Origin of the sequence: Burkholderia latens, from assembly GCF_902499045.1 — a bacterium.
Taxonomy (GTDB): domain Bacteria; phylum Pseudomonadota; class Gammaproteobacteria; order Burkholderiales; family Burkholderiaceae; genus Burkholderia; species Burkholderia latens.
Genome location: NZ_CABVPL010000018.1, coordinates 1 through 56,819, shown reverse-complemented (window position 1 = coordinate 56,819; position 56,819 = coordinate 1). Strand labels below are relative to the sequence as shown.

Annotated in this window: 51 protein-coding genes and 1 pseudogene (1 of these 52 running past the window's edge); 27 read left to right on the top strand and 25 right to left on the bottom strand. The window is 67.8% G+C overall.

The annotated features are described in order from the left end of the window. Window positions 1-74 carry the 3' end of a hypothetical protein gene (locus BSE24067_RS14815; protein WP_244130506.1) on the top strand. The gene continues 802 nt to the left of window position 1, outside the view, so only the last 74 of its 876 coding nucleotides appear in the window; its start codon lies beyond the left edge, outside the window; it ends in the stop codon at window positions 72-74. 264 nt (window positions 75-338) lie between these two features. Here BSE24067_RS14815 and BSE24067_RS14810 read toward each other — a convergent pair whose 3' ends face one another. The 8 genes from BSE24067_RS14810 to BSE24067_RS14775 all read right to left on the bottom strand — a co-directional run bounded on the left by BSE24067_RS14810 (window position 339) and on the right by BSE24067_RS14775 (window position 10,309). Further along, the gene (locus tag BSE24067_RS14810) at window positions 339-1,241 is read right to left on the bottom strand and encodes an SMP-30/gluconolactonase/LRE family protein (RefSeq protein WP_151063922.1); all 903 of its coding nucleotides are present in this window, start codon (window positions 1,239-1,241) and stop codon (window positions 339-341) included. Between the two features lie 51 nt (window positions 1,242-1,292). Then, window positions 1,293-2,318: an L-arabinose ABC transporter permease AraH gene (gene araH / locus BSE24067_RS14805; RefSeq protein WP_151063923.1), complete on the bottom strand. Its 1,026-nt coding sequence runs from the start codon at window positions 2,316-2,318 to the stop codon at window positions 1,293-1,295. 30 nt (window positions 2,319-2,348) lie between these two features. Further along, complete coding sequence (araG, locus tag BSE24067_RS14800; protein WP_151063924.1) at window positions 2,349-3,911, bottom strand: L-arabinose ABC transporter ATP-binding protein AraG; 1,563 nt, start codon at window positions 3,909-3,911, stop codon at window positions 2,349-2,351. A gap of 20 nt (window positions 3,912-3,931) precedes the next feature. After that, a complete protein-coding gene (locus BSE24067_RS14795; RefSeq protein WP_151063925.1) occupies window positions 3,932-4,945 on the bottom strand; it encodes an arabinose ABC transporter substrate-binding protein in 1,014 nt (337 codons plus the stop codon). 79 nt (window positions 4,946-5,024) lie between these two features. Further along, complete coding sequence (locus BSE24067_RS14790; protein WP_151063926.1) at window positions 5,025-5,954, bottom strand: Gfo/Idh/MocA family protein; 930 nt, start codon at window positions 5,952-5,954, stop codon at window positions 5,025-5,027. Between the two features lie 31 nt (window positions 5,955-5,985). Next, window positions 5,986-6,915, bottom strand: a complete 930-nt coding sequence (locus tag BSE24067_RS14785; RefSeq protein ID WP_151063927.1) for a dihydrodipicolinate synthase family protein — start codon at window positions 6,913-6,915, stop codon at window positions 5,986-5,988. A gap of 50 nt (window positions 6,916-6,965) precedes the next feature. Then, window positions 6,966-8,324, bottom strand: coding sequence for an MFS transporter (locus tag BSE24067_RS14780; RefSeq protein ID WP_151063928.1), 1,359 nt, complete (start codon window positions 8,322-8,324; stop codon window positions 6,966-6,968). A 233-nt stretch (window positions 8,325-8,557) separates the two neighbouring features. Further along, a complete protein-coding gene (locus tag BSE24067_RS14775) occupies window positions 8,558-10,309 on the bottom strand; it encodes an IlvD/Edd family dehydratase (RefSeq protein WP_151063929.1) in 1,752 nt (583 codons plus the stop codon). A gap of 114 nt (window positions 10,310-10,423) precedes the next feature. Here BSE24067_RS14775 and BSE24067_RS14770 point away from each other — a divergent pair, with 114 nt between their 5' ends. Beyond that, a complete protein-coding gene (locus BSE24067_RS14770) occupies window positions 10,424-11,374 on the top strand; it encodes a LysR family transcriptional regulator (protein WP_151063930.1) in 951 nt (316 codons plus the stop codon). A 102-nt stretch (window positions 11,375-11,476) separates the two neighbouring features. On the opposite strand, the gene BSE24067_RS14765 is transcribed toward BSE24067_RS14770, so the two are convergent. Then, on the bottom strand, window positions 11,477-11,953 hold the full coding sequence (locus BSE24067_RS14765) for an OsmC family protein (protein WP_151063931.1): 477 nt from the start codon (window positions 11,951-11,953) through the stop codon (window positions 11,477-11,479). Window positions 11,954-12,048: 95 nt separating this feature from the next. On the opposite strand from BSE24067_RS14765, the gene BSE24067_RS14760 reads away from it, so the two are divergent. Next, window positions 12,049-12,690, top strand: coding sequence for a GntR family transcriptional regulator (locus tag BSE24067_RS14760; protein WP_151063932.1), 642 nt, complete (start codon window positions 12,049-12,051; stop codon window positions 12,688-12,690). A 239-nt stretch (window positions 12,691-12,929) separates the two neighbouring features. Beyond that, window positions 12,930-15,035: a TonB-dependent siderophore receptor gene (locus BSE24067_RS14755; RefSeq protein ID WP_151063933.1), complete on the top strand. Its 2,106-nt coding sequence runs from the start codon at window positions 12,930-12,932 to the stop codon at window positions 15,033-15,035. A gap of 94 nt (window positions 15,036-15,129) precedes the next feature. On the opposite strand, the gene BSE24067_RS14750 is transcribed toward BSE24067_RS14755, so the two are convergent. Further along, complete coding sequence (locus tag BSE24067_RS14750) at window positions 15,130-16,164, bottom strand: LacI family DNA-binding transcriptional regulator (protein ID WP_151063934.1); 1,035 nt, start codon at window positions 16,162-16,164, stop codon at window positions 15,130-15,132. A gap of 188 nt (window positions 16,165-16,352) precedes the next feature. Between BSE24067_RS14750 and BSE24067_RS14745 the strand changes: the two genes are divergently transcribed. The 5 genes from BSE24067_RS14745 (at window position 16,353) to BSE24067_RS14725 (ending at window position 22,717) form a co-directional block, all read left to right on the top strand. Then, complete coding sequence (locus BSE24067_RS14745; RefSeq protein ID WP_151063935.1) at window positions 16,353-17,501, top strand: ABC transporter ATP-binding protein; 1,149 nt, start codon at window positions 16,353-16,355, stop codon at window positions 17,499-17,501. Between the two features lie 9 nt (window positions 17,502-17,510). Then, complete coding sequence (locus BSE24067_RS14740) at window positions 17,511-19,502, top strand: beta-galactosidase (protein ID WP_151063936.1); 1,992 nt, start codon at window positions 17,511-17,513, stop codon at window positions 19,500-19,502. A 62-nt stretch (window positions 19,503-19,564) separates the two neighbouring features. Further along, window positions 19,565-20,824: an ABC transporter substrate-binding protein gene (locus tag BSE24067_RS14735; protein WP_151063937.1), complete on the top strand. Its 1,260-nt coding sequence runs from the start codon at window positions 19,565-19,567 to the stop codon at window positions 20,822-20,824. Between the two features lie 54 nt (window positions 20,825-20,878). Next, the gene (locus BSE24067_RS14730; RefSeq protein WP_174904790.1) at window positions 20,879-21,844 is read left to right on the top strand and encodes an ABC transporter permease subunit; all 966 of its coding nucleotides are present in this window, start codon (window positions 20,879-20,881) and stop codon (window positions 21,842-21,844) included. A 21-nt stretch (window positions 21,845-21,865) separates the two neighbouring features. Further along, window positions 21,866-22,717, top strand: coding sequence for a carbohydrate ABC transporter permease (locus tag BSE24067_RS14725; protein ID WP_151067480.1), 852 nt, complete (start codon window positions 21,866-21,868; stop codon window positions 22,715-22,717). A gap of 169 nt (window positions 22,718-22,886) precedes the next feature. On the opposite strand, the gene BSE24067_RS14720 is transcribed toward BSE24067_RS14725, so the two are convergent. The 3 genes from BSE24067_RS14720 to BSE24067_RS14710 form a co-directional block, all read right to left on the bottom strand. Continuing rightward, on the bottom strand, window positions 22,887-23,075 hold the full coding sequence (locus BSE24067_RS14720; RefSeq protein WP_151067482.1) for a hypothetical protein: 189 nt from the start codon (window positions 23,073-23,075) through the stop codon (window positions 22,887-22,889). A 102-nt stretch (window positions 23,076-23,177) separates the two neighbouring features. After that, window positions 23,178-24,665 (bottom strand): DEAD/DEAH box helicase, encoded by a 1,488-nt coding sequence (locus BSE24067_RS14715; RefSeq protein WP_151067484.1) that lies wholly within the window; start codon window positions 24,663-24,665, stop codon window positions 23,178-23,180. Window positions 24,666-24,794: 129 nt separating this feature from the next. Beyond that, window positions 24,795-25,715, bottom strand: a complete 921-nt coding sequence (locus BSE24067_RS14710; protein ID WP_151067486.1) for a LysR family transcriptional regulator — start codon at window positions 25,713-25,715, stop codon at window positions 24,795-24,797. An 81-nt stretch (window positions 25,716-25,796) separates the two neighbouring features. Between BSE24067_RS14710 and BSE24067_RS14705 the strand changes: the two genes are divergently transcribed. The 8 genes and pseudogenes from BSE24067_RS14705 (at window position 25,797) to BSE24067_RS14675 (ending at window position 32,860) form a co-directional block, all read left to right on the top strand. Then, entirely contained in the window at window positions 25,797-26,747 is a 951-nt protein-coding gene (locus BSE24067_RS14705) for a ketopantoate reductase family protein (RefSeq protein ID WP_151067488.1), read from the top strand. After that, on the top strand, window positions 26,744-27,136 hold the full coding sequence (locus BSE24067_RS14700) for a VOC family protein (RefSeq protein ID WP_151067490.1): 393 nt from the start codon (window positions 26,744-26,746) through the stop codon (window positions 27,134-27,136). The genes BSE24067_RS14705 and BSE24067_RS14700 overlap by 4 nt, the downstream gene beginning before the upstream one ends. Window positions 27,137-27,138: 2 nt before the next feature. Then, complete coding sequence (locus tag BSE24067_RS14695) at window positions 27,139-27,597, top strand: MaoC family dehydratase (RefSeq protein WP_151067513.1); 459 nt, start codon at window positions 27,139-27,141, stop codon at window positions 27,595-27,597. Beyond that, the gene (locus BSE24067_RS14690) at window positions 27,597-28,820 is read left to right on the top strand and encodes a CaiB/BaiF CoA transferase family protein (RefSeq protein WP_151067492.1); all 1,224 of its coding nucleotides are present in this window, start codon (window positions 27,597-27,599) and stop codon (window positions 28,818-28,820) included. The genes BSE24067_RS14695 and BSE24067_RS14690 overlap by 1 nt, the downstream gene beginning before the upstream one ends. Continuing rightward, window positions 28,817-29,659 (top strand): shikimate dehydrogenase, encoded by an 843-nt coding sequence (gene aroE, locus BSE24067_RS14685; protein WP_151067494.1) that lies wholly within the window; start codon window positions 28,817-28,819, stop codon window positions 29,657-29,659. The genes BSE24067_RS14690 and aroE overlap by 4 nt, the downstream gene beginning before the upstream one ends. A gap of 180 nt (window positions 29,660-29,839) precedes the next feature. After that, window positions 29,840-30,223 (top strand): annotated as a pseudogene (locus BSE24067_RS32530) (heterodisulfide reductase-related iron-sulfur binding cluster); the annotation flags it as partial. Between the two features lie 15 nt (window positions 30,224-30,238). Beyond that, complete coding sequence (locus BSE24067_RS14680; RefSeq protein ID WP_151067496.1) at window positions 30,239-30,643, top strand: GlcG/HbpS family heme-binding protein; 405 nt, start codon at window positions 30,239-30,241, stop codon at window positions 30,641-30,643. Between the two features lie 42 nt (window positions 30,644-30,685). Continuing rightward, complete coding sequence (locus tag BSE24067_RS14675) at window positions 30,686-32,860, top strand: malate synthase G (protein ID WP_151067497.1); 2,175 nt, start codon at window positions 30,686-30,688, stop codon at window positions 32,858-32,860. Here the strand turns inward: BSE24067_RS14675 and BSE24067_RS14670 are convergent. Next, window positions 32,835-33,293, bottom strand: coding sequence for a hypothetical protein (locus tag BSE24067_RS14670; protein WP_151067499.1), 459 nt, complete (start codon window positions 33,291-33,293; stop codon window positions 32,835-32,837). The genes BSE24067_RS14675 and BSE24067_RS14670 overlap by 26 nt on opposite strands. A gap of 119 nt (window positions 33,294-33,412) precedes the next feature. Here BSE24067_RS14670 and BSE24067_RS14665 point away from each other — a divergent pair, with 119 nt between their 5' ends. The 3 genes from BSE24067_RS14665 to BSE24067_RS14655 all read left to right on the top strand — a co-directional run bounded on the left by BSE24067_RS14665 (window position 33,413) and on the right by BSE24067_RS14655 (window position 37,139). Then, a complete protein-coding gene (locus BSE24067_RS14665) occupies window positions 33,413-34,978 on the top strand; it encodes a sensor domain-containing diguanylate cyclase (RefSeq protein WP_151067501.1) in 1,566 nt (521 codons plus the stop codon). 100 nt (window positions 34,979-35,078) lie between these two features. Continuing rightward, window positions 35,079-36,464 carry a cache domain-containing protein gene (locus BSE24067_RS14660; protein WP_151067503.1) on the top strand — a complete coding sequence of 462 codons (1,386 nt, stop codon included), beginning with the start codon at window positions 35,079-35,081 and terminating at the stop codon, window positions 36,462-36,464. Between the two features lie 30 nt (window positions 36,465-36,494). After that, window positions 36,495-37,139 carry a response regulator gene (locus BSE24067_RS14655; protein WP_151067505.1) on the top strand — a complete coding sequence of 215 codons (645 nt, stop codon included), beginning with the start codon at window positions 36,495-36,497 and terminating at the stop codon, window positions 37,137-37,139. A gap of 1,089 nt (window positions 37,140-38,228) precedes the next feature. On the opposite strand, the gene BSE24067_RS14650 is transcribed toward BSE24067_RS14655, so the two are convergent. Then, window positions 38,229-38,825, bottom strand: a complete 597-nt coding sequence (locus tag BSE24067_RS14650; protein WP_151067507.1) for an MlaC/ttg2D family ABC transporter substrate-binding protein — start codon at window positions 38,823-38,825, stop codon at window positions 38,229-38,231. Window positions 38,826-39,162: 337 nt separating this feature from the next. On the opposite strand from BSE24067_RS14650, the gene hpnN reads away from it, so the two are divergent. Further along, a complete protein-coding gene (hpnN, locus tag BSE24067_RS14645; protein WP_151067509.1) occupies window positions 39,163-41,796 on the top strand; it encodes a hopanoid transporter HpnN in 2,634 nt (877 codons plus the stop codon). Next, window positions 41,789-42,796 (top strand): MlaA family lipoprotein, encoded by a 1,008-nt coding sequence (locus tag BSE24067_RS14640; protein WP_174904789.1) that lies wholly within the window; start codon window positions 41,789-41,791, stop codon window positions 42,794-42,796. The genes hpnN and BSE24067_RS14640 overlap by 8 nt, the downstream gene beginning before the upstream one ends. A gap of 118 nt (window positions 42,797-42,914) precedes the next feature. Here the strand turns inward: BSE24067_RS14640 and BSE24067_RS14635 are convergent, their stop codons facing one another. The 5 genes from BSE24067_RS14635 to BSE24067_RS14615 form a co-directional block, all read right to left on the bottom strand. Then, window positions 42,915-43,571 (bottom strand): phosphorylase, encoded by a 657-nt coding sequence (locus tag BSE24067_RS14635; RefSeq protein ID WP_420883496.1) that lies wholly within the window; start codon window positions 43,569-43,571, stop codon window positions 42,915-42,917. Between the two features lie 54 nt (window positions 43,572-43,625). After that, a complete protein-coding gene (gene shc, locus BSE24067_RS14630) occupies window positions 43,626-45,599 on the bottom strand; it encodes a squalene--hopene cyclase (protein ID WP_151066354.1) in 1,974 nt (657 codons plus the stop codon). Between the two features lie 15 nt (window positions 45,600-45,614). Continuing rightward, window positions 45,615-46,868 carry a hydroxysqualene dehydroxylase HpnE gene (gene hpnE, locus BSE24067_RS14625; protein WP_151066353.1) on the bottom strand — a complete coding sequence of 418 codons (1,254 nt, stop codon included), beginning with the start codon at window positions 46,866-46,868 and terminating at the stop codon, window positions 45,615-45,617. A gap of 4 nt (window positions 46,869-46,872) precedes the next feature. Beyond that, window positions 46,873-47,721 carry a presqualene diphosphate synthase HpnD gene (hpnD, locus tag BSE24067_RS14620; RefSeq protein WP_151066352.1) on the bottom strand — a complete coding sequence of 283 codons (849 nt, stop codon included), beginning with the start codon at window positions 47,719-47,721 and terminating at the stop codon, window positions 46,873-46,875. Window positions 47,722-47,978: 257 nt separating this feature from the next. Next, the gene (locus BSE24067_RS14615) at window positions 47,979-48,311 is read right to left on the bottom strand and encodes a hypothetical protein (protein WP_151066351.1); all 333 of its coding nucleotides are present in this window, start codon (window positions 48,309-48,311) and stop codon (window positions 47,979-47,981) included. A gap of 179 nt (window positions 48,312-48,490) precedes the next feature. On the opposite strand from BSE24067_RS14615, the gene BSE24067_RS14610 reads away from it, so the two are divergent. Then, on the top strand, window positions 48,491-49,375 hold the full coding sequence (locus BSE24067_RS14610; protein WP_151066350.1) for an alpha/beta fold hydrolase: 885 nt from the start codon (window positions 48,491-48,493) through the stop codon (window positions 49,373-49,375). A gap of 47 nt (window positions 49,376-49,422) precedes the next feature. On the opposite strand, the gene BSE24067_RS14605 is transcribed toward BSE24067_RS14610, so the two are convergent. From BSE24067_RS14605 to BSE24067_RS14595, 3 genes are read right to left on the bottom strand one after another with little or no spacing between them, the layout of a single operon-like run. Next, window positions 49,423-50,373, bottom strand: a complete 951-nt coding sequence (locus BSE24067_RS14605) for a GGDEF domain-containing protein (RefSeq protein ID WP_151066349.1) — start codon at window positions 50,371-50,373, stop codon at window positions 49,423-49,425. Further along, window positions 50,370-50,996, bottom strand: coding sequence for a chemotaxis protein CheC (locus BSE24067_RS14600; RefSeq protein ID WP_151066348.1), 627 nt, complete (start codon window positions 50,994-50,996; stop codon window positions 50,370-50,372). The genes BSE24067_RS14605 and BSE24067_RS14600 overlap by 4 nt, the downstream gene beginning before the upstream one ends. Further along, on the bottom strand, window positions 50,989-51,357 hold the full coding sequence (locus tag BSE24067_RS14595) for a response regulator (protein ID WP_040138947.1): 369 nt from the start codon (window positions 51,355-51,357) through the stop codon (window positions 50,989-50,991). Before BSE24067_RS14595 ends, BSE24067_RS14600 begins: the two co-directional genes overlap by 8 nt. Before the next feature lie 216 nt (window positions 51,358-51,573). Here BSE24067_RS14595 and BSE24067_RS14590 point away from each other — a divergent pair, with 216 nt between their 5' ends. Together BSE24067_RS14590 and BSE24067_RS14585 are read left to right on the top strand one after the other, a co-directional pair. Further along, the gene (locus BSE24067_RS14590; protein WP_151066347.1) at window positions 51,574-51,831 is read left to right on the top strand and encodes a hypothetical protein; all 258 of its coding nucleotides are present in this window, start codon (window positions 51,574-51,576) and stop codon (window positions 51,829-51,831) included. After that, the gene (locus BSE24067_RS14585) at window positions 51,828-54,068 is read left to right on the top strand and encodes a hybrid sensor histidine kinase/response regulator (protein WP_151066346.1); all 2,241 of its coding nucleotides are present in this window, start codon (window positions 51,828-51,830) and stop codon (window positions 54,066-54,068) included. Before BSE24067_RS14590 ends, BSE24067_RS14585 begins: the two co-directional genes overlap by 4 nt. Window positions 54,069-54,119: 51 nt before the next feature. On the opposite strand, the gene BSE24067_RS14580 is transcribed toward BSE24067_RS14585, so the two are convergent. Continuing rightward, window positions 54,120-54,674, bottom strand: coding sequence for an NADPH-dependent FMN reductase (locus tag BSE24067_RS14580; protein WP_151066345.1), 555 nt, complete (start codon window positions 54,672-54,674; stop codon window positions 54,120-54,122). A gap of 379 nt (window positions 54,675-55,053) precedes the next feature. Between BSE24067_RS14580 and BSE24067_RS14575 the strand changes: the two genes are divergently transcribed. Together BSE24067_RS14575 and BSE24067_RS14570 are read left to right on the top strand one after the other, a co-directional pair. Further along, entirely contained in the window at window positions 55,054-55,650 is a 597-nt protein-coding gene (locus BSE24067_RS14575) for an RNA polymerase factor sigma-70 (RefSeq protein ID WP_151066344.1), read from the top strand. Next, a complete protein-coding gene (locus BSE24067_RS14570; protein WP_151066343.1) occupies window positions 55,631-55,861 on the top strand; it encodes a zf-HC2 domain-containing protein in 231 nt (76 codons plus the stop codon). The genes BSE24067_RS14575 and BSE24067_RS14570 overlap by 20 nt, the downstream gene beginning before the upstream one ends. A 113-nt stretch (window positions 55,862-55,974) precedes the next feature. On the opposite strand, the gene arsC is transcribed toward BSE24067_RS14570, so the two are convergent. Beyond that, window positions 55,975-56,331 carry an arsenate reductase (glutaredoxin) gene (gene arsC / locus BSE24067_RS14565; RefSeq protein WP_151066358.1) on the bottom strand — a complete coding sequence of 119 codons (357 nt, stop codon included), beginning with the start codon at window positions 56,329-56,331 and terminating at the stop codon, window positions 55,975-55,977. Window positions 56,332-56,819: the final 488 nt, after the last annotated feature.

The window sequence follows — 56,819 nt, the reverse complement described above, 5'->3', positions numbered from 1 at the left end:
AACGAGAGCAATACACGAGCCTCTTTGAACCCGGCCGATGGATGTGGCTGGAGGAATATGGCAACCCGCGGTGAACACGGGAAGCATGACGTCGCGTCCGAGTTAGCCACGCCCGCAGCACGATCAGGTTTGCGCGCGGCTTCGCGCTGCGCACGCACTGCGCCCTAACGCCGTTCCCTGTGCGGCGTGGGTCGAGCGGCCGCGTGCGGGACACCGCGGAACCTGATCAAGCGTTATGCGGAGTACCGGAAGCTGGTCAGCCGTACTCAAGACATCGCTTCCGGATCGACCGTATCCTCTCCCGCCAGCCGAGAGGAGCCGACGTCGATACCGGATACTCACCTGGCGGGCATCCCGGCAAACCGCGCGGTCGCCAACCCCGCGTACCGCGTCTGCGCGACGAACACACCTCCCGCGTGCACGTCGCTCGCCAGCGCGTCATCGCTCAGGTCAACACGCGCACTCGTCACGTACAACCGGCCGGCACCGTCGATCGCGACACAGCTAGGCTGCGCCGTCGGCACTTCGACGCGGTCCGTCTCGACACCGTCCGGCCCATAACGCACCACTCGCCGCCCGCCCCACTGCGCGTTCCACAATCCGCCGTCGCGATCCACCGTCGACCCGTCTGGGTCGCCGTCCGCATCCGTCAGCCGCGCGAACGGCCGCACGTTGGCCACATCGCCGCCCGCACGGTAATCGCACACGAGAATCTCGCGCACCAGCGAATCGCAGAAATACATCTTCGCCCCATCCGGCGAGAACCCGATGCTGTTCGCGATCGCGGCTGCCGGTAACGCAAGCCGCTCGAGCGTCAGATCGGAATTGAGCCGATAGAACCCGCCAACCGCGCGCGGCGGCTCGCCGCCTTCGTCCTTCATCCCGAACACGAACGCGCCGAACGGATCGCAGCGGCCGTCGTTCAGCCGCGTCGGCAGATCAGGCTCGACGTCGACGATCCGCGTGAACGCGCCGCTGCACAGATCGAAAAACGCGAGATGGGTCGCGAGCCCGACGAGCAGCACGTCGGGATCCTGCGTGAGCGCGAAGCACGCGAGCCGCTCGGGCATCGGCCACTGCGTCAGCGCCGAGCCGTCCGCGCGACAGCGCGACAGCCGTGCGCCTTCGATGTCGGTCCAGTACAGCGCGTGCGTCGCGTCGCACCACGTCGCGCCTTCGCCGAGCGTGTTGCGGCTGTCGACCAGCAGCGCCGCCGCGGTGCCCGGATGAGTCTGTTGCATGCCGTCTCCCGATATTCGTCGTAAGTGCAGGCGGCCGCGCGTCGGTCGAAGTCAGATCTTCATCGCGCGCCGCTGGTTGCGACGATACTGGTCGAACAGCACCGCGAGCAACAGAATTCCGCCGCGTATCAGATATTGGTAAAAGGTCGGCACGTTCAGCAGGCTCATCGCGTCCTGCACGGAGCCCATGATCAGCACGCCGACCAGCACGCCGGAGATCGTCGCGACGCCGCCCGTCAGCGACACGCCGCCGAGCACGCACGCGGAGATCACGCCGAGTTCGAGGCCGACCGACGTTTTCGGATCGCCGAGGCTCATCCGCGACGCGAGCATCACGCCGGCGAAACCGGTCACGAGCCCCTGCAGCACGAACACCGTGATCTTGATGCGCATCACCGGCAGCCCCGCGAGCAGCGCGGCCTCGCCGTTACCGCCGACGGCCAGCACGTTCTTGCCGAACACCGTCTTGCGCAGCAGGAAGCCGAACACGACGAAGCCGATGATGTTGCTCCAGATCGGATACGAGATGCCGAGGAACGACCCGCCGCCGAGATCGAAGAAGCGCTCCTCGGAGATCATCACCGCGTCGCCGTTCGACGTGATGAACGCGAGCCCGCGCACGACTTCCATCATCGCGAGCGTGACGATCAGCGAGTTGATCCGCCAGCGCGCGATCAGCACGCCGTTCACGAGGCCGACCGCGCCGCCCGCGAGCACGCCGGCCGCGATACCGAGCACGACGCTGTGCGTCGCGGTGATCAGCGTCGATGCGACGACGCCCGAAAACGCGACGATCGACGCGACCGACAGGTCGACCTCGCCGAGCGCGAGCACGAACATCATCGTCACCGCGATCGAGCCGATCAGCGTGACCGACAGCAGGAGACCCTGGATGTTGCGCGGCGTGAGGAAGTCCGGCACCGTCAGCGACAGCACCGCGAACAGCACGAGAAACACCATCACGATGCCGGAGCGGTTGATCAGCTGCCACACGCCGCCGCGCGGGCGCGCGGGCGCGGCCGCGGCGGCGGCATCCGGGGATGGGGAGGTACGTTGGGGTTGCATTGCCTGGCTCATATCAGTTGCTTTCCGGTTGACTGCTCGCCGCTAGCGCGGCAGCGCGAGCTTGATCAGCGCGTCGGGCGTCGCCTGCGCCTTCGCCACTTCGCCCGCGATCCGTCCTTCCTTCATCACGATGATGCGGTCCGACACGCCGATCACTTCGGCCAGATCGCTCGACACGATGATGACGGTGCGGCCCGCTTCCGCGAGCTCGTAGAACAGGTTGTAGATTTCCGCGCGCGCGCCGACGTCGATGCCGCGCGTCGGCTCGTCCATCAGGAACACGTCGATGCGCTCGGCCAGCCAGCGCGCGAGCACGACCTTCTGCTGGTTGCCGCCCGACAGCGCGCCGATCGGCGTTTCGCCGTCGCGCGTCTTGATCGCGAGGCGCTCGATGTATTTCTGCGCGAGCTCGCGTTCGCGCCGCGCGTCGAGCAGCACGCGCGCCGGGCTGAAATGACGGCGCGCGCTGATGTTCAGGTTGTCGGCCACCGACGCGATCGCGACGATGCCTTCCTGCTTGCGGTCTTCCGGGCACAGCGCGATGCCGGCGCGCACCGCGTCGCGCGGGCTCGCGAACGCGACGCGCTTGCCGCCCAGCTCGACGTGGCCGCCGGTCGGACGCGCCGCGCCGTACAGCAGCTTCATCAGCTCCGAGCGGCCCGCGCCGACGAGCCCGAAGAAGCCGACGATCTCGCCGCGCCGCGCGGCGAACGACACCGGCTCGGACAATCCCGGCCCGGTCAGCCCCTTCGCCTCGATGAGCACGTCGCCGGCCGTGCGCGGCCGATAGCCGTACACGTCCTCGATCGAGCGGCCGACCATGCAGCCGATCAGACGGTCGCGATCGAGATCGGCGACCGATTCGAACGTCTCGATCCGCCGGCCGTCGCGGAATACGGTCACCCGGTCGCACAGCGCATCGACTTCCTCCATCCGGTGCGTGACGTAGATGATCGCGCGGCCTTCCGCACGCAACGAGCGGATGATGCGGAACAGCTGCGTCGTCTCGCGCGCGGACAGCGAACTCGTCGGTTCGTCGAACGCGATCACGCGCGCGTCGCGCATCAGCGCCTTGCCGATCTCGATCATCTGGCGCTGCCCGATCGACAGATACTTGACCGGGATGTCCGGATCGATGTGCTCGCCGAGCCGCTCCAGCGCATCGAGCGCCCGCGCCGCGAGCGCGCGTTCGTCGACCACGCCGAGCCGGCTCGGCAGCTGCCCGAGCATCAGGTTCTCCGCGACCGTCAGCTCCGGCACCAGATGAAGCTCCTGATAGATGATCGCGATGCCGGCCTCGAGCGCTGCGCGCGTCGACGCGAAACGCTGCACCGTGCCGTTCAGCGTCAGCGTGCCGGCCTGCGGCTGGTTCACGCCGGACAGCACCTTCAGCAGCGTCGACTTGCCCGCGCCGTTCTCGCCCATCAGCCCGTGCACTTCGCCCGCGCGCACCGACAGCGACACGCCGTCGAGCGCACGCACGCCCGGGAACGTCACCGTGATGCCATCGAGCGCGAGCAGCGCGCCGCCGGCCGGCGGCGCACCGGCGCCGAGCGTGGCCGCGGCGTCGTTGCCCGCTGCGGCCGTGATCGTCTGCGTCGTCATTGCGTCGTCGCCCCGCACGCTCAGATGCCGAGTTCGGCGCGCACGGCCTGCCAGTTCGCGCGCGTCATCAGCTTGCCGCTCGTTTGCGTGTCGGCCGGCGGCACTTTGCCGTTGCGGATCCAGTCGACGAGGTTCTGCGTGCTGTCCTTGCCGTGGTTCGTCGAGCTGACCGCGATCGTCCCGTAGAAGCCGGTCGGCTCCTTCTTCTGGAATTCGGCGAACGCCTCGCCCGCGCCGTTGATGCCGACGCCGATCACGTCGGCCGCCGGGATGTGCAGCTGTTCGGTCGCGCGCACCGCGCCGAGCACGGTTTCCTCGTTCAGCGCGTAGATCACCCACTTCTTCACGTTCGGATGGCGCGCGAGCACCGGCGCTGCCGCGCTGAAGCCGCCTTCGTCGTCGGTCGTCTTCTGCGGCGCGTCGAAGATGTTCTCCTTGCGGAAGCCGTTCGCGAGCAGCGCCTGCGTCGCGCCGTCGGTGCGCAGCTTCGCGGTCGGCAGCTCGTAGTTGGTGATGCGCAGCGCGCCGACTTCTTCCGGCTTCCAGCCGCGACGCTTCATCTCGTCGGAAATCGCCTGGCCGACCTGGTTGCCGATCTTGGTCGCCGACATCCCGAGGTGCGGCACGTTCGGCAGCGGCTTGCCGGTCGAATCGACGAGCTGGTCGTCGACCGTCACGAACTTCATGTTGTAGCGCTTCGCGCGCGACGCGATCGCCGGCCCGAGACGCACGTCGGGCGCGCAGATCACGAAGCCCTGCGCGCCTTGCGAGCCGAGGTTGTCGATTGCGGCCAGCACCTTTTCGCCGTCCGGCGTGCCGATCTTCACGACCGAGAAGTTCTCCTTCTGGCCGAGCGCGGCGGCGGCGTTCTGCTCGTTGATGAACCATGCCTGCTCGGGCATCTTCACGAGGAAGCCGATCTTCAGCGGCGCGTCGGCGTGCGCGGCGCCCTGCATCCCGAGCGGCGCGATGCAAAGCGCGGCGAGCAGCGCGCGCAGCGTGTGTCGGCGGATCGTTTGGTTCGTGCGGTTCATGCGTGTCTCCTTGTAATGGCTTGGGTCTTCAACATCCGTCGTGCTCGTCGCGCTCGCTGTGGCGCGCGCCGGCACGTTGTCAGCGGCCGAACGCGTCGGTACCGACGCGCCGCCCGAACAGGAACGCGTCGGCGACGAGCCGCAACGGCCGTACGTCGACGTCGCTTTCGCCGCGCGCGATCAGCGCGCGGAAATGCGCATACAGCGCCGGATACTCGCGCTCCGGCCCGATCTCGACCGGCGCGCCGTCGATCGACAACTGCGCGCCGCCGCGGCTGATCGCGAGCACGCCGTCCGACGTGTCGACCGCGATCTCCCACTGCTCGACAGGGCCGTGGCGCCAGTCGAATTCCGCGTGCACCGGCACGCCGTTCGTATCCGCGCAATCGAGTTCGGCCGCGATCGGCATCTGAGCGTCGCTCGGCACGTAGAGCGTCGCTTCGCGCAGTACGAGCTCGCGCGGCAGGATCCGCGTGACGATCGACAGGGCGTTGATGCCCGGATCGAACACGCCGAGGCCGCCCGGCTCCCAGATCCACTGCTGCCCCGGATGCCAGCGGCGCACGTCTTCCTTCCAGCGCACCTGCACCGCGCGGATCGTGCGCGTCGCGAGCCATGCGCGCGCCGGCTCGACCGCGCTCGCGCAGCGCGAATGCCAGGTCGCGAACAGCGTGAGGCCGCGTTCGCGCGCGAGCGCGTCGAGCGCGGCCACTTCGCCGAGCGTCGCGCCCGGCGGCTTCTCGAGCATCACGTGCTTGCCGGCTTCGAGCGCGGCGCGGGCCTGAGCGTAACGCACTTGCGGCGGCGCGCACAGCGATACCGCGTCGAGCTCGCGCTCGGCGGCCAGCAGCGCGTGCAGATCCGGATAATTGCGTACGCCGTTGACTTCCGCGTGACGGCTCGCACAGGCGGTCAGCACGAAGCCGGGCTCGGCCGCGATCGCCGGCAGATGCTGATCGCACGCGATCTTGCCGATCCCGATCACGCCCAGCGAAATCACTTTGCTCATTTGCGTTCCTCCTTCGCCACTCGCGGTTGACTCAGCGCGCCCAGCGCAGCACGAGCGGGTCGAGCCGGCGCGCGATCGCGATCAGCTCCGCACGCGTGTCCGGATGCAGTTCCGGCATCGGATGCCGCGGCCGCTCGCACGCGATCACGCCGCCTTCGCGCATCAGCGCCTTCGCGGTGAGGATCCCGGACTGGCGGTTCTCGTGATTGATCAGCGGCAACCACGTCTGGTAATGCGCGAACGCGTCGTCGTGCCGCCCTTCGCGGAACGCTTCGAGGATCGGCCGGATGCCGTCCGGAAACCCGCCGCCCGTCATCGCGCCGGTCGCGCCCGCATGCAGGTCGGCGAGTAGCGTGATCGCCTCCTCGCCGTCCCACGGCCCTTCGATCGCGTCGCCGCCGAGCCGGATCAGCTCGCGCAGCTTGTTCGCCGCACCGGGCGTCTCGATCTTGAAGTACGCGACCTGCTCGATCTCGCGCGCCATCCGCGCAAGGAACGGCGCGGACAGCACGGTGCCGCTCGCGGGCGCGTCCTGGATCATGATCGGGATGCCGATCGCGTCCGACACGCGCGCATAGAAGTCGAAGATCTGCGCTTCGGGCACGCGGAACGTCGCGCCGTGGTACGGCGGCATCGCCATCACCATCGCCGCGCCGAGCTGCTGCGCGCGCAGGCTGCGCGCCGCGCACACCTGCGTGCTGTAATGAGACGTCGTGACGATCACCGGCACGCGGCCCGCGACGTGTTCGAGAATCGTGCGCGTGAGCACGTCGCGTTCGTCGTCGGTGATCGCGAACTGCTCGGAGAAGTTCGCGAGGATGCACAGGCCGTCCGAGCCCGCGTCGATCATGAAATCGACCGCGCGTTTCTGGCTCGCGAGGTCGAGCTCGCCGGTGTCGGTAAACGTCGTCGGGACGACGGGGAAGATGCCGCGATAGCGCGGTGTGCTGCTCGATGTCATGGTTCGGTCCTGCGTCAGTCGAAGCGGCGTTCAGCCGGAAAACAAAGCGTTCAGGATTCGCCGGCGAACGCGCCCGCGGCCGGCTCGGGCGTGCGCAGCGCCGCGCGGACCACGAACGTCATCAGCACCGCGAACAGCAGCGTCGCCGCGAGAAAGTACAGGCCGGCCGCGAGGCTGCCGGTCGATGCCTTGATCAGCCCGATGCCGTACGGCCCGAGGTAGCCGCCGAGGTTCGCGAGCGAGTTGATCGCGGCGATGCCGACCGCTGCGCTCGTGCCGGTCAGGAATTCGCCGGGCAACGCCCACACGACGGCCTGGATCGAATAGAGCGAGAACGCGGTCAGGCAGATGAACAGGAACTGCAGCGCCGGCTGCCGCACCCACGCGCTCGCGGCCATCGTCACCGCGGCCGCCGCCGACACGACGACGATGTGCCAGTAGCGCTCGCGCTTGCGATCCGAATGGCGCGGCACGACGAGCAGGCCGATCACCGCGAACAGGTACGGCACCGCGGACAGCAGGCCGGTTGCCGCATCGCCGGTGCCGAATGCGTGGATGATCGTCGGCAGCCACAGCGACAGCCCGTAGATGCACAGCGGAAACGGCAGGAACAGCGCGGCGAGCAGCAGCACGCGGCGGTCGCGCAACGCGGCGAGCGGATTGCCGTGTGAATCGGGACGATACGTGTCGCGGTCGGCGGCGAGCTGCCGCGCGATCCAGCGGCGTTCGTCGTCGTTCAGCCAGCGCGCATGCGCGGGCGACTCCGGCAGCAGCCGCAGCGTCGGCCATGCGAGCAGCACGGCCGGCAGGCCGCTGACGACGAACAGCGTCTGCCAGTCCGACAGGCCGGGCAGCCCGTGCGTGGACAATATCCAGCCGGCGAGCGGGCCCGTCACGATGCCGGCGAGCGGCTGCGCGAGCACGAGCAGGCCGATCACCCGGGCGCGGTCGCGCATCGGGAACCATTGCGTGAGGAAGTACAGGATGCCGGGATACAGCCCGGCTTCGGCCGCGCCGAGCAGGAAGCGCAGCACGTAGAAGCTGGTCGGCCCCTGCACGAGCGCCATCGCCATCGTGATCGCGCCCCACGTCGCGAGGATGCGCGCGAACCACACGCGTGCGCCGAAGCGTTCGAGCGCGAGGTTGCTGGGCACCTCGCACAGGAAGTAGCCGATGAAGAACAAGCCGGCCCCGAGGCCGTACGCGGCGTCGCCGAGGCCGATCGCCGCATTCATGTGCAGCTTCGCGAAGCCGACGACGGTACGGTCGACGTACGCGACCACGTAGATCAGCGCGAGGAACGGCACCAGCTTGCGCGTGAGCAGGCGGGTCAGTTGCCGTTCGTCGACGGCTGCCGGCGAATCGGACTGGTCCGCCACGGTTTGCGCGGGCGTGTACTGCGTCGTCATCTTGTCTCCTGTCGACGTACGTTAGCGCTTCAGCGCTTACGTACGTCCCATGCTTCGCGGTCGGTCCACGTTGGCGCTTCAGCGCTTACGTGACCCTCATGCTTCGCGGTCGGCCGTCGTTTGCGCGCGAACGCTTACGCAGCCCTTCCTTCGCGCTCGGCCACAGCGAGCGCGTCACCATGTTTCCCTCGTGCCCCGTCTTGGTCCGTTCCCGGACCGCGCGTGCCCACCGCTCAATGCGAATGGCTCGGCACTTCCGCGCCGCGCATGCCGACCAGGAAGTCGAGGTCGCACCCCTCGTCCGCCTGCAGCACGTGATCGATGTACAGCCGCGCATAGCCGCCCTTGCCCAACTGCCCGGCCACGCCGGGCGCCGCATTCGGATCGACGTCCGACAGCCGGCGCTGCAATTCCTCATCCGAAATGTCCAGATGCAGCGTGCCGGCCTCGCAGTCGAGTTCGATCCAGTCGCCGTTGCGCACCGCGGCGAGCGGCCCGCCCGCAGCCGCTTCCGGCGCGACGTGCAGCACGACCGTGCCGTATGCGGTACCGCTCATCCGCGCGTCCGAGATCCGCACCATGTCCTTCACGCCCTGGCGCAGCAGCTTCGGCGGCAGCCCCATGTTGCCGACCTCGGCCATCCCCGGATACCCGCGCGGCCCGCAGTTCTTCAGCACCATCACGGAACTCGCATCGACGTCGAGCGATTCGTCGTTGATCGTCGCCTTGTAGTGCTCGAGGTTCTCGAACACCACCGCGCGGCCGCGATGCTTGAGCAGTTCGGGGCTCGCCGCCGACGGCTTCAGCACCGCGCCGCGCGGCGCGAGATTGCCGCGCAGGATGCAGATGCCGCCGTCCGCGATCAGCGGCCGGTCGAGCGGGCGGATCACTTCGTCGTCGTAGTTCGGCGCTTCGCGCACGTTTTCCCACAGCGTCTTGCCGTTGACCGTCGGCGCGTCCGGATGCGGCAACAGCCCGCCTTCGCCGAGCCGGCGCAGCACGGCCGGCAGCCCGCCCGCGTAATAGAACTCCTCCATCAGGAAGCGCCCCGACGGCATCAGGTCGACGATCGTCGGCGTGTCGCGGCCGATGCGCATCCAGTCCTCGAGCTCCAGCGGCACACCGATGCGGCCCGCGATCGCCTTCAGATGGATCACCGCGTTGGTCGAGCCGCCGATCGCCGCATTCGCGCGGATCGCGTTCTCGAACGCGGCGCGCGTCAGGATCTTCGACAGCACGAGCCCTTCGAGCGCCATCTCGACGATGCGGATGCCCGACATGTGCGCGAGCACGTAGCGGCGCGAATCGACGGCCGGAATCGCCGCGTTGTGCGGCAGCGCGACGCCGAGCGCCTCGGCCATGCACGCCATCGTCGACGCGGTGCCCATCGTGTTGCAGGTGCCGGCCGAGCGCGACATGCCGGCCTCTGCCGACAGGAAGTGATGCAGGTCGATCTCGCCGGCCTTCAGTGCTTCATGCAGCTGCCAGACGGCCGTGCCCGAGCCGATGTTCTTGCCTTCGAGCTTGCCGTTCAGCATCGGGCCGCCCGACACGACGATCGCCGGCACGTCGCAGCTCGCCGCGCCCATCAGCAGCGCGGGCGTCGTCTTGTCGCAGCCGGCGAGCAGCACGACCGCGTCGATCGGGTTGCCGCGGATCGCTTCCTCGACGTCCATCGATGCAAGATTGCGCGTGAGCATCGCGGACGGCCGCAGGTTCGACTCGCCGTTCGAGAACACCGGGAACTCGACCGGGAAGCCGCCCGCTTCGGAGATCCCGCGCTTCACGTGCTCGGCCAGCTTGCGGAAGTGCGCGTTGCACGGCGTCAGTTCGGACCACGTGTTGCAGATGCCGATGATCGGCCGGCCGTCGAATTCGTGATCGGGAATGCCCTGGTTCTTCATCCAGCTCCGGTACATGAAGCCGTTCTTGTCGTTCGTGCCGAACCATTGGGTGGAGCGCAGCCTGGGTTTTGTTGCCGACATCGTCAGTCCTGTGGTGACGGGATACCGGCGCAGTCTAGGCAGAATTTTGATAACTCGCTAATGACGTTTTAGGCGATTACGATATCAATTCCGATATCGATATAAACCCGTACGATGAACGAAGCCAGCCCGTGGGGAAACCGCAACCGTCTGAAGACGCGCCAGCTGCTGCTGGTCGTCGCGCTCGCCGACGAAGGCAGCATTCACCGCGCGGCGGCCGCGTTGAGCATGACGCAGCCGGCCGCGTCGAAGCTGCTGCGCGAGCTCGAGGAATCGATCGGCGCGGTGCTGTTCGAGCGGCTGCCACGCGGGATGCGGCCGACGCTGTACGGCGATGCGCTGATCCGCCACGCGCGCGCGGCACTCGGCAGCCTCGACCAGGCCCGCGAGGAGCTGGCCGCGCTGAAGGCCGGCCATCTCGGGCACGTGGCGGTGGGTGCGATCACGTCGCCGGGATTGCGGCTCGTGCCGCCGGCCGTCGCCGCTGTGAAGGGGACACATGCGAACGTGCGGGTGTCGGTGGCGATCGACACGAGCAACGTGCTGCTCGAACACCTCGCGCAGGACAAGCTCGACATCGTGCTCGGCAGGCTGTCCGCCGAACACGACAAGCTGCACCTGCGCTACGAGCCGCTGACCGGCGAGCCGGTCGCCGCGGTCGTGCGGCCCGACCATCCGCTGCTCGCGCAGGCGCCGCTGTCGCTCGCCGACGTGCAGCGCGCCGCGTGGGTGATGCCGCCGGCCGGCAGCGTGCTGCGCCACCGCTTCGAGCTCGTGTTCCAGCGCGCGAGCCTTGCACCGCCGGCGAACGTCGTCGAGACGGCCGCGCTGCTGTTCATCACGCAATTGATCGAGCAGAGCGACATGATCGCGGTGCTGGCAGAGGATGTCGCGCGGTACTACGCGCGACACGGGATCGTCACGGTGCTGCCGCTGGAGATGGACTGCCGGATGGACGATTTCGGGATCATCACGCGCACCGACCGGCTGCATTCGCCGGCCGTCGAGGTGATGGCTGAGGCGATCCGGGCGGCTGCGCGGGAGGTTTACGGGGTGGGGTTGTGAGGCGGGCGGCCGGATTCCGTGCGGACGACGGCGACGGCGACGGCGACCGCATGCCGGACTGGAGCGCCGCGCGCCTTCGGATTTCAGCGCTCGCGGCACGCATCACGCAGCCGCAAGCTCGATCACCGGCTCGCACCGAATCGGGAAGTTCACCGAATTCGCCACATAGCACTTCGCATGCGCGTCGTGATGCAGCCGCTCGGCGAGCGCACGATCGTCACCCGCACGGATCGTCACGTGCGGATGCAGCACGATTTCCGTGAAGCGCCCTTCGCCGACGCTGTCGACCATCGTTCCTTCCGCATCGTCGACATACGCGAGCACGCGGATCCCCGCATCCGAACACAGATGCAGATACCAGAGCTTGTGACACGCCGACGCCGACGCGAGCAGCAGGTCTTCCGGATTCCAGCGCGCCGCGTCGCCGCGGAATGCCGCGTCCGACGACCCGGGAATGTCCGGCTTCGAACCCGCGCGAATCACGTGTTCGCGGCCGTAGTCGCGATACCCCGACGTGCCGGTCCCCCGGTTGCCGGTCCACTCCACTGCCACGCGGTACTTGTGTTCGCCATGCGCCATCTCGCCCTCCTTCGATTTCGGAACGTGAGGCCGTCATTGTGTCATCGGAATGCCGTTTGGTATACCATTATTCCAAAATGAGGAGCCCCAACAGGATGGAAGCCAGACTGGATTCGACGGCCGACGCGGTGGCCGCATCGCTGCGGGACATGATCGTCAACGGCGAACTGCAGGCCGGCGAGCGGCTCGTCGAACGCGACCTCGCCGAGCGCTTCGGGATCAGCCGGATTCCGATGCGCGAAGCGATCCAGCGGCTGGAGCGCGAAGGGCTGCTGGAGATCTTCCGCAATCGCGGCGCGGTCGTGCGGATGCTGAGCGCATCCGACGTGAACGAGATCTACGACATGCGCGCGCTGCTCGAAGGCGACGCGATCTATCGCAGCGTGAAGCGGCTCGACGACGAGACGCTCGCGCGCGCCGAACTCGTGCATCGGCTGCTCGGCGAATCGAGCGTGCCGCGCCGCCAGGGCGAGCTGAACCGTGAATTCCATGCGCTGCTGTATTCGTGCTGCGGCAACGAACGGCAGTTGAAGGCGATCGCGGAGCTGCGCGGCCAGGTCGAACGATATGAGCGCCTGCAAGCCACGCTGCTCGCGGACACACCGTCGTTCCAGGTCGAGCACGAGGAAATCCTTCAGGCGTGCCGCGAGCGCAATGCGCGCGGCGCCCGCGCGATGACCATCGCGCATCTCGAGTCGGCCCGGCGCATCGTATTGCGGCTCGTCGAAGGGGCGTGACGCCGGCCAGTCCCCAAACCCCGACGCGCGTTTCCCCCTCTCAGCTGCCCGGCCGATCCGCCCGCTCCCCCCGTTCTCTCCCACGCCTTTTAGTCCAAACGCAACAAGGTCAACTTACGATTGCAAATAGCTCTCATTTGCATTAGATTTCGGCGCGTAAATGTACTGTTTGGAACACGGTTGCCGGCGCGAGACGGCCCGCGGTGCCCGAACGCGGACCAATTTTTGAAGGACGGGGTATGAGCAGGAAGAAATGGGCGGCCGCACCGATGGCCATCGTCGTCGGCACGGCCGGGCTGAGCACCGCCGATGCTCAGGAGCTGTCGCTGCCGGCGATCGAAATCTCCGGACAGCGCACGAAGGCACCATTTCGCGCCCCCGAATCGACGAGCGCGACCCGCACCGAGACGGACGTGATGGAAATTCCGTTCGCGGTCAGCAGCGTCGATACGAAACTGATCCAGACCGTGGCCGCCACGCGCGGTGAAGACTTGTACGACTGGGTCGCCGGCGTCGCGCGGCAGAACAACTTCGGCGGCCTGTGGGACAACTACGCGGTGCGCGGCTTTGCCGGCGACGGCAACACGTCCGGCACCGACTACCTCGTCAACGGCTTCTCGTGGAACCGCGGCATGAGCGTGCCGCGCGACACCGCGACGCTCGAGCGCATGGAAGTCCTCAAGGGCCCGGCATCCGCGCTGTACGGCCGCGGCGACCCCGGCGGGCTCATCAGCTACACGACGAAGCAGCCGCAGTTCGCGCGCTCGAACACGATCGGCGTGTCGGCCGGCAGCTACGGCGCGCTGCGCGAGACGCTCGATTCGACCGGCCCCGTCACGAAGTCGCTCGCGTACCGCTTCATCGCGATGAACGAGGACAACGGCAGCTTCCGCGACACGGTGTCGAGCAAGCGCTATCTGTTCGCGCCGTCGTTCACGTGGGATGTCGGCGCCGATACGACGCTCCACTACGAATTCGAGACCGCGCGCCAGCGCGCGCCGCTCGATCGCGGCGTGGTCGCGGTGGGCGGGCAGCTTGGGGCGGTGCCGGCGTCGAGGTTCATGGGCGAGCCGCGCGACGGCGACTACGACGTGCGCAACTCGGGACATCAGTTCACGCTCGAACATCGCTTCAATGCCGACTGGTCGGTCAACGCCGGCTTCGCGCAGCGCGACACCGACCTGTCCGGCCGCTCGTCCGAAGCGTTCTCGCTGCAGCCGGACGGCCGCACGCTGTGGCGCCGCTACCGGCAGGTCGCGTTTCACTCGAACGACGTGCAGGGGCGTGTCGAAGTGGCCGGCAAGGCCCGCACCGGCGGCATCGGCCATTCGTTCGTGATGGGCGTCGACGCGTACCGCTTCAACTACGATCAGTTCGTCGCGCGCTCGACGCCGACGGCCGCCGCGCCGTACGCGATCGACATCTTCGATCCGGTGTACGGCCAGCCGACGCCCGTGCCGCGCACCGCGACGAACCTGCTCGAGCGCGACGACGGCCAGGGCCTGTACGCGCAGGACACGCTTGCGTTCGGGCCGCACTGGAAAGTGCTCGCCGGGCTGCGCTGGGACCGCTTTCATCAGTCGGTCGAGAATCGCCTGAAGGGCGTGACGACGAGCCAGCTGCAAACGGCGGTGAGCCCGCGGCTCGGCATCGTGTACGAGGCGAGCCCTGCGCTGTCGCTTTACGCGAACACCGCTTATTCGTTCCGGCCGAACAACGGCGCGGACGTGCACGGCCAGGCGTTCGATCCGGAGAAAGGGCACGGCTACGAAGCCGGCGTCAAATGGGCCGGCACGCGCTGGCTCGCGACCGTCGCCGCGTTCTACGTGAACAAGCGCAACGTGCTGACCGCCGATCCGGCGAATGCCGGGTTCTCGCGTGCGGCCGGCGAAGTGCGCAGCCGCGGCGTCGAATTCGAATGGAACGGCGAACTGGGTCACGGATTGCGCGGCATCGTCAACCTCGCGTACGTCGATGCGCAGGTCACGCACGACAGCGTGCTGACGCCGGGCGCTCGCCTCGTCGACATTCCGCGCGTGAGCGGCAGCGCGCTGCTGATGTACGAAACCGCGCTGCCGCTCGTCGACAAGGCCGGCGCGGGCGCGGGCGTGATCTACGTCGGGCGCCGCGCGGGCAATACCGCGAACACGCAGGACGGCTTCGACCTGCCGGCCTACGCAACCGTGCAGCTCAACGGCTACGTGCAGGTCAACAAGCATCTGCGCGCGTCGGTGGTGCTGAACAACCTGTTCAACCGCACGTACTACGTCAGCTCGTACAACAGCCTGTGGGTCACGCCGGGCGCGCCGCGGAGCCTATTCGCGTCGCTCGCGTACTCGTTCTAGAACGGCTGCCGGGGCGGCACGCGGACGCACGAACACCGCGGGCACTTCCGTACCTTGCCCGTCACGGGCGCGAGCGACGCGTGGCCGCCCGCCGCTACGCGGCGGCGCGTCGCGTCGGCACCGCGCCCGTCGTCCGCCGCACCACCAGTCGCGGCGCGGACGCGATCCGCACTCGCGACGCCTCGTCGCCCTGCCCGCCCGCCTCGCGCAACGCGTTGAGCAGTTCGACCGCGAGCCCGGCCGCCTCGCCGGTCGGGATGGCGACCGTCGTCAACGTAGGGCGCGTATCGCTCGCCAGATGAATATCCGTGATGCCGACGATCGACAGATCGTCGGGCACGCGCCGGTCGCGATCGGCTGCTGCATGCAGCGCGCCGATCGCGGGCAGGTCGTTGGTCGCGACCAGTGCGGTCAGCGCGGGATGCGCGTCCAGCAGCTGCCCCGCCGCGCGCACGCCGCCTTCGATCGAATCGTGGCCGGTGCCGACGCGCGACGCGTCCAGCCCCGCTTCGCGCATCACATCGACGAAGCCGTCGTAGCGCGCGGCCTGCACGCCGTTCGCCGACCCGCCGACGATCACGCCGATCTCGCGATGGCCCAGCTCGACCAGATGCCGCGTCGCGATCCGCCCCGCCTCGCGGAAGTCCACGGCGACGCACGGCAAGCCTTCCGGCGGCGCGTCGGGCCGCTCCCACAGACACAGCACGACCGGCACGCCGCGCCGCGCGACGTCGAGCAGATCCGGCAGGTGCAGGTTCGCATTGGTCACGAGGATCCCTTCCGAAATCGTGCCGGCGATCTGGTCGAGATATGCGCGCCCCTGCAACGGATCTTCGTTCGTGTTGCAGACGATCAGAAACTGCCCGTTGCGGCGCACCGCGCGCTCGACCGCCAGCGCGAACTCCGGATAGAACGGGTTCGCGATGCTCGACACCATCAGCGCGACCGTCGGCGCACGCCCTTCCGCCAGCGCCCGCGCGGCCAGATGCGGCCGATACCCGAGCGCGTCGACCGCTTCGAGAACACGCGCGCGCGTCGCGTCGCCGACGCGGCCGCGGTTGCGCAGTACGTTCGACACCGTCGCGGCCGTCACGCCGGCGCGGCGCGCCACTTCATCGAGAGTCGCCATTCGTTGCTCACTATATGAGACGTCGATCCAGTATTTGCTTCGCTCACCGAAGCGGCGCACTATCGTCGCATCCCTTGCCGCCCGCGTAACGGGCGCGACTCGGCCGCGATCGCATCGCTTCTTTTTTGATCGCGATGATTAAGCGCTTAAGCATCGACGAAAGCGCATTAGAACATGGAGCGGAGACAATGGCGAGCATCTCGATGCGGCGCGTGCAGAAAGCCTATGGCGACCACGCGCCGGTCATTCGCGACGTCGATCTGGAGATCGGCGCCCACGAGTTCTGCGTGTTCCTCGGTCCGTCCGGCTGCGGCAAGTCGACGCTGCTGCGGATGATCGCGGGCCTCGAGGATCTCAGCGACGGCGAGCTGTCGATCGACGGCCGCCGCGTCGACGACGTGCCGGCCGCCGAGCGCGGCGTCGCGATGGTGTTCCAGAGCTACGCGCTGTTTCCGCACATGACGGTCTACGAGAACATGGCGTTCGGGCTGAAGCTCGCGCGCGTGCCGAAGGCCGAGATCGACCGCAAGGTGCGCGACGCCGCGCGGATCCTGCAGCTCGACACGCTGCTCGACCGCAAGCCGAAGGCGCTGTCCGGCGGGCAGCGGCAGCGCGTCGCGATCGGCCGCGCGATCGTGCGCGAGCCCGGCGTGTTCCTGTTCGACGAGCCGCTGTCGAACCTCGACGCGGCGCTGCGCGGCCAGACTCGCGTCGAGATCGCGAAGCTGCACCGGCAGTTCGAACGCGCGAGCGTCGTCTACGTGACGCACGACCAGACCGAAGCGATGACGCTCGCCGACAAGATCGTGCTGCTGCACGCCGGCGCCGACACCGCGCAATACGGCAGCATCGCGCAGGTCGGCGCGCCGCTCGACCTTTATCACCATCCGGCGAGCCGCTTCGTCGCCGGCTTCATCGGCTCGCCGCGGATGAATTTCCTGCCGGCCGTCGTCGCCGCGTGCGACGCGCAGCGCACGACCGTCACCGTCGTGCCGTCCGGCGAAACCTTCACGCTGCCGCGCGACGGCTCCGCGCTCGCGCCGGGCGCCGCGGTCACGCTCGGCATCCGCCCCGAACACCTGACGCTCGGCGCCGCGCCCGGCGCGACGACGCTCGCGCGCGACGTCGCGCTCGTCGAACGCCTCGGCGAGCAGACCTACGTGCACCTCGATCAACCCGGCGGCACGCCGCTGATCGCGAAAGTGCCCGGCGACGCCGCCTTCCGCACCGGCGAGCGCGTGCACGCGCATGCGCCGGCCGCGGCCTGTCATCTGTTCAGCGAAGACGGCCGCGCGGTGCCCGCGTGCGCCGCCCTTCCCGTCCACCACTACGCATAAGGATCGGGCATGCGCCTCGGAGTCTGTTACTACCCGGAACACTGGCCGGAATCGATGTGGGCCGACGACGCCCGCCGGATGAAGGCACTCGGCATCGCGCAGGTGCGGATCGCCGAATTCGCATGGAGCCGCATCGAGCCGTCGCCCGGCGAATACGACTGGGGCTGGCTCGATCGCGCGGTCGACGTGCTCGGCGCGGCCGGGCTCGAGATCGTGATGTGCACGCCGACCGCGACACCGCCGAAGTGGCTCGTCGACCGTCATCCCGACATTCTCGCGATCGGCGCGGACGGCCGGCCGCGCAAGTTCGGATCGCGCCGCCACTACGACTTCTCGTCGCCGATCTATCTCGAAGCGTCGCGCCGGATCTGCACCGCGGTGGCCGAACGCTACGGCCGCCATCCGGCCGTGCGCTACTGGCAGACCGACAACGAGCTGGGTTGCCACCAGACCGTCGTCAGCTACTCGCCGGCCGCGCTCGTGCGCTTCCGCGAATGGCTGCAGGCGCGCTACGGCACGATCGACGCGCTGAACCGCGCGTGGGGCACCGTGTTCTGGAGCATGGAGTATCGCCATTTCGACGAAGTGGACGCGCCGGTGGGCACCGTGACCGAAGCGCATCCGACGCACCGCCTCGACTACCGGCGCTTCGCGTCGGACGAGCTCGCGCGCTATCACCGGATGCAGGTCGACGTGATCCGCGCGCATTCGCCGGGCCGGCCCGTCGCGCACAATTTCATGCAGCTGTTCACCGAATTCGACCACTACGAAGTCGCGCGCGACCTCGACGTCGCGACGTGGGACAGCTATCCGCTCGGCGCGCTCGAAGAGCTGTGGTTCGCGCCCGACGTGAAGGCGCGCTGGCTGCGCACCGGCCATCCGGATTTCGCGTCGTTCAATCACGATCTGTATCGCGGCATGTCGAAGCTGCCGTTCTGGGTGATGGAGCAGCAGCCCGGCCCCGTGAACTGGGCGCACTGGAACCCCGCGCCGCTGCCGGGCATGGTCCGGCTGTGGAGCTGGGAAGCGTTCGCGCACGGCGCCGGCTGCGTGTCGTACTTCCGCTGGCGGCAGGCGCCGTTCGCGCAGGAGCAGATGCACGCGGGCCTGCATACGCCGGACGACAAACTCGACGAAGGCGGCCGCGAAGCGCAGCGCGTCGCGCGGGAGATCGCGGCCGTGCTCGACGCCGGCGCCGATGCCGACGCGAACGGCGCGGTGCGCGCGCCCGTCGCGCTCGTGTTCGACTACGAAGCGAAGTGGCTGTTCGAAGTGCAGCCGCAAGGCGCCGATTTCCACTATCCGCGCTTCGCGTTCGAGTACTACTCGGCGCTGCGCTCGCTCGGCCTCGACGTCGACATCGTTTCCGCGCATGCGCCGCTCGACGGCTACCGGCTCGTCGTCGTGCCGCCGCTGCCGATCGTGCCGGACGACTTCGCGACGCGCGTCGCCGCATCGGGCGCGCACGTCGTATTCGGCCCGCGCACCGGTTCGAAGACCGCCGATCTGCAGATTCCGCCGGCGCTGCCGCCCGGCCCGCTGGCGTCGATGCTGCCGGTGCGCGTGTGGCGTGTCGAATCGCTGCGGCCGAACGTGACCGCACGGATCGACGGCACGCTGCGCGACGGCTCGCCCGTCACCGGCGACGCCCGTCACTGGCGCGACCTCGTCGAACTGCACGACGACGCACGCAGCGTCGTGCGCGTGCGCTTCGCCGACGGCCACCCGGCCTGCGTGTCGCACGGCACGCTGCACTACTGGGCCGCGCTGTTCGACGATGCGACCACCGCGCGCCTGTTCGCCGACGTCGCGGCCGAAGCCGGCCTCGCACCGTCGCCGCTCGGCGACGCCGTACGTGTAAGCCGGCGCGGCGGGCTCACTTACGTATTCAACTACGGCGGCACACCGCATACGATCGACGCGGTGCCGCCGTCCGCGTTCGTGGTCGGCGCCGCGCAGGTCGAGCCGCAAGGCGTCGCCGTGTATCGAAGCCGTTCGTAGCACCCGCCCCCGGCGCCCGCCGCGCCGGTCACGCACAACGACACACAGGAATGGAGACACACATGACACATCGCCCCCTTCGCGTCGCCGCCCGGCTGGCGAGCGCCGCCGCCATCGCGTTCGCTTCGCTCGGCGCCGCGACGCCGTCCGACGCGGGCACGCTGACGATCAACATCGCGTTCAAGGGCGCGAGCCAGCGCGCGGTCTGGCAGTCGACGATCGACGCGTTCCACAAGGCGCATCCCGACATCGACGTGAAGCCGACCTTCGTCGACGAGGAGGCGTACAAGGTGCAGCTTCCCGCGTGGCTCACCACCGTCGCGCCGGACGTCGTGAACTGGCATGCGGGCGAGCGGATGGCGTACTACGCGAAGCGCGGGTTGTTCGAGGACCTGAGCGGCGACTGGAAGAAGAACGGCTGGGATGCGATGTATGCGTCGACGCGCAGCGCATCGTCGTACAACGGCAAGCAGTACGCGGCGCCGACCGTCTATTACTCGTGGGGCCTCTTTTACCGCAAGGATTTGTTCGGCAAGGTCGGGATCGCCGACGAGCCGAAAACCTGGGATCAGTTTCTCGACGCATGCAAGAAGCTGAAGGCGGCCGGCATCACGCCGATCGCGGTCGGCGGCCGCGACGCGTGGACGCTCGCCGGCTGGTTCGACTATCTCGATCTGCGCCTGAACGGCAACGCGTTCCACCAGCAGCTGATGGCCGGCGACGTGCCGTACACCGATCCGCGCGTGAAGAAGGTCTACACGACGTGGAAATCGCTGATCGACTCGGGCTACTTCATCGACAACGCACTGTCGTACGATCTCGACGGCGCGCAGCCGTTCCTGTTCCAGGGCAAGGCCGCGATGATGCTGATGGGCACGTTCATCGCGGCCGGCTTTCCGCCGAACGTGAAGCAGCAGATGGGCTATTACCGCTTCCCGATCATCGACGCGAACGTGCCGACCGCCGAGGACGGCCCGGTCGAATCGCTGCACATCCCGACCAAGGCGAAGAACAAGGCCGACGCGCACACGTTCCTCGCGTTCGTCGAAACGCCGGAGATCGGCGCGAAGCTCGCGGAAGGGCTCGGCTCGCTGTCGGCCAACAGCAAGTCGCCGGAGCCAGCCGATCCGATCTCGCGGATCGGCTTCCGGATCCTTGCGGAGACCAAAGGCGGCGTCGCGCAGTTCTACGATCGCGACATGACGAAGGAAATGGCCGACGAAGGGATGAAGGGCATGCAGCAGTTCGTCGCGAATCCCGCGCAGCTCGATTCCGTGCTCGCGCAGCTCGAGCAGACCCGCAAGCGGATCTACAAGAAGTAATCGCGTGACCCCGGCGGCGGCCGAGTGCCGCCGCGTCCGACCAGGAGGCTTGCCGTGTCCAGTCCGATCACGTCCAGACCCGCCGAAACGCCCGCCGGCCCGGCCGCCGCATCGCCGGGCCGCGGCTCGCCCGCCGCACGACCCGCGTTGTCGGCGCGCCGCCCGTCGCCTGCCGTGCGGCGGCAGCGCCGCGCCGCGTGGCTGTTTCTCGCGCCGGCGTGCGCAATGGTTGCCGTCTATGTGATCTGGCCGATCCTGTCGACGCTGTGGCTGAGCCTCTGCAACTGGGACGGGATGACCGAGCGCACGTTCGTCGGTCTCGCGAACTACGCCGAGCTGCTGCAAGCGCCGACGTTCTACACCGCGCTGCGCAACAACGTGATCTGGCTCGCGCTGTTCATGCTCGCGCCGCCGCTCGGCCTCGCGCTCGCGCTGTACCTGAACCAGGCCGTCGCCGGCATCCGGCTCGTGAAGTCGCTGTTCTTCGCGCCGTTCGTGCTGTCCGGCGTGGTCGTCGGGCTGATCTTCTCGTGGTTCTACGATCCGACGTTCGGGCTGCTCGCGCTGATCGCCGGACACGGGATCCCGGTGCTCGGCGATGCGCGCTACGCGACGTTCGGCATCGTGTTCGCCGCGCTGTGGCCGCAGACCGCGTACTGCATGATCCTGTACCTGACCGGCCTCACGTCGGTGAACCCGGAACAGATCGAAGCGGCGCGCATGGAAGGCGCGCGCGGCTTCGCGCTGCTGTGGCACGTCGTGCTGCCGCAACTGCGGCCGACCACGTTCATGGCGATCGTCGTCACGGTGATCGGCGCGCTGCGCAGCTTCGACCTGATCTCGGTGATGACCGGCGGCGGCCCGTTCGAGAGCTCGACCGTGCTCGCGTATTACATGTACGACCAGGCGATCAAGTACTACCGGCTCGGCTATTCGGCATCGATCGCGGTCGTGCTGTTCGCGATCATGCTCGTCTACATCGTGTTCCAGTTGCGCCGCATGCTGCGCAACGAGCAGTGACCTCCCGGGAGTTCATTCATCATGTTTCCGACACCCGTTGCCCACTGGAAGCCGGTATCGCGCCGGCTGTACAAGCTGTCGCTGCCCGTCGCGCTCGTGATCTGGCTGCTGCCGATGATCGCGGTGTTCGTCACGTCGGTGCGCTCGACCGAGGAACTCGCCGAAGGCCATTACTGGGGCTGGCCGCGACACTTCTCGATGATCGGGAACTACCGCGATGCGCTGACCACGTCGCCGATGCTGCATTACTTCTGGAACAGCGTGCAGATCACGGTGCCGTCGGTCATCGGCTCGATCGCGCTTGCGGCGATGGCCGGGTTCGCGCTCGCGACTTACCGGTTTCGCGGGAACGCCGCGTTGTTCGGCACGTTCGTCGCCGGCAACTTCGTGCCGGTGCAGGTGCTGATGATTCCGGTGCGCGATCTGTCGCTCCGGCTCGGCGTGTTCAATACGGTCGAGGCGCTGATCCTGTTTCATGTCGCGTTTCAGACCGGGTTCTGCACACTGTTTCTGCGCAACTTCATCAAGCAGTTGCCGTTCGAGCTGATCGAAGCGGCGCGGATCGAAGGCGCGGGCGAGTGGACGGTGTTCTGGCGGATCGTGTTGCCGTTGATCCGGCCTGCATTGGCGGCGCTCGCGATTCTCGTGTTCACGTTCGTGTGGAACGATTACTTCTGGGCGCTGTGTCTGACGCAAGGCGACGAGGCTGCGCCGATCACGGCCGGCGTGGCCGCGCTGAAGGGGCAATGGACGACGTCGTGGAACCTCGTGTCGGCCGGTTCGATTCTCGCCGCGCTTCCGTCGGTCGCGATGTTCTTCGCGATGCAGAAGCATTTCGTCGCGGGGCTCACGTTCGGGGCGACGAAGGGCTGAGCGCGCGGCGCAGGTCGCGCGGCTGCATCTCCCTCCTCTTCATCGAGAGGTTGCCCGCTTCGGCGGGCTTTTTTCGTTTTGATGCGGGGGAGGATGCCGGTCGGCGATTCCGGACGGTGGGGCGATATCGTCGGAAACCGTCACCCATCGCCCGGCCGCACACTTCACGTCAACGGCAATTCACCTCGACGGTCAGGATTTCGAATCCGGGGTCGGCGTGCTGGTTCGCCACCTTGATCGCTTCGTCGTAGGACAGAAACGACGCGGCGTCCTCGATCACGGGCGCCATGCCGATATCGCCATCCTCGCCCGTGCAGAGGAACTGCTCGCCGGTCTTCACCACGTAGATGGTCGTCATGTGTCCCTCCATGGTTTGCATGGGGAACTTCCAGTCTAGCCGCCAGGAGTTTGTGCGCAACCCCGACGGCCGAATCGTCGGGTGCGATCGCATGGACGAGAATCAGGGCCGGCCTTTGCCGCGGCCGCCCGCGGGTTTGGCCGGCTTCCCGGCCGACCTGCCCGAACCCGAACCCGCGCGCGGCTTGCCCGCCGGCTTGCCGCCCGATTTACCGCGCGGCTTCTGCACGCTGAACGGGCTGCCGATAATCACGCTTGCACTGACACCGCCTGCTCCGTTGCCCGGCACCGTCGCCCGCTGCGCCGCCGGCTTGCGCTTGCCTTCACCACCTTGCGGAGCCGGCTTTTTGCCCGGCATTGGCCTGGCCACCGGCAGAGCCTGCGGCGCCTTCGGTTTCTTCGGCTTTTTCGGTTTCTTGATGATCTGCCCGGTCGCGCTGGTTTCCGGCACGCGATGTTCAGCTTCGAAACCCGGCTCCTCTTCGCGGCGCAACGTCTGCCGGATCAGTGCTTCGATCGCGGCCAGTTGCGGCGCTTCGTCCGCGCACACGAGCGACACGGCCACACCGCTCGCGCCCGCGCGGCCGGTGCGGCCGATACGGTGCACGTAGTCCTGCGCGACGATCGGCAGATCGACGTTGATCACCAGCGGCAAGTCGTCGATATCGAGCCCGCGCGCCGCAACGTCGGTCGCGACCAGCATCTGCACCTCGCCGGCCTTGAAGCGCTCGAGCGCGCGCAGTCGCGCGGGCTGCGGCTTGTCGCCGTGGATCGTGTCGACCGCATAGCCGGCGTCGTGCAACATCGCGGCGAGGTAATCCACGCCCGCACGCGTCTTCACGAACACCAGCGCGTGTTCCCAGTTGTTCTCGCGCACCAGGTGCATGAACAGATCGGGCTTGTTCCGCTTGTCCACCGGCACCACCCACTGCTTGATCTTGGCGGCCGTCGCATTCGGCGGGCTGACGCTGATATCGACCGGCTTGCGCAGGATGCTCGCCGCCATCGCGCGGATGTCGTCGGTGAACGTGGCGGAGAACAGCAGCGTCTGCCGCTGAGCGGGCAATGCGGCAAAGACCGCGTTGAGCTCGCGCGCAAAGCCGAGATCGAGCATGCGGTCGGCTTCGTCGAGCACCAGCGTCTGCACCTGATCGAACTGCACGGCGTTCTGGCGATTGAGATCGAGCAACCGGCCGGGCGTCGCGACGAGCACGTCGACGCCCTTGCGCAGCTTCATCATCTGCGGATTGATGCTCACGCCGCCGTAGGCGGCCAGGAAGCGCAAATCGAGCCCTTTGCCGTATGCGACGAAGCTTTGCAGCACCTGCTCGGCCAGTTCGCGCGTGGGCACCAGCACCAGCGCGCGCGCCCGGTTGCCGGACACCGCCGGCCCGTGCTGCACCAGCCGTTGCAGCAGCGGCAGCGCGAAGCCCGCGGTCTTGCCGGTGCCGGTCTGCGCGGCGGCCATCACGTCCTTGCCGCCGAGCACGGCGGGGATCGCCTTGGCCTGCACCGGCGTGGGTGTCTGGTAATTGAGATCCTGCAGATTGCGCTGCAGCGGCTCGATCAGGCCAAGCGAGGCAAAGGACATGGGCGTATTCCGGGCTAAAACCGCAATTCTAGCGGTTGCCGGGCCGGCCGCAGCGCGTGCGTCGACGCTCACGCGAGCCGGTTCCGCGATCGCGCATCGCCCCGGCCGCGCGGGCGCCGATGCGCCCGGTCAGTGCGACGCACCGAACAACTGGATCACGACGCCCCGCAGCCAGCGATTGCCCGCCTCATGGTGATATCGCGCGTGCCAATGCTGCCGTACCGCGAACCCGTCGACCGGGATCGGGCAGCCGTGAACCGCCAGATCGCTGGCCTGAGCGAGTGTCTCCCCGATTTGACGCGGCAGCGTCGTGATCAGGTCGGTGCTCTGAATGATCGCGCCGAGGCCCAGAAAGCCCGGCAACTCCAGCACCACGTCGCGCTCGATACGCGCCTGCCGCAGCGCCTGTTCGAGGAGTTGCGCGCCCGTTCCGGCCGTAATGGCGACATGTCCTTCCGACCGGTATTGCTTGGCGCCGAGGCGGCCGCGAATCCTCGGATGATGCCGATTGGCCAGACATACCCAGTCCTGGTCGTACAGTTTCTGCTGATAAATGCCGCCGCCGAGCCACGGCACGTAGCCGATCGCGAGATCGGCCTCGCCGGATTCCAGCGCGCGCTCCGTATTGCCGTCGATCCGCGCGGCCTCCAGCCGGACGCCGGGCGCCTGCGCGCGCACATGCGCCAACAGGCGCGGCAGCAGCGTGATGTGGCTCGCGTCGGTCATGCAGATGCGAAATCGCCGCTGGGCCGTCGCCGGATCGAACGCGATCTCCCACGCAGTGAAGCGCCGCAGCGATTCGAGGATCTCGCGGCAGGGCCCGATCAGGGCGTCCGCCTGCGGTGTCGGCGCCATGCCGCCCGGCGTACGAATGAAGAGCGGGTCATGAAGATGCTCCCGTAAACGCCCGAGCCAGATGCTGATCGTCGGCTGGCTCTGGCCGAGTTGCTCGGCGACGCGCGTGACGCTGCGCATCTCGTACAGAAGATCGAAAAGCTGGAGCAGCTTCAGGTCCGGCAGGTCGGCGCTCATCGAATCATTATTGTCCATCGCAATGATGTCATTGTATCCATTGCATTGGCAGTATGAGCGGCGGCTCCTATCGTACGGCCATACCTCAAGGAGAAGCCGTTGAAAATTGCGATTCTGGGTGCCGGCGCACTGGGCTGCGCCATCGGTGCCACCCTCACGGAAGGCGGTCACGAAACCTGGCTGATCGACCGTTCGCCCGCGCACGTCGATGCGATGCGCCGCGACGGTCTGCGCGTCGACGACGCCCGCGGCGCGCGGTACGTGCGCGTCCATGCGACGACGCAAGCCGCCGACGTCGCCGTGGCCGATCTCGCTATCGTGCTCGTCAAATCGTTCCACACCGACGCGGCCATCCGCGGCGCCCTTTCGCTCGTGGGACCGGATACCGTCGTGCTGTCGTTGCAGAACGGCCTCGGTCACGAGGACATCCTTGCCGAAGCCGTCGGCCGCGAGCGCGTGCTCGCCGGCAAGACCTATGTCGGCGGCGTGCTGCGCGGCGCCGGCCACATCGAATCGGGCGTGATCGGCAAGTACACGTACATCGGCGAACTCGACGGCCGCATCACGCCGCGCGTACAGGCGATCGCCGACGCGTTCAACACCGCGGGCCTCGCGACGACGATCAGCGACAACATCGTCGGCACGATGTGGGACAAGCTGCTGGTGAACGTCGCGACGGGCGCGCTGACCGGCATCACCGGCCTCACGTACGGACAGCTCTACGACGAGCCGCTGTTGAAGGCGACGTCGCTCGCGGCAGTCGCCGAGGCCATCGCCGCGGCGCAGGCAGCGGGCGTGAAGCTGTCGATGACCGATCCCGAACAGGCGTGGACGCTCGCCGCCGAGGGGCTGCCCGCGGCATTCAAGACGTCGATGCTGCAAAGCCTCGAGAAAGGCTCGATCACCGAAATCGACTTCATCAACGGCTCGGTCGTGCGCTACGGACAGCGCCATGGGGTGCCGACGCCGGTCAATGCGACGCTCGTCGCCGCGATCAAGGGCATCGAGCGCGCGATGGCCGACCGCCAACGCGAGGAGGCCACCGCATGACTACGCCCAAAGCCTATCTGGAACACGTTGCGATCTGGGTGAAGGACATCCACTGGCATATCGGCTTCTTCGAGGAAGTCCTCGGGATGACGATGCGCGAAGTGGACGGCACGCTCGACGCGCCGCGGCAGTACTGGACGCTCGGCGGCCTGCAGTTCATCCATGCGCCGGAACATGACGGCCCGGAAGGCCGGCTCGCGCACCTCGGCGTGATGTGCGAAGACCTGGAGGCCGCGCTGGCCGCCGCACGGCGGTTCGGCGTGACGGAGATGCCGCAGGGGCGCAACTGGCTTCGGCTGCCGGACGGTCTGGCCGTCGAACTGATTCAGGCCCGGCCCGCGTCGTGCGTTGCACAGGCGCTGGCGATCAACCCGCGCGCGGAGGCATGACCATGACGATCGTCGAGAAATACTGGGACGACGCCCGCGAAGGCGACACGTGCACGAGCCCCGAATACGTCGTGACCAAGGAGCGCATTCTCGCGTACGCGGAGCTCACCGGCGACCACACGCCCGTCCACGTCGATGAGGAATACGCGAACGCGAGCCATTTCGGCTGCCTCGTCGCGCACGGACTGTTCGGGCTGTCGATCGCCGACGGCCTGAAGACGCAGAGCGACTACCGGTTCCTGCCGGGCATGTCGCTCGGGTGGACCTGGGATTTCCTGCTGCCGATCAAGGTCGGCGACGTGCTGCACGTGGAATTCCGCGTCGGCTCGATGCGCGCGAGCAAGAGCCGCCCGGAATGGGGCATCGTCGTGCTGCCGTCGGAGCTGATCAACCAGGACGGGCAGGTCGTTCAACGCGGCGAGCATCGGCTGATGGTGCCGCGCCGCCCGGGAGCACTGTGATGCAGGCCCGCCCCCTCGAAGGCATTCGCGTCGTCGACTACAGCCACTTCCTCGCCGGCCCGTACGTCGGGCGCTGTCTCGCGGCGCTCGGCGCCGAGGTGATCAAGGTCGAGCGTCCCGGCGCCGGCGACGCCGGACGCCAGCACGCGACCGTGCTCGACGACCAGCAAAGCGGCTATTTCCTGCAGCTGAACATGGGCAAGCGCGGCGTGAGCGTCAACATGAAGGACGCGCGCGGCAAGGCGTTCATGCAGCGGCTGTGCGACTCCGCCGACGTATTCGTCGAGAACTACCGGCCGGGCGCGCTCGACAAGCTCGGGCTCGGCTACGCCGAGCTGTCGGCCCGCAATCCGGGGCTCGTCTACTGCTCGATTTCGGCGTACGGGCATACCGGCCCCGATGCGCATCGGGCCGGCTTCGGGCTGATCGCGGAAGCGAAGAGCGGCATCATGCAGATGGTCGGCACGCCGGGCGAGCGGCCGCCGCTGCTGCGCATCTCGCTCGGCGACATGTACACCGGCATTCATGCGGTCGCCGCCATCAACGCCGCGCTGCTGGGACGCGTGAAGAGCGGCCGCGGCCAACACATCGACATGGCGCTGTACGACACGCTGGTGTCGATGCACGAATACGCGGTGCAGTGCTACACGCTCAAGGGCGTGCTGCCCGAGCAGACCGGGCATGACATGCCGACGTCGACGCTGTACGGCGTGTTCCGCGCAGCGGACGGCGATCTCGTGATCGCCGCGCAGGTCGACGACGCGTGGAAGCGCTTCGCCGCGCTGATCGCCGCGCACGGCGGCCCGGCGGACTTCGGCGACGACACGCGCTTTCACGACAGCGTCGGGCGCAATGCGCATCGCGCGGCGATCCTGTCGGTGGTCGAGCCGTGGGTCGCCGCGCGCTCCGTCGCGTCGGTTCAGGAACTGCTCGACGGTATCGACGTTCCGTGCGCGAAGGTGCAGCGTATCGACGAGGTGCTGGCCGATCCGCAGATCCAGGCGCGCGGCATGGTCGTCGAGCAGGAGCATCCGCGCTACGGCACGCTTCGCCTGCCCAATCTTCCGTTCCGGTTTTCCGATTGCGATACGACGATTCGCGACGTCGCACCCGATCTCGGGCAGCACAACGCGGAAGTCGCGCATTCGCTCGGATTCGATTCGGCCGAGATCGATGCGATGCTGGCCGACGGCGTCCTCTATTCACAAGCGAGCCAACGATGACTGACCAGTACGCGGTGATCGGCAATCCGATCGGGCACACGAAATCCCCGCTGATTCACGGTCTCTTCGCGCAAGAGACGGCGCAGGACATCGACTACACGGCCATCGAAGGGCCGGTCGAACCGGCCGGCGCGTTCGCCGCCGCGGTGCGCGGGTTTTTCGAGCGCGGCGGCAAGGGCATCAACGTCACCGCGCCGTTCAAGCTCGACGCGTTCGCGATGGCCGACGAGCAAAGCGAGCGCGCGAAGCTGGCCGGCGCGGCCAACGCGCTCAAGTTCGACGGCGGCCGCATTCTCGCGGAGAACTTCGACGGCATCGGCCTCGTGCGCGATATCGAAGTGAACCTCCGGCTGCCGATGGCGGGCAAGCGCGTGCTGCTGCTCGGCGCCGGCGGCGCGGTGCGCGGTGCGTTGCTGCCGTTCCTCGACGCGCAGCCGGCCGAACTCGTGATCGCGAATCGCGACGTCGACAAGGCGCGCGCGCTGGTCGCGCAGGTGTCGCAGTCCGGCCCGCGCGGTGCGCTCATTGCGAGCGGCTATGCGGACCTTGCGCGGAGGGGACGTTTCGACCTGGTGGTCAACGCGACGTCGGCCAGTCTGACCGGCAACCTGCCGCCTGTCCCGCCGAGCGTGTTCAGCCCGCACGGCACGGCCTACGAACTCGCTTACGGCAAGCGCCTCACGCCGTTTCTCCGGCTCGCGAGAAATGCGGGCGTGCATGGCATCGCAGACGGCGTCGGCATGCTGGTCGAGCAGGCGGCCGAAGCGTTCGCGTGGTGGCGCGGCGTCCGCCCGGAGACCAGTTCGGTGATCGACCGGCTCGCGGTGCCGTTCGACTGAACGCGCGATCGGCGCCGGCACGTAGACGATCCCGACGCGCGAGGCTGCGATTGCCGGAGCGCCGCTCACGCACTTCGACGAGCGGCGCGAACCGACCCTGTTCGATCCCGCCGTGCCGCTGTCGCGCGCACACACCGCTGCACGCTCCCCCTTTCCCCTCGACCGCACATCCGCCGCGCCGACGTTCTTCGAGTGATCGCGGCCGAACCGCCGGACGCGCCGGCCGATGTGACCCCGCCTGGGCGCGGTCCACTATCCGTGCAGACAGCGGCTCGCGCAGCGGCGTGGCGGCGCGGTGGAAAAGCGTCCTGACGAGGCTCGGCTTCGGTCTGACGAATCCCTCCGCGAGCCACCCGTGCAGCGGCTCGGCGGCACCTGTGCGCTGACGCACCCGAACTCGCGACGCAACTGCGCAACGAGAAGCTCGACGCGCTCGAAGCCGCACGCGCCGACCTGATTGTCACGGCCAACATCGGATGCCAGACTCACCGGAACGGCGCGGGCCGCACGCCCGTGCACCACTGGATAGAGCTCGCCGACAACCGACTCGTCAACCGACGCTGATTCCGGAGAACCGTCATGAAAACCAGACCCGAACTCGAACTCGCCGACGTCGAACGCATGCTCGCCGCCGCCCGCGCGGAAGCCGAGCGTCACGGCTGGGCCGTGTCGATCGCCATCGTCGACGACGGCGGCCACCTGCTCGCGTTCGCGCGGCTCGACGGTGCGTCGGCGGCGAGCGCCCATATCGCGCAGGACAAGGCGCGCGCGGCGGCGCTCGGCCGTCGCGAGACGAAGGCGTATGAGGATATGATCAACGGTGGCCGCACCGCGTTTCTGAGCGTGCCGCTGACGGGCTTGCTCGAAGGCGGCGTGCCGATCACGGTGGACGGCCGCATTGCAGGCGCGATCGGTGTGTCCGGCGTAAAGTCCGAACAGGACGCGCAGATCGCCCGCGCCGGTACACAAAGCGTCGTGGCATAGCCAGCCAACGCGCGCGTTTTTCATTCCCCGGGAGGAATCACGATGATCGACCAAGCAGGACTGCAAGTCGCGCCAGCGCTGAGCCAGTTCATTGAAAACGAAGCGCTGCCGGGCACCGGTATCGACAAGGCCGCGTTCTGGAGCGGTTTCTCGGCGCTGGTGCACGAACTCGCGCCGCGCAACCGCGAACTGCTCGCGGAACGCGACCGCCTGCAGCAGGAGCTCGACGCGTGGCACCGCGCGAACCCCGGCCCCGTGCGCGACCACGCCGCGTATCGCGCGTTCCTCGAAAAGATCGGCTACCTCGTGCCGGTGCCGGCGAACGTCGCCGCAGCCACCGCGAACGTCGACAGCGAAATCGCGACGCAGGCCGGCCCGCAGCTCGTCGTGCCGCTGTCGAACGCGCGCTATGCGCTGAACGCCGCGAACGCGCGCTGGGGCAGCCTGTACGACGCGCTGTACGGCACCGATGCGCTGCCCGAGGACGGCGGCGCAGAACGCACGACCGCGTACAACCCGACGCGCGGCCAGCGCGTGATCGATTACGCGCGCGGCGTGCTCGACAACGCGGCGCCGCTCGCGAGCGGCTCGCACCGCGATGCGCTGCGCTACCGCGTGCAGGACGGCCAACTCGCCGTCGAAACCGGCAAGGGCGTCGTGCACCTCGCGCAGCCCGCGCAATTCATCGGCTACCAGGGTGCGGCCGGCGCGCCGTCCGCGATCCTGCTGAAGCACAACGGCCTGCATCTCGAGATCCAGATCGACGCATCGACGCCGATCGGCCGCGCCGATCTCGCGAACGTGAAGGACGTCGTGCTCGAAGCCGCGGTCAGCACGATCATCGACTGCGAGGATTCGGTCGCGGCGGTCGACGCCGACGACAAGGTCCAGCTCTACCGCAACTGGCTCGGGCTGATGCAGGGCACGCTGGTCGAGGAAGTCGCGAAGGGCGGCAAGACCTTTACGCGCCGCCTGAACGCCGATCGCGAATACACGACGCCGGCCGGCGGCACGCTGACGCTGCACGGCCGCTCGCTGCTGTTCGTGCGCAACGTCGGCCACCTGATGACGAACGGCGCGGTGCTCGATCGCGACGGCAACGAGATTCCGGAAGGGATCCTCGACGGCGTCGTCACGACGCTGTGCGCGCTGCACGACCTGAAGGCGAAGCGCAATTCGCGCACCGGCTCGATCTACATCGTGAAGCCGAAGATGCACGGCCCGGCCGAAGTCGCGTTCGCCGACACGCTGTTCGCGCGCATCGAGGATTTGTACAACCTGCCGCGCAACACGCTGAAGATGGGCATCATGGACGAGGAGCGCCGCACCAGCGTGAACCTCGCCGCGTGCATTGCCGCGGCGGCCGCGCGCGTCGCGTTCATCAACACCGGCTTCCTCGATCGCACCGGCGACGAGATGCACACCGCGATGGAAGCGGGGCCGATGATCCGCAAGGGCGACATGAAATCGTCGGCGTGGATCCAGGCGTACGAGCGCAACAACGTGCTCGCGGGCCTGTCGGCCGGGCTGCGCGGCCGCGCGCAGATCGGCAAGGGCATGTGGGCGATGCCGGACCTGATGCACGCGATGCTCGAGCAGAAGATCGCGCATCCGCGTGCCGGCGCGAATACCGCGTGGGTGCCATCACCGACCGCCGCGACGCTGCACGCGCTGCACTACCACCTCGTCGACGTGCAAGCCGTCCAGCAGGCGCTCGAGAAAACGCCGTACGCGAGCGAGCGCGACGCGCTGCTCGAAGGGCTGCTGACCGTGCCGGTCGTCGAGCGCGCCGAGTGGAGCGACGCGGAAATCCTGAGCGAAGTCGAGAACAACGCGCAGGGCATCCTCGGCTACGTCGTGCGCTGGGTCGAACAGGGTGTCGGCTGCTCGAAGGTGCCGGACATCCACGACGTCGGCCTGATGGAAGACCGCGCGACGCTGCGCATCTCCAGCCAGCACATCGCGAACTGGCTGCGCCATGGCGTGATCACGGAAGCGTTCGTGCTCGACGTGTTCAAGCGGATGGCACGCGTGGTCGACCAGCAGAACGCCGGCGATCCGAACTATCGCCCGATGGCGCCCGCGTACGACCAGTCGACCGCGTTCCAGGCCGCGTGCGCGCTGGCGCTGCAGGGCACGTCGCAACCGAGCGGCTATACCGAGCCGCTGCTGCACCGGTTCCGGCTCGCGTTCAAGGCGCAGCAGCACGGCGCGTAAACCCGGGCAGGCGCATACGGGGTTTCCCGCATGCGGATTCACGAAACGGACGGCCTTCGCAGCCGTCCGTTTTCATATGCGGAATAACGCGAACGCTGAAAAAACAATCGGCGCGTATCGCACGGCTTCCGGCCCGACATTCGGCATCCGTCAAAGCACGAAAATGCCCCGGCAATGGAATGCGCGGCACGCGCGCGGCCGGCGCAGGCCCTTGCGTGGCAACGTTGCGCGCGCGATGGGCCACGACCGGCCGCCGCGGCAATTTGATCCGGATCAACGGCGTGCAACATTTTTCGCGCCCCGGATTGCGCGCGTTATACTCGGACCAATCACGCGGCCCGATTCGCCTGATGGTTGAATCGCGGCAGAATTCGCCGACGAAGGGGTAATCGAGCGGTTCAGCCGGCCGTGTTTTTCGATAATCCGCGCCCATTTTCCGATCGTCGGGCGCGCGGAACACACCGGGGCCGCGTACCGGATCGCCACGCGCCAATCATACGAACAATCGCATCGACCCGCGTGCCGGCGGCGATGCCCATCGCTTCACGGACCATGGCAGAGACCGACTACGCACTGCCCAGCGAATCCGGCCCGACGGGCCGTATCGCCGCACACCTGCGCCGGCTGCTGCTGCCGCACCTGATCTTTTATTCCGGGCTGCTGATCGGTCTGGTCCTGCTGCTCCTGTGCGGCATCGTGCTGTACGAGGCCCGCGTCGACGCACGCGACCGCGCGCGCATCACGCAGCAGAACATGGCGTTGATGGCGTCATGGGACATCGAGCGCAATATCGAAATCTATGCGCTGTCGCTGCAGGCGGTCGTCGAAGGCGAGAACGACCCGGCGGTCGCCGCGCTGCCGATGCCGCTGCGCCGCCAGGTGCTGTTCGATCGCGCGACCTCGGCCAAGTACCTCGGCGGCATCTACGTGCTCGACGCGAACGGCGACATCGCGGTCGACGGCAAGAGCGACGTGCCGCGCAAGGCCAATTTCGCCAACGAACCGTACTTCACCGTGCATCGCGATCACCCGGACGTCGGCCTGTACGTCAGCGATCCCTACCGTTCGCGCTTGCGCGCCGGCTCGCCCAGCATCGCGCTGAGCCGGCGGATCACGCGGCCCGACGGATCCTTCGGCGGCGTCGCGGTGATGTCGATCCGGCTCGAATATTTCCAGGATCTGTTCTCACGCCTGTCGCTTGGCGATCGCGGTTCGATGGCGCTGATCAACACGAAAGGCCTGATGCTCGCGCGCCGGCCGTTCGATCCGGCGATCGTCGGCCGCAACATCAGCAAGGCGAGCACGTTCCGCCAGTTCATGACGGCCAACGAAGGCAGCTTCGCCGATACCGCATCGATCGACGGCGTGCGGCGCCTGTACGTGTTCCGGCATCTCGAGCACCTGCCGCTGATCATCATGGTCGCGCGCTCCGAAGCCGACATCTACGCCGCGTGGTACGACCGCGCGATCCCGATCGGCTCGGCGATGGCCATGCTCGCGCTCGGCTTCGTCGGCCTGTCGCTGCTGCTCGACGTGCAGCTGCGCAAGCGTCATCGCGCGGAAACCGAACTGGAGGCGCTCGCGCGCACCGACGGCCTCACCGGCCTCGACAACCGCCGGATGCTCGACGTCACGCTCGCGCGCGAATGGCGTCGCGCCGCGCGCTCGCAGCACGCGCTGTCGCTGCTGTTCGTCGACGTCGATCACTTCAAGCGCTACAACGACACGCAGGGCCACCAGGCCGGCGACGACGCGCTCGCCGCGGTCGCGCGCTGCATCGCCGGCTGCCTGCGGCGGCCGGCCGACTATGCGGCGCGCTACGGCGGCGAGGAGTTCGTCGTCGTGCTGCCCAACGTCGACACGGATGGCGCCGTGACGATCGCCGAAGCGATCCGCACCGGCATCCTCGAACTCGGCATCCGCCACGACACGGGCACGACGGGCTGGCTCACCGCGAGCATCGGCGTGACGACCTGCTATCCGGAGCGCAACGGCAGCATCCAGTGCGCGCTGAAAGTCGCCGACGACGCGCTGTATCGCGCGAAGGAGCTGGGGCGCAACCGGGTCGTCGTGCAGACGGCGCCGGGCGCTGCCGATCGCGAGCCGCAGCGCGCCTGAGCGCCGGCCGGCCCTTCCGCGATCCCGCCGCCTGCGGGCAAAATCGCCGACAATGTCGGCTCGCCGCGCCGTGCGCGACGCGCGCCCGCTTCCCGTCACCATGAGACTCAAGGCAAAGATTTTTCTTCTGGCCATCGTGCCGTTCCTGCTCGCGATCGCCGGCATCGGCTTCGGCGTGCGTCAGCAGGCGACGTCGCTCGCGCGCACGCAGCATGCGACGATCCAGGCCGCGTACCTGTCGAGCAAGGAAGTCGAGCTGAAGCACTACGTCGAGCTCGCGACGAGCGCGATCATGCCGCTGTACGACGCGAGCGGCGGCAACGCGCGCGACGACGCGATGCGCCGCACGCAGGCGCTCGCGATGCTGCAGAAGATGGATTTCGGCCCCGACGGCTATTTCTTCGTCTACGACCTGCACGGCAATGCGCTGATGCATCCGCGCGAACCCGAGCGCGTCGGTCACAACTTCTGGTCGATGCGCGACCCGCAGGGCGCGCTGACGATCCAGCAGCTGATCGGCGCCGCGTCGCACGGCGGCGGGTACGTGCGCTACACGTGGCAGCGGCCGTCGACGGGCAAGCCCGCACCGAAGCTCGGCTACGTCGTCGCGCTCGAACGCTGGGGCTGGATGGTCGGCACCGGCATCTATCTCGACGACGTCGACACCGCGCTGCAGCGCATCGACGCGCGCGCATCCGCGAACATCGAGCGCACGATGAGCTGGCTCACCGCGATCGCGCTGACGGGCGCCGCCGCGATCGCCGTCTGCGCGCTGGTGCTGAACGTCAGCGAGTCGCGCAGCGCCGATGCAAAGCTCAAGCAGCTCGCACAGCGCGTCGTCGAATCGCAGGAGCAGGAGCGCGAGCGGCTGTCGCGCGAGCTGCATGACGGGATCAGCCAGATGATGGTGTCCGCGAAGCTGATGCTCGAATCCGCGCTCGCGCGCTTCGAGCGCGGCGCGACACGCGTGCCCGAAGCGGAGCAGGCGCTCGCGTCGGGCGTCGGGCGGCTCGGCGACACGTTGCGCGAGGTGCGGCGCATCTCGCACGCGCTGCGCCCGGCGATGCTCGACGATCTGGGCCTCGCGGCGGCGCTCGAACAGCTCGTGCGCGAACTCGGCACGGAAAGCGGCATCGACATCGGCTATACGCAGGTTGCGCACAGCGGCGCGCGGCCGTTGCCCGCGGCGGTCAACACGGCGCTGTTCCGGATCGCGCAGGAAGCGCTCAGCAACATCGTGCATCATGCGCAGGCGTCGCGGGCGGCCGTCACGCTCGACGTCGGCGCGCATGCGGTCACGCTGACCATCGCCGACAACGGCTGCGGCTTCGACGCCGAGCGGACGCAGACCGATGCGCGCCGCGGCATCGGGCTGCGCAACATGCGCGAGCGCCTCGATGCCGTCGGTGGCACGCTGACGATCACGTCGCAAGTCGGCCACACCGTCGTCGCCGCGCGCGTGCCGCTGCGCGCCGCCGCTGCCTGATGGCGCACACCCTAACGGAGACATTTGCCCATGAGCGCCCCCGACACCGCCCGGCCCGCTGCCCGCCTGCTGCTCGTCGACGATCACCCGCTGGTGCGCGACGGGCTGCGGATGCGGCTCGAGGCAGCCGACCTGTCCGTGGTCGGCGAAGCCGGCAACGCCGACGAGGCGCTCGCGCTCGCCGCGTCGCTCGAACCCGATCTCGCGCTGATGGACGTCGGCATGAACGGGATGAACGGCATCACGCTCGCCGGCGTGTTCCACGAGCGCTTTCCGGCGATTCGCGTGCTGATGCTGTCGATGCACGACAACATCGAGTACGTGACGCAGGCCGTGCGCGCCGGCGCGAGCGGTTATCTGCTGAAGGATTCGCCGGCGAGCGAGATCGTGCGCGCGATCGGCGCGGTGCTGGCCGGCCAGACGTTCTTCAGCGAAGGGCTCGCCGCGCGGATGATTCAGGCGAGCGCAACGGCGTCGCCGCTCGATCGGTTGACGCCGCGCGAACGCGACATCCTCGACGCGCTGGCCGAGGGGCTGTCGAGCAAGCAGATCGCGCAGCAGACGGGGTTGTCGGTGCGCACGGTGGAAACGCACCGGCTGAATCTGAAACGCAAGCTCGACATCGAAGGGCAGGCGGAGCTGATCAAGTTCGCGGTCGAGCATCGGCGGCGGTGAGCGATTGCTGAGTCTGACGCGATGCAGGCGTGAAGCGCGGTTTGACTTGCGTTGACTCGACTTGCAGCGACAGCGATTTCGCGGACGGTTCGTGACATTTTTCGGCTGCCTCACGCTGTCGCCCGCGCGGCGATGGGCCTGATAGTTCAGGGCGGCCGGGAACGCGGTCGTCGTCCCCGGACAGACCACCGAATTGAGCGATCGAAATTCGTCTGATACGGTCAGTCCAAATCAACTGCGGGATCACTCATGTCAGCGTCATGCACCTTCGTCCTGAACGGGCGGCCGATTTCCACCCTGTCCTGTGTAGGCGCCGCCCCCGTGCCGGCATTCCGCGGCATGCCGAACGATCGCAACAGAGCGGAAGCGATCACGAAGCCGAAGTCAGGTCCTTTGCCGCGAGGCATGTATTACAGTCGATCGACAGTCAGGCGGGCGCTTGGGCTGGCTCTATGACTTCGTACGTGCAAACCTGTATGGAACCAACCGGGACCGATGATTTGCGCTGTACCGTGCCGACGGAACGATCGACGATTGGACAACTGTGAACGGCGTGCGCCGCGGCGCCTTCCGCCTGCATCCGCGCGCTTGGTGGAAGGACCGATTCCTATTGTTGCTGGTCGCTCTTACGTGCGCGGGATTGGCGACCGTGTTCTCCCGTGCTCTGCGGAAAGAGGCTCCGATCGTTATTCTCGCGATCGTCATCGCCGCACTACTCGCCGATAACCGCAGGCTTCGCAGAGCGCTTCGGCAAACCGAAGCCGACGAAAAGCGACGGCCCGGGCCGTAGTCAGTGGGATTTCGCGCAGGTCAGCTCCCGTGTGCTTGCGAATGCGACATGCGGTTCAACGCGTCGTCGAACGGCCTCTCATACGCGACGCCATCGCGTTCCATCGGTACGACGATTCGTCGCACCGGCGACATAAGCAGGCACGGCCGATATGAAAACGCCCCGGTCGCATCCGCGAGCGGGGCGTCATGACTTCCGAGCTTGCGCGGCGCCGTTCGGCGCGCCGGCAAGAAAGATCGTTGAACGACGGGCGCGCCGAATGACCGTTCGTCGATCAAGCGCCGCGACCGGACCGAGTGTCAATTCGTCCGCGAGTTGTGCTTCTGCAGATACGCGATCAGCGCGTCGATACCGCCCGACGCGAGCTGGCTCTTGAACTGGCCCTGATAGACCTGGATCAGCCACGCGCCCGACATGTCGATGTCGTAGATTTTCCAGTCGTTGCCGACCTTGCCGAGCCGGTAGCCGACCGACTGGCTGTCGCCCGGCGTCGTGACCGTCGACTGCACCAGCGCATCGGCACCCGACGCGCCGCCCGCCTTGAACGAGAACTTCGCGTCCTGATTGCCGAGCTGCGCGAGCGACGCGGCGTAGGTGCGCGTCATCAGCAGCTTGAACTGCTTGTACAGCTCCTGCTGCTGTTGCGGCGTCGCCTGCTTCCATGCATCGCCGACCGCGATACGCGTCGTGCGCTCGAAGTTCGTCACGGGCAGGAAGCGCTGCTCGACGACTTGCGTGATTTTCGCCATGTCGCCGCCGCGCGCGGCCGGATCGGCCTTCATCGCGTTGACGGTGCCTTCGACCGCATTGCGGACGACGTCGACCGGCGCGCTCTGCGCGAAAGCGGAAACCGACACGGCAGCCGCCGCGATGAAAGCAAACAGATGACGTTTCATACTGATATTCGCACTCGATAAGAAAAGACGGCCGGCGAATCGCACGCGTTGGCATGCCTTGCATCGGCCGGTGGGTCGAAGTATAGCGGCCCGAACGCCCGCCTGCCGCGCCGTGACCGACTGTTACCTTTGAACCCCTTTTGTCACAGCGCCGGCGCAGCGTCGATCCGAGCCGATTATGTAAGCATCCCCTTACCAATCGTCCGACCTGCCGCGCCGATTCCTTCGCGGCGGAGCAAATATCCTTCCCGCCCTTTACGTACCAACGTTGCGACCGACGCCACGCTGCGCCGGTATACTCGTTGCTTTGCCCTTGCCAGCCCCTCCCCGCCGCCACATGGTGACATCTCTCATCGTCCGACTCGTCGCATGGTCGGTACGCCGCCCCGTCTGGGTCGTCGTGCTGTCGCTCGTCATTGCCGCGCTCAGCGGCGTCTATGTCGCGCAGCACTTCAAGATCAACACGGACATCAGCAAGCTCGTCGATGCCGAGCCGCAATGGGCAGCGCTCAGCAAGGCCGTCGACAAGGCATTCCCGCAACGCAACGGCACGATCCTCGCGGTGGTCGAAGCGCCCGCGCCAGAATTCGCGACCGCCGCCGCGCACGCGCTCACCGAAGCGCTGCAGAAGCAGACCGACGCCGGCCATATCGGCCAGGTCGGCGAACCGGGCGGCGGCCCGTTCTTCGAGCACAATGGGCTGCTGTTCCTGTCGCCGCAGGAAGTGTCGGATACGACGTCGCAGCTGGCGAGCGCGCGGCCGCTCGTCAACGAACTCGCGAAGAACCCGAGCCTCACCGGGCTCGCGACCACGCTGTCCACCACGCTCGGCCAGCCGCTGTTGACCGGCCAGGTGAAGCTGCCCGCGATGGCGAAGCTGCTCGCGCGCAGCGCCGCGACGGTCGACGACGTGCTGGCCGGCAAGCCGGCCGCGTTCTCGTGGCGCGGGCTCGTCGACAGCGATGCGGCGCGCCAGCCGGCGCGCGCGTTCGTCACCGTGCAGCCGGTCGTGAACTACGGCGCGCTGAAGGCCGGCGCGGCCACGAGCCAGGTGATCCGCGACACCGCGCGCACGCTCGATCTCGAGAAGCGCTACGGCGCGGTCGTGCGCCTGACCGGCGAACAGCCGCTCGCGGACGACGAGTTCGCATCGGTGGAAGACGGCGCGGCGCTCAACGGCGTGCTCACGCTGCTCGCCGTGCTCGTGATCCTGTGGCTCGCGCTGCGCTCGAAGCGGATGATCGGCTCGGTGCTCGTCACGCTGTTCGTCGGCCTCGTCGTGACTGCCGCGCTCGGCCTCGCGATGGTCGGTTCGCTGAACATGATCTCGGTCGCGTTCATGGTGCTGTTCGTCGGCCTCGGCGTCGACTTCTCGATCCAGTACGGCGTGAAGTATCGCGAGGAACGCTTCCGCGATCCGCGCATCGATCACGCGCTGATCGGCGCCGCGCACTCGATGGGCATGCCCCTCGCGCTCGCGACCGCGGCCGTCGCGGCAAGCTTCTTCTCGTTCATCCCGACCGCGTACCGCGGTGTGTCCGAACTCGGGCTGATCGCGGGCATCGGGATGTTCGTCGCGCTGCTGACCACGCTGACGCTGCTGCCTGCGCTGCTGCGCCTGTTCGCGCCGCCGGGCGAATCGAAGACGCCCGGCTTTCCGTGGCTCGCGCCGGTCGACGATTTCCTCGATCGCCATCGCAAGCCGATCCTGATCGGCACGCTCGCGGTCGTGATCGGCGCGCTGCCGCTGCTCGCGTTCCTGCACTTCGATTTCAATCCGCTGCATCTGAAGGATCCGCACAGCGAATCGATGGCGACGCTGCTCGCGCTGAAGGATTCGCCCGAAGCGGCCGTCAACGACGTCACGCTGCTCGCGCCGTCGCTCGCCGAAGCCGACGCGGCCGCGAAGCGCCTCGCCGCGCTGCCGGAAGTCGGCCGCACGACGACGCTGTCGACGTTCATCCCCGCCGACCAGCCGGCCAAGCGCGCGGCGATCGCCGCCGCCGCGAGCGAGCTGCTGCCCGCACTGACGCAGCCGGCCGCGCCGCCCGCGACCGACGGGCAACGCGTCGCCGCGCTCAAGCGCGTGTCGGACCTGCTGAGCTACGCGGCGGAAGATCACCCGGGTCCGGGCGCGTCGGCCGCGCAGCATCTGTCGGCCTCGCTCGCGAAGCTGGCCGCGGCCGACAGCGCGACGCGCGATCGCGCCGAACGCGCGTTCTCCGACACGCTGCGCATCGCGCTCAACCAGCTGGCGACGCTGCTGCAACCGCAGGAAATCACGCGCGAATCGCTGCCGCCGGAGCTCGTGCGCGACTGGGTCGCGCCGGACGGCCACGCGCTCGTGCAGATTTCGCCGAAAGTGCCGAAGGGCGTCGACCCGAACGACGACACGATGCTGCGCCGCTTCGCGAAGGCCGTGAAGGCCGCGGAGCCGGGCGCGACCGGCGGCCCGATCTCGATTCTGCATTCGGCCGACACGATCATCACCGCGTTCCTGCACGCGGCGCTGTGGTCGATCATCTCGATCACGATCCTGCTGTGGATCACGCTGCGCCGCTTCGGCGACGTGCTGCGCACGCTGGTGCCGCTGCTCGTGTCGGGGCTCGTGACGCTCGAGATGTGCGTCGTGCTCGGCATGTCGCTGAACTTCGCGAACATCATCGCGCTGCCGCTGATGCTCGGCGTCGGCGTCGCGTTCAAGGTGTACTTCGTGATGGCGTGGCGCGCGGGGCAGACGGGGCTGCTGCATTCGAGCCTCACGCACGCGGTGCTGTTCAGCGCCGCGACGACGGCGACCGCCTTCGGCAGCCTGTGGCTGTCGCATCATCCGGGCACGTCGAGCATGGGCAAGCTGCTCGCGCTGGCGTTGACCTGCACGCTGATCGGCGCCGTGGTGTTTCAGCCTGTCCTGATGGGCAAACCGCGCGTCAAACGCGCCAAGAACCAATCGCAAGGAAACAATGAATAAGGTGCGAATCATTGCGGCGACCGTCGCTGCCAGCGCGGTGCTCAGCGGGTGCGCGACGGGCCCGAACCGCAACCCCAACGACCCGCTCGAGCCGATGAACCGGGCGATGTACAAGTTCAACGACACGGTCGACACGAACATCGCGGTGCCGATCGCGAAGGGCTACCAGAAGATCACGCCGACGCCGGTGCGCACCGCGATCAGCAACTTCTTCTCGAACCTCGGCGATCTCGGCAACATGGCGAACAACCTGTTGCAGTTGCGCATCACGGATGCGACGCAGGATCTGATGCGCGTGGCGATGAACTCGGTGTTCGGCGTCGCCGGCCTGATCGACATCGCGACGCCGGCCGGGCTGCCGAAGCATCACCAGGATTTCGGGCTGACGATGGCGCGCTGGGGCATGCCGTCCGGTCCGTACCTCGTGCTGCCGGTGTTCGGCCCGAGCACGATCCGCGACGGTGTCGGCCGCGCGGTGGACGTCCGCTTCAACCTGCTCAATTACATCGAGCCGGCCGTGCGCAATCCGATGTACATCGCGCAGTTCATCAGCGCGCGTTCGGACCTGCTCGGCGCGACCGATCTGCTGAAGCAGGCGGCGCTCGATCCGTATTCGTTCGTGCGCGATGCGTATCTGCAGCAGCGCAAGTCGCTCACGTATCGCGGCCAGTCGGCCTCGGCCGCGGCGCCGAACTACGCGGAGCCCGGTGAAGCCGGCGCGGTGCCGGCTGCTACGCCGAGCACGCCGGGCGGCTTGCCGAACTACGAGGATCCGGGCGAGTCGGGTGGCGCATCGGGCGCGGCGCCGAACAATGCGCCGGCCGTGCCGGGGCTGCCGCAGTACGACGATCCGGGTTCGGACAGCGCAACACCCGCGAGCGCGCCCGCTGCGGCATCGGCGGCGGCGCCGACGGGTGCGACCACCGCGCCGGCCGCCAGCGGCGCGCCGATCGCGCCGGCCGTGCCGACGCCGCCCGCAAGCAGTCCGGCCGCGCAGTAACGCGGTCTCGTTATCCGCCGGAAAGACGAAGAGCGCTGCGTGATGCAGCGCTCTTTTTTTGCGCGCACGGAGACGCGGACGAATGGGAAAAGAAAAATCGAAACGCGGCGAACGCCGCTCAGGCGATCCGCATCGCGCCCGCACGCTCGAACGCGTGCCGCGCCTGGATCAGCGTCGTGCGCGCCGCACGCGCGTCGCCCGCGACCTGCAGCAGCGGGCCGAGTTGCGACGGCTGCTTCAACAGCTCACGCAGGATCGGCAGGATCGCGGTGCTGCCGTCGTCACGCAAGCCGGCTGTCGCCGCGCGCGGCAGCGTCCGCCACGCGGGATCGACGATCGCGCGGCATACCGCGAACGGCACGCCGCGCGACGCGGCGAAGGCCGCCGCGATATGCGATTCCATGTCGACGGCCAGCGCGCCCTTCGCGCGATGCAGCGACGTCTTTTCCTGCTCGCTGACCACCGGCGCGCCGACCGCCGCCATCGTGCCGCGCGCGACGCGCGCCCACACCGGCGTGTCGTGCAGCGCGGCGACGAGGCGCGCGCTCCAGCCCGCATCGGTCCCGACGCGGCCGAACGGACCGTCGATCGCGTCCGCGATCACCAACGCGCCGGGCGCGAGGTCGGGCGCGAGGCCGCCCGCGGTGCCGAAACTGACGATGCCCGCGCAACCGCGCGCGGTCGCTTCGGCCAGCGCGCGCTCGAGCCGGTCCGCCCGCGCGGCGAACACGGCGTCGACGCCGTGACCGCGCGCGATGCGCGCCTCGAACGCCATCCCCGTGACGGCGATGACGGGCAACGTGCCGTTGTACTGCGTCGCCGGCACGCGTTACATCCCGACCGTCACGCGCGTCGCATTCGCGCGCTTCAGGTTGCGATAGCGCGCGAGCGCCCACAGCGGGAAGAACTTGCGATAGCCGTGATACCGCAGGTAGAACACGCGCGGGAAGCCGGTCGCCGTGAAGCGCGTCTCGTCCCACAGGCCTTCGTCGTTCTGCTGCGCGATCAGGTAGTCGACGCCGCGTGCGACTGCCGGGTTGTTCACCTCGCCGGCGGCCATCAGCCCGAGCAGCGCCCACGCCGTCTGCGACGCCGTGCTCGGCGCCTGCTCGTAGCCGCGGTAGTTCAGCTTGTAGCTGTCGCCGTCCTCGCCCCAGCCGCCGTCCTTGTTCTGGATCGACAGCAGCCACTGCGCGCCGCGCTTCATCCGCGGATCGTCCGGCGTCAGCCCGGCCGCGTTCAGCGCGCACAGCGCCGTCCACGTGCCGTACACGTAGTTCATCCCCCAGCGGCCGTACCAGCTGCCGTCCGGTTCCTGTTCCTTCAGCATGTAGTCGAGCGCGCGGCGGGCCGGCTCGCTGTTCAGCGGCGTCTCGCCGAGCTGCGACAGCATCGACAGGCAGCGGCCCGACACGTCGGCGGTCGGCGGATCGAGCAGCGCGCCGTGATCCGAGAACGGGATGTTGTTCAGGTAGTACTGCGTGTTTTCCGGTTCGAACGCGCCCCAGCCGCCGTCGCTGCTCTGCATGCCGACGACCCATTCGCGCGCGCGCGCCATCGATTCGCGATACGTGTCCGTCTGCTTGAGTTTCTGCGCGCGATCCATCGCCATCACGACCACGGCCGTGTCGTCGACGTCCGGGTAATGCGCGTTCGCGTACTGGAACGCCCAGCCGCCCGGCCGCACGTTCGGGCGGCGCGAGATCCAGTCGCCGCGCACGTCGAGGATCTGCAGCGGGCGCAGCCACTCGAGGCCGCGCAGCACGGCTTCCTCGGCACGGGCGTCGCCGGTTTCGAGCAGCGCGTGCGCAGCGAGCGACGTGTCCCACACCGGCGACAGGCACGGCTGGCAATACGCTTCATCGTCATGCACGACGAGCAGCTTCTCGACCGACTTGCGCGCAATCGCGCGGTTCGGATGATCTTCCGCATAGCCGAGCACGTCGTACATCATCACCGCGTTGGCCATCGCCGGATAAATCGCGCCGAGGCCGTCCTCGCCGTTCAGGCGCTCGTCGACGAACGACACGGCCTGCCGGATCGCGCGTTCGCGCGTGTAGCTCGGGAACAGGCCGTCGACCGCGCGCAGCACATGGTCGACCGCGCGGAAGAACGCGAACCAGCCGGGGCTCTGGTGGCCCTGACGCGGCAGCAGCCCGGCGTTGACGGGCGGATCGATGAACAGCTCGTCGATACGCACGCCGCGCGGGTTCTTCGCGAGCGGACGCTTCGCGTTCAGCACCAGCAGCGGCACGATCACCGTGCGCGCCCAGTACGACACCTTCGACAGATGGAACGGGAACCACTGCGGCAGCAGCATGATTTCGACCGGCATCATCGGCACCGCGCGCCACGGAATCGCACCGTACAGCGCGAGCTGGATCCGCGTGAACACGTTCGACATCTCGGCGCCGCCCATCGCATGGATCGCGCGGCGCGCACGCTGCATGTGCTCGGCGTTCTCGTCGTCGCCGATCACCTTCAGCGCGAAATACGCTTTCACGCTCGCGCTGATGTTCGGCGCGCCGTCGGTGAACAGCGGCCAACCGCCGTCGGCCTGCTGGATGCGGCGCAGATAGCGGCCGATCTTCTGTTCCAGCTCGAGGTTCGGCGTCTCGCCGAGGTAGTGGACGAGCAGCACGTATTCGGCGGGAATCGTCGAATCGGCCTCGAGTTCGTAGACCCAGTGTCCGTCAGCGTTCTGCGCGGCCAGCAGCGCGTCGGTCGCGCGCGCGACGGCCGTGTCGAGCCCGGCCGGCACGGTGCCGGCGGACAGGGTAGCCATTTCGGTGAGATCGTTCATCGGTCCCTCTGTTGCTTATTGTGTCTGGAGCACGTCCGCGGCCAGTTGGCCGGAACGGATCGCGCCCTCGATCGTGGCGGGCAGGCCGGTGGCAATCCAGTCGCCCGCCAGCACGAGATTGGTCCAGCGCGTACGCACGGCCGGACGTTTCATTTCCTGCGACGGCACCGCCGCAAAACCGGCGCGCGGCTCGACGACGAGTTGCCACGCAGGGATGGCTTCCGCGTTCGCGCCCGTCACGCGTGCGACGTCGGCCCAGATACGCTGCGCGAGCGCGTCGCGCGGCATGTCGAGCCAACGGCCCGCATCGCGGATCGTCGCCGCGAGCGTGCCGTCGCCGGTGCGCACCGCATCGACGACGCCGTTGACGATGCTTGTCTGCCGCGGATGGCCGTCTTGCGTGTCCACCGCGAAATACGCAGTCACGACGGCGCCGAACGTATCGGGCGCGGTGAGATCCGGCACCAGCGGCTGCGCGACCTCCGGCGGCACGGCGAGCACGACCGCGTCGCCCGGCGCGACATCGACGCGTTCGCCGCCGATCGTGATCGCGTCGACCGCATTGCCGTGCGCGCCGAATTCGAAAGCATCGAGCCGCGAGTTCAGCCGGATCTGCGCGCCGCCGTGCTGCAGCATCCGCAGCGCCGGTTCGACGAACGCGCTGCCGAGCCCGTGGCGTACGATGAGCGGCCGGCAGCCGGGGCCACCCGGGGCAAACGTGCCGCACAGCGCCGCCCGGGCGAGCTCGGCGCTCGCATGGCGCGGCTCGACGTTGAGCACGCCGGCCAAGAACGGCCGCAGCCAACGATCCCACAGCACGCCGTCGCATCGGATCGTCTGTGCGAGCGAGCGGCCGGTGCGCGCGAACGCGAGCGGCGCCAGCGCGAGATAGTCGAGCGGCGTGGTGCCGGGCGCGCGCGATGCGGCATCGAACAGCCACGACGGCCAGCGTCCGTTGCCGAAGCGCAGCGTCCAGCGCTGCTGCGACGCGACGTCGACCACCGGATATTCAGGCAGCGCGGGCCCGACGAGCTGATCGGCCGCGCCGGTCGCGCGCAAATAGCGCTGCGTCGCGGGCTGCCCCGCGAAGATCTGATGCAGCCCGCTGTCGAGCGTCGTGTTCAGCGTGCCGTCGAACCACGTGCGGCAGCGGCCGCCCGCATGCGCATGCGCGTCGTGCAGCACGATGCGCCGCCCGCGGCGTTGCAGCTCGACCGCAGCCGACAGGCCCGCGAGTCCTGCACCGATCACGTGGACGGTTCTGGGCATCGGCTCAGAACAGCGCGTAGCGCGCCGCGATCATCAGCATGCGCGCCTTCGGCTTGCGCAGCGGCGCCCGCGGATAAGCGAAGCCGCGGGCGATCGCCGCGTCGAGAATGCAGCGATATGCGCCCGACATGATGCGCGGCGCCTTTACCTGCGCGCGCGTGCAGGTATCCATCACCGCGTCCGCTTCGCGGAAGTGCGCGAGTGCGCGCTCGACGAGCGTCGCACACACGCGCGGCAGCGCCGGGTCGCGCGCGATCGTTGCCGGATCGGCGATCGCGATGCCTTCGCGCGCAAGCAGCTCGCGCGGCAGGTAGCAGCGGTTGATCGCAGCATCGTCGTCGATGTCGCGCAGGATGTTCGTCAGTTGCAGCGCGCGGCCGAGGTGGTGCGACAGCTTGATGCCTTCCGCCTCGGGAATCCCGAAAATCCTCACCGACAGGCGGCCGGCCGCGCTCGCGACGCGATCGCAGAAGAGATCGAGCGTCGGCTCGTCGGGCGCGCAGATGTCTTCGGCGGCGTCCATCGCCATCCCGTCGATCATTGCGTGGAAGTCGTCGCGCTGCAGGTTGAACGCGCGAATCTCGCGCTCGAGCGCGATCAGGTGGCGCGGCGGACGGCCGGCGAAGCATGCGTCGATATCCGCGCGCCAGCGATCGAGGCCCGCGTTGCGCTCGGCGCGCGGCAGGTCGCTGTCGGCGATGTCGTCGACCGCGCGGCAGAACGCGTAGACCTGGAACATCGCGTCGCGCTGCGCGGCCGGCAGGATGCGCATTGCCAGATAGAAGGAACTGCCCGATGTGACGGCAGCGGCGTCGGTTTCTTGTTCGTCCACGACGAGATTGGAAACGGCCAAGACGAGCTCCACGGAGACACCCACGCGGGGCGATTGAAGAAGCCATGCCCGGCTGGGTTGGTCAGGGCGTCAAATGCGTGCGAGATATGCGAACGATCGACGCAGACAGGCACAAATTACCGGCCGGGAAGCCGGAATTGGGCGAAAGTATAGCAATCTTTGAAGTTCGATGGCGGACGGGCGCCGCGCGTGGCGGGCCGCCCGAGCATGTGCGGGCCGGCGCGGACATCCGCGGCCGGCGGGGCGGCGCGCCCGCGTCAGCCGTAGACGATGTCGCGCTGCAGATCGAGCGCGATGAGGCCCATTTCGCGGGTCAGCTGCAGCATCGACCGGCGCTCGAGCCGCGAGCCCATGAAGCTGGTCACACGCCCGTCCGGCTCCGCGGTGAACTGGAACAACGGGCCGCCGGTGCCGAACCACGCGCCCGGCACGTCGGGCGATTCATGCCAGTCGATCGTCTCGAATACGCGGGCGATGCCCGCACGCACGACGTCGCTCGGGCCGATCGGCGGCGCGACGTCGCCCAGGTCGTCGAGGGAATAGGGGCCGGGCTTGTCCGGCTTCCGGTAGAAGAGATAGTCGACGTTCATGGGGCGCAATCGGGAGGAAAGCGTCAAATTAGCGTGCTTCTGCGCAAATTCAAATCAGATCAGGACGAAATGTGGCCTGTACGAGACAAGCGGGCCGCTTCGCGCGACGCCGCGCGCCGATGCTTGAACGCGCGCGGCTTCGTCTAAGATGGACATCTTTCCCGAACGACACGGACACCATGGAGACGAACGTAACCGCCAACCCGCAGTCCGACCATCCCGTTTTCGTGCTCGTGCATGGCGCGTGGCACGGCGCGTGGTGCTACGCGCACGTCGCGGCCGCGCTGGCCGCGCGCGGCTACCTGTCGATCGCCCGCGACCTGCCGGCGCACGGCGTCCATGCCCGCTTTCCCGCATCGTATCTCGACAGGCCGCTCGACAAGGATGCGTTCGGCGCCGAACCGTCGCCGGTCGCGAACACCACGCTCGACGATTACGCGACGCAGGTGATGCAGGCCGTCGACGACGCGTATGCGCTCGGCCGCGGCAAGGTCGTGCTCGTCGGGCACAGCATGGGCGGCCTCGCGATCACGGCGGCGGCGGAACGCGCGCCCGAAAAGATCGCGAAGATCGTCTATCTCGCCGCGTTCATGCCCGCGTCGGGCGTGCCGGGCCTCGACTACGTGCGCGCGCCAGAGAACAGCGGCGAGATGCTGGGCCCGCTGATGCTCGCGAGCCCGCGCGTCGCCGGCGCGCTGCGGATCGATCCGCGCAGCGGCGACACCGCGTATCGCGAACTGATGAAGCGCGCGCTGTACGATGACGCGCCGCAGGCCGACTTCGATGCGGTGGCGAACCTGATGACCTGCGACGTGCCGGCCGCGCCGTTCGCGACCGCGATTCCGACGACCGCCGCGCGCTGGGGTGCGATCGACCGTCACTACATCAAGTGCCTGGCCGATCGCGTGATCCTGCCCGCGCTGCAGCAGCGCTTCATCGACGAAGCCGACGCGTTCGCGCCCGGCAATCCGACGCACGTGCACCAGCTCGACAGCAGCCATTCGCCGTTCGTGTCGCAGCCGGCCGTGCTGGCCGGCGTGCTCGCCGACATCGCAAAAAGCTGAACCACGCGCGGCGAGCGCGCGAAGCGGCAAAGGCGGCGGCGCGCCGGTTATGCGTAAGCGACCGACCGATCGCGCCCGAGCCGCTTCGCGCGATACAGCGCGGTGTCGGCCTCGTTGACGAGCACGTCGCACGCCGCTGCGCCCGCCGTCGCACACGCGCCGCCGACGCTCGCCGTCACCGCGACGCTGACGCCTTCCGCATCGACCGGCGTGCTGCTGATCGCGACGCGCACCTTGTCGGCCACGAGCATCGCCTCGTCGAGACTCGTGCACGGCAGCAGCAACGCGAATTCCTCGCCGCCGAAGCGGCCGAACGTATCCTGCGCGCGGACGATCGACGCGACGCGGCGCGCCGTCTCGCGCAATACCGCATCGCCGACCGCGTGCCCGAACCGGTCGTTGATCGTCTTGAAGTGGTCGAGATCGAACAGCAGCACCGACAGATCGCCGCCGTAGCGCTGCCAGCGCGCGAATTCGTCGCCGAGCCGAGCCTCGAAGTAGCGCCGGTTCGCGATGCCGGTCAGGCCGTCGAGATTCGCGTGTTCGCGCAGCTTCGCGACCGCTTCCTCGCGCTCGCGCTGCATCACGCTCACGTGCGTGACGTCCGAGATCGTCACGCACACGGCCTCGACTTCGCGGCCGCGCGTGAGCGGCATGAACGTGCAGTCCTGCTGCATGTAGTCGACGCCGCCCGTGATCGGCCGGTCGTGCTCGAAGCGAAACAGGTACGGGCGCTGCTCCCACGAGCTGAATGCGAAGCTGCCGAGCTGGAACACGCTTTCGAGCTTGCGCTGCAGCCATGCGCGCGGCAGGTCCGGAAAGCAGTCGAACAGGTTGCGGCCGATCACGTCGGCGGCCGCGATGCCGCTGTGGTCCTGCATGAAGCGATTCCACATCAGCACGGTCATCGCGCGATCGAGCACGAACAGGCCGAAGCCGACGCGTTCGATCACGAGGTCGCTCAGCGACGGAGCGGGGATGGCGGTCGGAGCGTTCATAGCGCGGACAGCAACGCGTCGAGCGCGTCGCCCATCAGCCGAATCGAATCCTCGGCCATCAGCATCACGAAATGTGCGCGGAACCCGTGATCCTCGAGCCCGAAGTTCACTTCGAGCAGCAGCGCGACGCTCCATGCGAGCGCGTTCGGCTGGAACACGTCGTCGAACGACACGTTCGCGCCGAGCAGCCCCGGCGGGAAGAACACCGGCTTGCGGCCGAGCTCGTCGAGGATCGACGCGACGCACGCGCTCATCAGCACGTTCGCGACGTCGAACACGATTTCGTCCTGCGTCTCCATGCCCGCATACACGCCGTCGCCGAAAGTGCGCCCCATCAGCGACATCAGCCGCGCGACGCCCGCGCTGCGGCACAACACGATCGCCTCGCCCTTGATGTCGGAACGAAAACCCTGGCGCACGGCCGTCACGTTCTCGTGAATGCCGGTCATCTCGCGCAGCGCGTCGCCCGCATCGGCTGCCTTCACGACGCGCACGCGCGGTACCGACAGCTCGATGAAGTGCCCGAGCAGCAGCGCGAGCCGTGCAGCGGCTCGGCCCATCGCGAGGTTGGCGATTTCCTGCAACGCGTCGCGTTGCTCCGCCGTGAACACCGATTCAGGCATACAACCCATACTCCTTGAGAATGGGCAGCAACGCCTCCGACGTCACGGGCTTGGCAACGAATGCGATCGCGCCGAGCTCGCGCACGCGTGCTTGCGCCTGCGGCTGGATATCGGCGGATACCACGATCACGAACGTGTTCAGATCTTCGTGGCGCAGTGTCTCGAGCACCTGATAGCCGTTCATGTCGGGCATCGTCAGGTCCAGAAACATTACGGAAGCTTTGCCGTCACGATAGAGCGCCAAGGCCTCGCGACCATTCGCCGCATATGCGACGTCGACGTCCCAGTCTCCCGGCAGCGCCTTTGTCAGAAGTTTGCGAGCGAGCAAGGAATCGTCGGCAATCACTATCGGCAAAGGCATGGCGGCGAAGCGGTATACGGAATGGTCTCTCTCGCGTTAACGACCGCGCGGCGCATTTCTTGAGACGCCAGGCAATCACGCGCGGGCAACCGCCTTGCGGCCGCGCGCGGGCATCGCGGTACGAGCGGCGCGACGCACCGCGCCGCAAACGCCGGCGGGCGCATATATCTGTCATAGGGGAAAGCAAGGCGCGATTCTCTGAGTAAACCGGAGGCGGTGCAACTCGCCATTTTCACCATTTCGAACGAAATCGATCCGATCGATGGTCATTCCGAAAATAGCCGCGACCATTTTCGAGATATGCACGCAAAATTTTTCTTTGTGTACGTTTGCGCTGCCGGATTCATAGCGTTTTCATTCTTTCATCCCGCTCCTGCCGGAATCGTCAGGTTGCCCGGCCGGGGCGGCGGTACGGTACGCGGGCGCAACTCGTTTATGATTGAACATCTCAGCCTGACCCGCTTTCCTCGATGACGTCCGAACGTCCCGCCGACTCCCGCTCCACCGCTTCCCCGCCCGCCGACGACTGGCAGGATGACGGCAGCTATTCGTCCGGCGCGCCCGAGCACGATTTCGCGGTCCGGCGCGTGACGTTGATCGTACTGCTGGTCGCGGCGATCGTGCTGCCGTGCATCTACGTGTCGGTCATGGCGTACAACGATCTGAAGGCGCGCGAAGCCGCGGCGAGCGACGTGACAATGCGCACCGTGCGTGTCGCCGAGGAGCACGCGCTCAAGGTGTTCGACTTGAGCGAGACGCTCGATGCGCGCATCGTCGACCTCGTGCAGGACATGGACGACGCCGCGGTGCGCCGCCAGGAAGCCGACATTCACGACGCGCTGAACACGATCGGCGGCGGCTATCCGCAGGTGGCCGCGGTGTCGATCTTCGGCGCGAGCGGGATGCTGCTCGCGAACAGCCTCTACTATCCGGCGCCCTATGCGTCGATCGCGAACCGCGACGACTTCACCGGCATCCGCGACGGCAAGGTCATCGAACATATCTCGCGGCTGATGATGGGGCCGCTCAAGCTCGAGAACATTCCCGTGTTCAACACGGGCGTCGCGCGACGCCATAGCGACGGGTCGTTCGCCGGGATGGTGTCGATCGCGCTGAAATCGTCGTATTTCAATGCGTTCTACCGCGACCTGCTCGGCGGCGCGTCCACGCCGATGACGATGGCGCTCGCGCGCTCCGACGGCGCGGTGATCGCGTCGTATCCGCAGCCGCCTTCGCTCGCGCACACCGATCGCATGGCGACGTTCGGCAATGCGCGCAACGATCCGCGCGCGGGCGTCGTGCGCGTGGGCCACGGCGCGGGCAGCGAGATCGTCGCGTACCGGCAGGTCGGCAGCTATCCGGTGTACGTGAGCTGCTCGTACCGCACCTCGGCCATCTGGCATGAATGGTACGAACACCTGAGCGTGCTGCTCATTTCGATGTTCGCGCCGTCGATCGTGCTGTGGTGGGTGATCTGGCTGTCGCTGAAGCGGCTGAAGGCGGAGGAGGCGGCATGGGATCGCTGGCAGGCCGAAGCATCGATGCGCCGCTCGATCGAATCAGCGTACCGGCAGTCGCGGAAGATGCAGGCGCTCGGCAACCTGGTCGGCAGCGTCGCGCACGACTTCAACAACCTGCTGATGATCATTTCGAGCAACGTGCAGATCGCGCGGCGGCGCGGCGTCCAGCATCTCGACACGGAGCTCGGCGCGATCGAACGCGCGCTGAAGAACGGCCAGTCGCTCACGCGCCAGTTGCTCGGCGTCGCGCGCAAGCAGCCGCTGCACAACGAGACGATCGACATCGGCCAGTGGCTCGACACGTGCCGCGAACTGCTGAAGACGTCGCTCGGCTCGAAGTCGTCGCTGGTCATCGCGGTCGAGCCGGGCGTGTGGCCGATTCGCGTCGACGTCGCCGAACTCGAGCTCGCGGTGATCAATCTCGCGGTCAACGCGCGTGACGCGATGGCGATCGGCGGCCGCTTCACCGTCGGCGCGCGCAACGTGACGCTGCGCCGCGAGGACGGCTTTCCGCTGACCGGCGATTTCGTGCAGATCTCGCTCGACGATACGGGCGCGGGCATGGCGCCCGACGTGCTCGCGCGCGCGTTCGAGCCGCTGTTCACGACCAAGCCGCAGGGAATGGGCACGGGGCTCGGGCTGCCGCAGGTGTTCGCGTTCTGCGAGCGCTCGGGCGGCCTCGCGACGATCGACAGCGCGGTCGGCGCCGGTACGTCGGTGCGGCTCTATCTGCCGCGGGCGCGCGTCGAGGACATCGTCGCACGGCCGCAGCCGGCCGCGCACGGCAACGGCCCGCTGGCGGGCCTGCACGTGCTGCTGGTGGAGGACAACAGCGAAGTCGCGGCGGGCACCGAAGCGCTGCTCACGCTGCTAGGCCATCGCGTCACCTATGCGCCCACCGGCGACGACGCGTTGCGCCTGATCGAAGGCGCGGCCGCGAACGACGCATTCGACCTGGTGATTTCGGATATTCACATGCCGGGCCGCCTGAACGGCATCGACCTCGCCGAGGCGATCGACAAGCGGCCGGAGAAATTGCCCGTGATCCTGGTCACGGGTTACGCGGAGGAACTCGACCGCACGCGGACCGTCAACGTGCGCGTGCTGTCGAAGCCGTTCGACATTGCGCTGCTCGACGAGATCCTGCTCGGCATCCGCGACGCGCGCGATGCGCGGCACGCCGGCGCCTGACCCGCGGGCACGCAGGACGGCGCCGGCGCTTGCAACGCGACGCCGACGGCGTCAGGCCGCCTTCAGCACGCGCACCCAGTCGACATAGCGGTCGACGAAGCCCTGCAGGAACTTGCGGGTGTCCTCGCTGACGATCTGGCCTTGGTCGTCGATGCGCGCCGGGTCGTGCTTGATGAACATTTCCGGCTGGCCGAGCGTCTTCACGTCCAGATACGCGAGTACGTTGCGCAGGTGCTGCTGCGCGAGCGCGGTGCCGACCGCACCGGGCGACGTGCCGAGCACCGCGCCCGGCTTGCCCGACCACGAATTGTGGCCCCACGGCCGCGAACCCCAGTCGAGCGCGTTCTTCAGCACGCCGGGGATCGAGCGGTTGTACTCGGGCGTGACGAACAGCAGCGCGTCGGCCGCTTCGATCGATTGCTTGAAGCGTTTTGCGACTTCCGGAAAATCCGCGTCGTAGTCCTGGCTGTACAGCGGCAGTTCGCCGATCTCCACGAATTCGAACGAGAAATCGGCGGGGGCGAGCGAGATCACGGCATGCGCGAGCGCGCGGTTCCACGAACCGCGACGTAGGCTGCCGACGACGACCGCAACACGATAGGACATGGTGTTCTCCTTCCGGTGAGTGAGGAATCGGATCGATTGATTCGAGACAGGCGACAAAGGTCTGTTTATAGGCAAGCCAGCCCGCGAACCGTCCCACGGGCCCGGCCGGCCGACTTTCCACAAGGTTTTCCACAGAAATTGTGGATAACTTGACCGTTATGGTCTGAAGTTACAGCCAGCCCGCGCCGCGATTTCGAGATGGGCGACGCGGGATTCCGGCAAGCATAGCGCAGCGCGCCGGCCGGCTTCATGAATTCGTGACCGAACATGCGTTGCAGCGCGGCGTCGCGGCCAGTAAGCTGCTCGCACACCGTGACGCGGCAGCCGGCGGCTGCACGCGCGATTCATCGCTTTCGCCTTGTAAGGCTTCCTGCTCGCCATGCCGTCCGCGTACGACGACCCTGTTTACCTCGCTCGACTCCGGCACGATCTGCTGCGCTTCGCGCGATTGCAACTGCGCGACGCCGACGCGGCCGAGGACGCCGTTCAGGAGGCGCTGACCGCCGCGTGGACGCATGCGGGCGAGTTCGCCGGACGATCCGCGCACAAGACCTGGGTGTTCGGAATCCTGCGCAACAAGCTGATCGACGTGTTGCGCGCGCGCCAGCGGACGGTGAGTCTGTCCGCGCTCGATGCGGAACTCGACGGCGAATCCGCGCTCGATCGCGAGTTGTTCAAGGAAAACGGGCACTGGGCCGCGCACACGAAGCCGCGACCATGGCCGCGCCCCGAAACGTTGTTGCAGCAACAGCAGTTCTGGATGCTGTTCCAGGTCTGCCTCGATCATCTGCCCGAACATATCGGGCGCGTGTTCATGATGCGCGAATTCCTCGATGTCGAAATCGACGATATCTGCCACGAACTGACGTTGACGACGAATCATTGCAGCGTGCTGCTGTATCGGGCGCGCACGCGCCTGCGCACCTGCCTCAGCGAAAAAGGACTGACGACCGAAGATGCTGCCGGGGAAATGTAGGGACGTGACGCGACTGCTGTCGGATGCACTCGACCGCTCGTTGACGCTTCACGAGCGCGTGCAGGTGCGCGCGCATCTGCCGGTTTGCAGCGGCTGCCGCGCGTATCGCGGGCAGATTGCGGTGCTGCGGACGGCCGCGCATGCGGCGGCCGGGCGGGATGCGGTGGCCACCGACGATCGAGACGAGCCGTCGGGAGACGGGCCACGGTGAGCGGGCGGCGGGTTCGCCGCCAAGCGCGATCGTCGTACGCGAATTCGATTCGTCCGTAGTGCCGGTGCGGTGGCACCGGCATGATGTGATAAGAAAAATACGCCGTACAACAATTATTCAAACAGCACGCGTACCGATTCCGGCGGCCGGCCAATTGCAGCCTTGCCTCGATACACGACGATCGGACGCTGCAGCAGAATCGGATGCGCGGCAATCGCTTCGTATGCCTGTGCATCGGTCAGGGTTGCACGCCCAAGATCCAGGGTCTTATACGGCTCCTCGCCATCGCGCAGCATGTCGCGCACCGGCAGCCCAAGTTGACGATGCAGCTCTTCCAACTCCTCGATGGTCGGCGGCGTCTTCAGATACTCGATGACGTTCACCGGTGTGCCGGTCGTGTTCAGCGTTTCGATCAGTGCGAGCGTCTCACGGGATTTCGAGCAGCGAGGGTTGTGGTAAATCGTGATCATCATTCAGGCCTGGATGGGAAAGGCCCGTATTGTAGCCAGTCTGGTTGCGGGTGTTTCGGTGGAGCGCCGACCCCAGATGCGGAGGGGAATTTGAATGCCTGGATTGCCACGATGTGCGTCGGCAGCGTCGGCGGATGACGAGGCTGAGGTGGCGTTTATGCGCATAAAGTTCGCGGCTCGAGTGTGTGCATCACGCCGGCAAGTGCGCGGCTGCGTGTGTGGGAATCATCCGATCGAGTGATGGCGCACCGCTATGCAACGGGGCCGCTATGCGTGGGCGGCCCGCGGTGCGATTTGACCGCCGGAGGTTTATGCGCATAAAGCTGGCACGGTCGGAGTAGGGCTGTCGCGCATTCAGCGAATGACCGCGCATTTCGATGTCACCCGACACCAACTGACTCCGCACGGATGGCGTTGGGTCGTTGCGTTGGGTCGTTGCGTTGGGTCGTTGCGTTGGGTCGTTGCGTTGGGTCGTTGCGTTGGGTCGT

Coding starts and splice junctions, on each gene's coding strand:
- hpnN (WP_151067509.1), top strand. CDS start 39,163: ATGGTGACATCTCTCATCGTCCGACTCGTCGCATGGTCGGTACGCCGC.
- BSE24067_RS14755 (WP_151063933.1), top strand. CDS start 12,930: ATGAGCAGGAAGAAATGGGCGGCCGCACCGATGGCCATCGTCGTCGGC.
- BSE24067_RS14655 (WP_151067505.1), top strand. CDS start 36,495: ATGAGCGCCCCCGACACCGCCCGGCCCGCTGCCCGCCTGCTGCTCGTC.
- arsC (WP_151066358.1), bottom strand. CDS start 56,331: ATGATCACGATTTACCACAACCCTCGCTGCTCGAAATCCCGTGAGACG.
- BSE24067_RS14750 (WP_151063934.1), bottom strand. CDS start 16,164: ATGGCGACTCTCGATGAAGTGGCGCGCCGCGCCGGCGTGACGGCCGCG.
- BSE24067_RS14775 (WP_151063929.1), bottom strand. CDS start 10,309: ATGTCGGCAACAAAACCCAGGCTGCGCTCCACCCAATGGTTCGGCACG.
- BSE24067_RS14720 (WP_151067482.1), bottom strand. CDS start 23,075: ATGACGACCATCTACGTGGTGAAGACCGGCGAGCAGTTCCTCTGCACG.
- BSE24067_RS14675 (WP_151067497.1), top strand. CDS start 30,686: ATGATCGACCAAGCAGGACTGCAAGTCGCGCCAGCGCTGAGCCAGTTC.
- BSE24067_RS14595 (WP_040138947.1), bottom strand. CDS start 51,357: ATGCCTTTGCCGATAGTGATTGCCGACGATTCCTTGCTCGCTCGCAAA.
- BSE24067_RS14680 (WP_151067496.1), top strand. CDS start 30,239: ATGAAAACCAGACCCGAACTCGAACTCGCCGACGTCGAACGCATGCTC.
- BSE24067_RS14585 (WP_151066346.1), top strand. CDS start 51,828: ATGACGTCCGAACGTCCCGCCGACTCCCGCTCCACCGCTTCCCCGCCC.
- BSE24067_RS14610 (WP_151066350.1), top strand. CDS start 48,491: ATGGAGACGAACGTAACCGCCAACCCGCAGTCCGACCATCCCGTTTTC.
- BSE24067_RS14660 (WP_151067503.1), top strand. CDS start 35,079: ATGAGACTCAAGGCAAAGATTTTTCTTCTGGCCATCGTGCCGTTCCTG.
- BSE24067_RS14695 (WP_151067513.1), top strand. CDS start 27,139: ATGACGATCGTCGAGAAATACTGGGACGACGCCCGCGAAGGCGACACG.
- BSE24067_RS14810 (WP_151063922.1), bottom strand. CDS start 1,241: ATGCAACAGACTCATCCGGGCACCGCGGCGGCGCTGCTGGTCGACAGC.
- BSE24067_RS14700 (WP_151067490.1), top strand. CDS start 26,744: ATGACTACGCCCAAAGCCTATCTGGAACACGTTGCGATCTGGGTGAAG.
- BSE24067_RS14570 (WP_151066343.1), top strand. CDS start 55,631: ATGCTGCCGGGGAAATGTAGGGACGTGACGCGACTGCTGTCGGATGCA.
- BSE24067_RS14780 (WP_151063928.1), bottom strand. CDS start 8,324: ATGACGACGCAGTACACGCCCGCGCAAACCGTGGCGGACCAGTCCGAT.
- BSE24067_RS14575 (WP_151066344.1), top strand. CDS start 55,054: ATGCCGTCCGCGTACGACGACCCTGTTTACCTCGCTCGACTCCGGCAC.
- BSE24067_RS14740 (WP_151063936.1), top strand. CDS start 17,511: ATGCGCCTCGGAGTCTGTTACTACCCGGAACACTGGCCGGAATCGATG.
- BSE24067_RS14710 (WP_151067486.1), bottom strand. CDS start 25,715: ATGGACAATAATGATTCGATGAGCGCCGACCTGCCGGACCTGAAGCTG.
- aroE (WP_151067494.1), top strand. CDS start 28,817: ATGACTGACCAGTACGCGGTGATCGGCAATCCGATCGGGCACACGAAA.
- shc (WP_151066354.1), bottom strand. CDS start 45,599: ATGAACGATCTCACCGAAATGGCTACCCTGTCCGCCGGCACCGTGCCG.
- BSE24067_RS14745 (WP_151063935.1), top strand. CDS start 16,353: ATGGCGAGCATCTCGATGCGGCGCGTGCAGAAAGCCTATGGCGACCAC.
- BSE24067_RS14790 (WP_151063926.1), bottom strand. CDS start 5,954: ATGAGCAAAGTGATTTCGCTGGGCGTGATCGGGATCGGCAAGATCGCG.
- BSE24067_RS14650 (WP_151067507.1), bottom strand. CDS start 38,825: ATGAAACGTCATCTGTTTGCTTTCATCGCGGCGGCTGCCGTGTCGGTT.
- BSE24067_RS14615 (WP_151066351.1), bottom strand. CDS start 48,311: ATGAACGTCGACTATCTCTTCTACCGGAAGCCGGACAAGCCCGGCCCC.
- BSE24067_RS14605 (WP_151066349.1), bottom strand. CDS start 50,373: ATGAACGCTCCGACCGCCATCCCCGCTCCGTCGCTGAGCGACCTCGTG.
- BSE24067_RS14795 (WP_151063925.1), bottom strand. CDS start 4,945: ATGAACCGCACGAACCAAACGATCCGCCGACACACGCTGCGCGCGCTG.
- BSE24067_RS14690 (WP_151067492.1), top strand. CDS start 27,597: ATGCAGGCCCGCCCCCTCGAAGGCATTCGCGTCGTCGACTACAGCCAC.
- BSE24067_RS14765 (WP_151063931.1), bottom strand. CDS start 11,953: ATGGCGCATGGCGAACACAAGTACCGCGTGGCAGTGGAGTGGACCGGC.
- BSE24067_RS14735 (WP_151063937.1), top strand. CDS start 19,565: ATGACACATCGCCCCCTTCGCGTCGCCGCCCGGCTGGCGAGCGCCGCC.
- BSE24067_RS14760 (WP_151063932.1), top strand. CDS start 12,049: ATGGAAGCCAGACTGGATTCGACGGCCGACGCGGTGGCCGCATCGCTG.
- BSE24067_RS14670 (WP_151067499.1), bottom strand. CDS start 33,293: ATGGGCGCGGATTATCGAAAAACACGGCCGGCTGAACCGCTCGATTAC.
- hpnE (WP_151066353.1), bottom strand. CDS start 46,868: ATGCCCAGAACCGTCCACGTGATCGGTGCAGGACTCGCGGGCCTGTCG.
- BSE24067_RS14640 (WP_174904789.1), top strand. CDS start 41,789: ATGAATAAGGTGCGAATCATTGCGGCGACCGTCGCTGCCAGCGCGGTG.
- araG (WP_151063924.1), bottom strand. CDS start 3,911: ATGACGACGCAGACGATCACGGCCGCAGCGGGCAACGACGCCGCGGCC.
- BSE24067_RS14725 (WP_151067480.1), top strand. CDS start 21,866: ATGTTTCCGACACCCGTTGCCCACTGGAAGCCGGTATCGCGCCGGCTG.
- BSE24067_RS14580 (WP_151066345.1), bottom strand. CDS start 54,674: ATGTCCTATCGTGTTGCGGTCGTCGTCGGCAGCCTACGTCGCGGTTCG.
- BSE24067_RS14600 (WP_151066348.1), bottom strand. CDS start 50,996: ATGCCTGAATCGGTGTTCACGGCGGAGCAACGCGACGCGTTGCAGGAA.
- BSE24067_RS14715 (WP_151067484.1), bottom strand. CDS start 24,665: ATGTCCTTTGCCTCGCTTGGCCTGATCGAGCCGCTGCAGCGCAATCTG.
- araH (WP_151063923.1), bottom strand. CDS start 2,318: ATGAGCCAGGCAATGCAACCCCAACGTACCTCCCCATCCCCGGATGCC.
- BSE24067_RS14785 (WP_151063927.1), bottom strand. CDS start 6,915: ATGACATCGAGCAGCACACCGCGCTATCGCGGCATCTTCCCCGTCGTC.
- BSE24067_RS14770 (WP_151063930.1), top strand. CDS start 10,424: ATGAACGAAGCCAGCCCGTGGGGAAACCGCAACCGTCTGAAGACGCGC.
- BSE24067_RS14635 (WP_420883496.1), bottom strand. CDS start 43,571: ATGGCGTTCGAGGCGCGCATCGCGCGCGGTCACGGCGTCGACGCCGTG.
- BSE24067_RS14665 (WP_151067501.1), top strand. CDS start 33,413: ATGGCAGAGACCGACTACGCACTGCCCAGCGAATCCGGCCCGACGGGC.